Below are 57,174 nucleotides of genomic sequence, written 5' to 3'. Positions count from 1 at the left end.
TCACCGAGCTGGTCCTTCGTCCACCGACTACCTTCTGACCGGACATGGCCAAATATCGCCGGTGCGTAGCGGGGGGGTGGAGTTAGCCTGACGACATGGTTGCAAACTACAAGGAAGAAGTGGCCATGAGTGACCGGGAGTTCGTCAGCGGACCCGCTCTCATCCTCCGGTCCCTCGCCTCGCACCCCGAGCGGCGGGCCATCACCTCCGCCGACGGCGTCGAGATCACCGCCGGCGACTTCGCCGCCACCGCCTACCGCCTCGCCCACGAGCTCGTCGCCCGTGGCGCCGGTCGCGGCACCACCGTCACCCTGCTCACCGGCAACACCCCCGAGGCCCTCGCCGCCCGCTACGCGGCCGGGCTGGCCGGGGCCCGGGTGGTCAACCTGTACGACGGGATGGGCGCCCCCGTGCTGGCCGAGATCGTGGCCAGCGTGGACACCACCGTGCTCCTCGTCGACGCCGAACGGTACGCGGGAGCCGCCGAGTTGCTGCCGCTGATCGACGTCCCGACCGTCCTCACCCTCGGCCCCGGCCCCGGCCCCGGCCCCGACGGCACCGGCGGCACCGGCGGCACCGGCGGCTCCGGGATCGGCGAGGACGCGATCGCCGCCTCCGCCGTCCACCCCGCCACCGACCCCGCCGTCCCCCTCGGCCCCGGCGACGACATCGGCATCCGCCACACCGGCGGCACCACCGGCATCCCCAAGGGCATCCTCAGCCTCCACGGCCCCTACCGGGACATGTTCGACGCCCTCCTCGCGGGCCCCCAGGACGAGGAGCCGCCCCGGCTGCTCGCCGCCACCTCGCTCGCCCACCTCTCGGGCGTGCTCGCCGATGTGACGCTCCAGCGCGGCGGCTCCGTCGTCCTCCAGCGCACCTTCGACCCCGGTGAGGTCCTCGCCGCGATCGAGCGCGAACGCATCACCGACCTCTGGGCGCTGCCCCCGCTGATCTACCAGCTGCTCGACCACCCGGCCCTGGCCCGCACCGACCTGTCCAGCCTGCGCCGACTCTCCTACGGCGGCTGCGCCGCCTCCCCCGCCCGGATCCGCGAGGCCGTCAAGGTGTTCGGCCCGGTGCTGGTCAGCCTCTACGGCATGTCCGAGGCCCAGAAGATCGCCTACCTCACCCCCGAGGAGCACGCCCGGTTCGGCGAGGACGGCCCGCTCCCGGTCGGCCGGCCGTTCCCCGACGTGGAGGTGGAGGTCCGCGCCGCCGACGGCACCGTGCTGCCCGCCGGGGAGCAGGGCGAGATCCACGTCCGCTCCGGCACGCTGATGGCCGGCTACTGGAAGCAGCCCGAGCTCACCGCCAAGGTGCTGCGCGGGGGTTGGCTCGACACCGGCGACATCGGCTACTTCGACGCCGACGGCTACCTCTACCTCGCCGACCGCCTCAAGGACCTGATCATCGTCGTCGGTGGCCACGTCTACCCCACCGAGGTCGAGGAACTCCTCCTCACCCACCCGGCCATCGCCCAGTGCGCCGTCTACGGCGTCCGCGACGACCAGCAGGCCGAACACGTCCACGCCGCCGTCGTCCCCGCCCCGGGCCGGCAGCCCGACCTGGAGGACGTCCGCGCCTTCGTCACCGCCAACAAGGGCCGCCTCTACGCCCCCGAGGCCCTCCACCTGGTCGACGCCATCCCACTCACCGCCGTCGGCAAGCCCGACAAGAAGCGGCTGCGCCAGGCCCTCGCCCACTGAACCCGCTGGGGCGTTCCCCGGCTCGGGGAACGCCCCGGGTCGGGGAACGCCCCGGGTCGGGGAACGCCCCGGCGCGAGGTCCCGCAGCGACTCCCCGTGACCGCCTGCACCGCGCGATGGGCTCCGCGCAATGGGCACCGCGCGATGGGACGCTCACCGAAACCCCACCGAACCCCGGCCGGATCCCCACCCGCTTTCACCCCATGGCGGGGTTTGACTCAATGAACCACCGCCCCGGTGCCGAGAAGCCAACGGGGGGTGGCGGCGCTGAGGGCTGCCACCCCTCTCCTGACTCCGGGTTCGGGGCCGGGGTCAGGACCGGGCTCACTCCGGGGCTCACTCCGGCACCGGAGTCCCGTCAGCCGCATCGGCCGCCGCCAGACAGCACCGCACGAAGTCCCGCACCACCGGGTTCCCGTCGTCCACCCCGGCCCACGCCACCGCGATCCGGCTCGGGCCGACCCCGCTCACCGGCCGGTAGGCGATCCCGGGCCGGGCGTAGAAGCGGGCCGTGGACGCGGGGGCGAGCGCGACGCCGTACCCGTTGGCGATGGCGCTCAGCCAGTCGTCCGGGTGCTCCACCACGGCGCCGAAGCGGACCGGGTGCCCCTCCCGCTCATCGGCGGCGACCCAGTAGTCCCGCCAGCCGCCGGTCTCGGCGGGGGCCGCGACGAAGGGCTCGTCCCACAACTCCCGGAACGGGACCACCTCCAGCGTCGCCAGCCGGTGCGCCGAGGGCAGCGCGACCCACCGCGGCTCGGTGAACAGCTCGGCCACCCGCCACCCCTCCTGCCTGGGGAACGGCAGCCGCAGCAGCGCCACGTCGGCCTCCCCGGCGGCCAGCCCGGCCGTCGGGTCGGACCACGCGGTGTGCCGCATCTCGACCCGCCAGCCGGGATTGCGCTCGGTGAACCCGGCGACGATGCCCGGCGTGGCCTCGTTGGCGGCGCTGGCCAGGAAGCCCACCCGCAGCACCCGCTCCGCCCGGGCGGCCGCGCCCCTGGCCTCGCGCAGCGTCGCATCCCAGTCGGCCAGCAGGCCCGGCACCCGCGCGGCGAGGCTCCGCCCGGCCACGGTGAGCGCCATCCCGGCCCGGGACCGGACGAACAGCGGCACCCCGAGCAGCTTCTCCAACTGCCGGACCTGCTTGGTCAGCGCGGGTTGGGAGACGTACAGCCGCTCGGCCGCCCGGGTCAGGCTGCCGTCCTCGGCGACGGCGGCGAAGGTGCGCAGCAGCCGGGTGTCCACATCCATTCCACCAGGTTATGGAAGCCGGTATTGGACGCAAGCCAAGGCCCGCGAAGAGGCTGGAGCCATGTCCATCGCCTGTCTCGTCGTCACCGTCCTCGCCATCGCCGCCAACGCCGGAATCGCCGCCGCCGACTTCGCCAAGGCCCCCTTCGTGCTGGCCAATTCGGCCGAGGTGAAGGTGAAGCCGGAGTGGGTCCCGTGGCTCGCCTCGCTCAAGCTGGCCGGCGCCGTCGGCCTGCTGGCCGGCCTGGTCGCCCTCCCGCCGCTCGGCCTCGCGGCCGCGGTCGAGCTGGTGCTGTTCTACGTCGGCGCCGTGGCGACCCACGTCCGCACCCGGGTCCTCCACAACCTCCACTTCCCGGCGGGCTACCTGGCCCTGGCCGTCGCCACCCTGGCCCTCACCGCCACCCGCTGACGGGCCTGCACCACCGCCGCGCACACGCTGGTGGTGCCCTGCGGCACCCGCCCGGAGCCGCAGCAGCCCGGAGCCGCAGCGGCCGAGGCCCGTGTCAGCCGGACCCGGCCCGTCAGGCCGCACCGAAGTGCCGCTCGGTGTCCGCGACCAGGCTCCCCAGGAAGGACCGGTTCGGCAGGTCCGTCAGCGCGGCCGGGCGGGCCAGCAGCGGGTTGGGTTCGAAGGCGAAGGTCCAGGTGAACCGGGTGCCGGTCGGGGTGGGCTCGACCAGGTAGTCCTCGCCGAAGCGCCGGAACAGCGGCAGGCTCGCCGAGGTGACGCAGAAGGAGTGCCGGGAGCCCTCCTCCCAGCGCACGAACTCCTCCCGCAGGCGCAGCAGTCGCATCGCGGTGATCTCGCGGGTCGTGCCGACGCCGTGCGGGGGCCGCGAGGTGTAGCGGCCGCCGGCCAGGCCCCGGCACCAGGACAGCGGCGCGTCCCCGGCGAGCCCGCGCCAGACCGCCTCCGGCGTCACCGGCAGGTCCAGCACGTACGCGTGGCGGTGCGGCGCGGTGTCGAAGAAGGACGGGTCGAAGCGTTCGAGCGTGAACCAGGGCATCGGGGCTCCTCTTCTCACGGGGTCTCACGGGGTCTCACGGGGTCCCACGGGGTCCCACGGAGTCTCGCAGGGGTCCTGTCGCGGGAGTCCGCCGGGCGCGTCTCAGCCGGACGGCCCGAGCCTCTCCGCCGTCCCGGCCGCCCCGGCCGCCCCGGCCGCCGCGACCGTCCCGCCCACCGCCCGCAGGGCGAAGGGCAGCAGCCGGTCGGCGGTCTCCCGGGCGGTGGCCTCGTCCACGTCCTCGGGCAGTTGCGGGGTCAGCAGGAAGTGGGTCATCACCGGTCCGACCACCACCTCGCCGAGCAGGTCCACGCCGTCCAGCGCCTGGATCTCACCGCGCTCGACGGCCCGCCGGACGACCTCCGCGACCCGGCCGTACACCGGCCGGAGGAAGGCCGTCACCAGCGCCTCGGCCAGCGCGGTGTTGTGGGCGGCCTCGCCGATCAGGGCGCGGATCAGCCGGCCGGGCTCGCCGGTCATGCTCGCCGCCTTGTCCCGCAGGACGACCCGCAGGTCACCCTCCAGCCCGCCGGTGTCCGGCTGCTCGTACGAGCTCTCGCCGTGCAGCGCGGCGGCGGCGATCACCAGGTCCTCCTTGGACGACCAGCGGCGGTAGAGGGTCGCCGTCGAGACCCCGGCCCGGGCCGCCACGGCGGCGGTGGTCAGCCCGCCGTAGCCGCTCTCCGCGAGGACGGCGAGCGTGGCGTCCAGCAGCGCCCGGTCCCGGGCGGCGTCGCGGGGACGCCCCCGGCGCGAGGTGGCGGCCGGTGCGGCACCGGCAGGGCCGGCGGCGCCGGCAGGGCTGGCAGGGCTGGGCGGGGTGGTGCTGCGGCTCATGCCGGAAGTCTACCGAGAACTAGAAACGAAAGCGTTTCGTTTCGTTTCGTTTATGCTCGACGGCATGAGCCTCTCTGCCGAAGCCACGCCCACAGCCGCGCCCGCCTCCGCCGAAGCCACCCCCACCGCCGGCCCCGCCGTCGAAGGCCCCGCCGTCGAAGGCCCCGCCGTCGAAGGCCCCGCCGCGACCGTCACCCGCCTGCACGCCGCCTTCGCCACCGGCCGCACCAAGCCCCTCGCCTGGCGCAAGGCCCAACTCCGCGCCCTGCGCCGCCTGCTGGTCGACCAGGAGGCCGTCTTCACGGCCGCCCTCCACGCCGACCTCGGCAAGAGCGCCGCCGAGGCCTACACCACCGAGATCGGCTTCACGGTCAACGAGATCGACCACACCCTGCGCCACCTCGACGGCTGGCTACGCCCGCGCCGCATCCCCGTCCCGCTCGCGCTGCTCCCCGCCCGGGCCCGGACGGTCCGCGAACCCCTGGGCACCGTGCTGATCATCAGCCCGTGGAACTACCCGCTCCAGCTCGCCCTGTCCCCACTGGTCGGCGCGCTCGCCGCGGGCAACTGCGCGGTGGTCAAGCCCAGCGAGCTCGCCCCCGCCACCTCCGCTGCCATCGCCCACTGGCTGCCCCGCACCCTCGACCCGCAGGCCGTCGCCGTCGTCGAGGGCGGCGTGCCGGAGACCACCGCCCTGCTGGAGCAGCGCTTCGACCACATCCTCTACACCGGCAACGGCGCCGTCGCCCGCATCGTCATGACCGCCGCCGCCCGCCATCTCACCCCCGTCACCCTGGAGTTGGGCGGCAAGAGCCCGGTCGTCGTCGAGCCCGGCACCGACCTCGCCACCGCCGCCCGCCGGATCGCCTGGGGCAAGTTCATGAACGCCGGCCAGACCTGCGTGGCCCCCGACTACGTCCTCGCCATCGGCGACACCGCCACCGAACTCGAGCGCCAACTCACGGCCGCCGTCCGCGAGATGTACGGCACCGACCCGGCGCGGAGCCCCGACTACGGCCGCATCGTCAACGAGCGCCACTTCGACCGGCTGACCGCCCTGCTCGCCGACGGCCGCATCGTCACCGGCGGCGACCACCACCGCGCCGACCGCTACCTCGCCCCCACCGTCCTGGCCGACGTCGACCCGGACGCCCCGGTGATGCGCGAGGAGATCTTCGGCCCCGTCCTGCCGATCATCCGCGTCCCCGACCTCGACGCCGCGATCGCCTTCATCACCGACCGCGACAAGCCCCTCGCCCTCTACGCCTTCACCGCCTCCGACACCACCAAGCGCCGCCTCACCACCGAGACCTCCTCCGGCGCCCTCGCCTTCGGCGTCCCCAACGCCCACATCGTCGTCCCCGGGCTGCCCTTCGGCGGCGTCGGCGAGAGCGGCCTCGGCCGGTACCACGGCGCCCACTCCATCGACACCTTCAGCCACACCAAGTCCGTCCTCGACAAGCCCCTCCTCGCCGACCCCCTCCGCCCCGCCTACCCGCCCTTCACCCCCCTCAAGTCCCGCCTCCTGCGCCGCCTCCTCTGACCGGCAGGACGGCGAATCGACTCAGCCCGGCTGAGTACCCGTACGGATGCGGAGCGCCCTGGCCACCCATAGCGTTCTGCGAGCCAGAGCGCGCGCATGCGACTACGGGGAGAGGCACATCATGGACGTCATCGCGATCCGACCGGCCGACCGGCCCACTGCGGCGATCACCGCGAACAACCCGGGCGACGGGCGCGACACCGGCTGGTCCCGGCCGCGCAGCCCCCGTGACACCGACGCGGGTCAGAGCCGGAACAGCGACCGGTAGGCGTTGCCCTCCACGGCGTTGAGCAGCACGTACGACGGACCGAGGCCGAGGGTGACCTCGCGCAGGCGGGCCAGGGCCTCGGCCGCGGTGGGGACTTCGAGCCCGATCGCGGCCGCGGCCGCGTCCCGGTCGGCGAGCAGGTCGGGCTCGTCGGCCAGGTAGTCCTCGGCCGCCTCCGCGCTCTCCTCCTCGGTCAGCCGCACGCAGTCCTGCCACCACGGCACCGCCAGCAGCAGCCGGACCAGTTCCTCCAGCCCGACGGCCAGCAGCGCCGCGCCGCCCTCCGAGTCGGCGTAGAGGACGGGGCGTTCGTCGCCGCCCTCGCCGCAGAGGAAGTAGGTGCCGCCCCCGCTGCACTTGCCGACCTCCTCCAGGGCCTCGCCGGAGGCGAGCACGACCTCCTCCACGTGCGAGTAGGCGTCGAGGGAGAAGTCCGCGGGCCAGAGCAGGTAGTCGACGGTGGCGGGGGTCGCCCGCAGGCGATCGAGGAACGACATGCCGGACACCTTACGGCGCCCCTCGGACACCTCAGGCCGTCAGCCGTTCGGCCAGGTACTCCTCCCAGGTGCGCCGCCCGTGCTCGGCCCCGGCCAGGGTGAGGTTCGCCCCCGCCCGGTACGCGCGCCCGACCTTGCCCGGCACCCGTACGGGCAGCCGGCGGCGGCTGCGGCCCCGCGCGGTCAGGTACGCCCGGGTCAGCTCGTCCATCTCGTACACCGTCGGCCCGGCCAGGTCCGGGACCAGGCCGGCGGGCCCGTCCAGCGCCAACTCGACCAGCCGGGCCGCGACGTCGCGCGCGTCCACGGGCTGCCAGCGGACCCCGCCGGGGGCCGGCAGGAGCGGCAGCTTGGCCATCTTCTCGACCACGGCGAACGCCAGGTCGTGGAACTGCGCGGCGCGCAGCACGGTGTACGGCAGGCCCGAGCCGGTCACCGCCTCCTCGGCCGCGTGCTTGGCGCGGAAGTAGCCGAGCGGCACCTTGTCGGCGCCGATCACCGAGATGTACACCAGGTGCCGCACCCCGGCCCGCTGGGCGGCCGCGACCAGCCGCCGGGTGGCCTCGTCGTCGCCCTTGGGGCCGCCCGCGAGGTGCAGCACGGTGCCGACTCCCCTGAGCGCCTCGTCCAGCCGGGCGGCCGCCTCGGCCTCGTCGCCGAGCAGGTCGCCGCGCACGTACGTCACGCCGTCCCCGACCGCGCCGTCCCCGACCGCGCCGTCCCCGACCGCGCCGTCCTCCGCCGCCCGCCCCCGCCGGCTCAGCACGCGCACCGGCCGCCCCGCCGCGCGCAGCAGCGGTACGACCTGCCGGCCCAGGGTGCCGGTGCCGCCGGTGACCAGTACCGGGTTGTTCGTCATGATCGTCTCCGTTTCGTCCCTGGCCGGGAGTTGATCTCCCCGCCGCCCCCGTTGTTGGGTGGCTCCTGCTGCCCTGACCCGAGGCGACGAAGGAATGTGACACGGTGGACGGAACAGTCGGAAGCGATGAGCGATCTACCCGGACCGCGCTCTTCGAGGAGCACCGCCCGCACCTGCGCGCGGTCGCCTACCGGATGCTCGGCTCGATCAGCGAGGCCGAGGACGCGCTCCAGGACGCCTGGCTGCGGTTCGACCGCACCGACACCGCCGAGGTGGCCAACCTCGGCGGCTGGCTGACCACGGTGGTGTCCCGGGTCTGCCTGAACCTGCTGCGCGACCGCGCCGCCCGCCGGGAGGAGCCGCTCCAGCCGGTCGGGCCGGACGGCGCGAGCGGCCCCGAGCGGCTGCCGGACCCGCTGCTGCGCCGGGAAGGGGTGGTCGACCCGGAGCAGGAGGTGATGCTCGCGGACTCGGTCGGCCTGGCCCTGATGGTGGTGATGGAGTCGCTGTCGCCCGCCGAGCGGGTCGCCTTCGTGCTGCACGACCTGTTCGCGGTGCCGTTCGAGGAGATCGCCCCGCTGATCGAGAAGACCTCGGCCGCGACCCGCCAACTGGCCAGCCGGGCCCGCCGCAAGGTGCAGGCGCAGCCCGCGCCCGACCGGGACCCGGGCCGTCAGCGGCTGGCCGTTGACGCCTTCTTCGCCGCCTCCCGCACCGGCGACCTGGAGGCGCTGGTCGCCGTGCTGGACCCGGACGTGGTGCTGCGTTCGGACGGCGGCGCCGTGCTGGCCCGCCACACCATGGTGCTCACCGGCGCCAGGGCGGTGGCCGGGCAGGCCGCGATGTGGGGCAAGCTGGCGCCGTTCGCCCGCCCCGCGCTGGTCAACGGCACCGCGGGCGCGGTGGTCATCGGCGACAACGGCCGGGCGCTGTCGATCATGGCGTTCACCGTCGTGGCCGGCGTGATCACCGAGATCGACGTGATCGCCGACCAGGAGCGGCTGGCGGCCTTCGACCTCTCGGCCTTCCGGGACTGACGCTCTCGGCCTTCCGGGACCGACGGCGACCCACCGCGGATGAACCGGCGGGGGTGGGAGGGCGAACCGCCCTCCCACCCCCGGCCTCCCACCCCCGGCCTCACCGCCCGGCCTCACCGCCCGACGGCACCGTCCAGCTGCTCCCGGATGATGTCCGCGTGCCCGGCGTGCCGCCCGGTCTCCTCGATCATGTGCACCAGCACCCAGCGCAGCGACGGCCCTTCGACCGCGTCGGGCCGCAGCGAGCGCGCGCCCGGCCGGTCGAGGTCCGGGGCGGCCGCGACCACCGCGTTCGCCCGGGCGATCGCGTCCCGGTAGGCGGCGACCGCCGAGGCCGTGGAGACCTCCGCCGACGGGACGTCCGCCGACTGGGCCGGCTCCCCGAGCCCGCCGTACGCGTACTCGAACCAGTTGTGCTCGACCACGGTCAGGTGCCGCACCAGCCACAGCAGGCTGGTGCCGGAGGCGACCCCTGGGCGCCGGGCGTCCTCGTCGGAGAGGCCCGCCACCTTGCCGATCACGGCCTCGCGAAGGTAGTCGAGGAAGGCCAGCAGGGTGGTCCGCTCATCGGCGTTCAGCGAGGGCGGACGGACGTCGGGGCGCGGGCTGGGCGCGGTGTTCTCGGTCACCGCGCCACCCTAGCCAGCCGGACCGACGCCCCGAGAGCCCCGCGACCCGACAGGCCGTCACCAGCCCTGCGCGCGCACCCAGTCCGCGAGGTGCCGGGCGCAGCCGTCGACCGACTGCTGCCAGCTGCGGGCCGCGCCGTCCCCGGCCTCGTCGCTGACGTACTTGACCAGCCGCACCGGCACTCCGGCCCGGTGGGCGACGGCCGCGACGGCGTAGCCCTCCATGTCGACCAGGTCGGCGTGCCCGGCGAGCCGCTCCTTGGCCTCCGGGGAGTCGACGAACAGGTCGCCGGTGGCCAGCACGGGGCCCTCGCCCTTGCCGACCATCAGCGGGGCGCCGTAGCTGCGGCCGGTGAGGTGCTGGAGGGCCGCGGTGTCCAGGTCGTGCTGGATCACCTGGACGACGTGGTGCATGCCCTCCCAGCCGGGGCGCAGCGCGCCGGCCGTGCCGAGGTTGATCACCTCGGACGGGAGCTCGCCCCGCGCCAGCACGGTCGCCAGGGCCGCGGTGGCGTTGACCTTCCCTATCCCGGTGAGCAGCACGGGCAGCCGGTCGTCGAGGTGGGCGGCCTCCTCGCGGACCGCGACGACGAGCAGCGGGCGGTCGGGCGAGATCGTTCCAAGCAGTCGCATGGGGCCCATGGTACGGAGCACGGGGGTGCCCGGCCCGGCGGCAGCGCGGTGCGGAACCGCGGGGGCCCCGGCGGGCGTCGCAGCGGGCGCCACCTCTCCGTCCGGCCGGTGCGACCGGCGCCGACCGGTGCCAACCGGCGACAACCCGGGACAACCGGTGTCAACCGGCACAAGACGTGCGGAGACGTACGGAGGCGTGCGAAGGCGTACGGAGACGTGCGGAAACCGTGCACGACATGCTCAAGATCGGCGCAAGTCAGGTGTGGTCGGAGGGAGTCACGGCCATACTGCTGCCATCGGTCGGGCCCGGGGAGACGGGTCGGCCCCAGGGGAGGATGAGGCGGGTGGCGACACCAGTAGGCAACGGCGCACCGGGCGCCGCGTTCCCGGCACGACCGGGCACGCCGCCGGCCGCACCGGGGGCGGCGGCGTTCGGCGCACCGACGACGGCCCCGGGCGCACCGGCACCCGGGGGAGCGGCGTTCCCCGGTCCGACGGCGCCGAGACCGGGCGCCGCGCCGCCCGCGCGGCGGCCCCGGGCCACCGCGCCGGAGCGCGGCGTGCGCGCCCGGCTGGCCCAGGCCACCCGCACGCCCCCGGGGCGGCTGCGGATCGCCGGGGTGGTGCTCGCGGTGCTGACCGTGGCCTTCGGCGGGCTCACCGCCTGGCAGTTGGAGACCAGGGCGCAGGCCGCCGACCGGGTGGTCTCGTACAGTCAGCCGCTCAGTCGGGACGCCGCCGAGATCCACCGCTCACTGGCCGACGCCGCCACCACCGCGGCCTCCGGTTTCCTGCTGGCCGGCGCCGAGCCCAAGGACGTCCGGGCCCGCTACGAGCAGGACCTCGCCCAGGCCGCCAAGCTGATCTCCCAGGCCGCCGCCCGGACCACCTCGACCTCCCCGGCCCAGGACTCCCTCTCCCGGCTGAACCAGCAACTCCCGGTGTACGCCGGTCTGGTGGAATCCGCGCGGGCCGACAACCGGCAGGGCATCCCGCTCGGCGGCGCCTACCTGCGGTACGCCTCCGAGCAGATGCAGACCGTCCTGCTGCCGGCCGCCGCCGAGCTGAACACCATCGAGAACCACGAGCTGGTGACGGACTACGCCGCGGCCCGGTCGACCCCCTGGGCCGCGTACGGCCTGGCGGTGCTCACCCTGGCCGCGCTGGGCTGGGTGCAGCTGACCCTGTTCCGCCGCACCAACCGGGTGTTCAACGTCGGCCTGCTGGGCGCCACCGCCGCCGTCCTGGCCGGCACGCTCTGGCTCGCCGTGGCCGGGCTGACCACCGGCTCGGCGCTGAAGCAGAGCGACCTCGAGGGGGCCTTCCCGCTCCAGGCCCTCAACTCGGCCCGGGTGGACGTGCTGACGGCGCGCCTGGCGGAGAACCTGAACCTGGTCGCGCGCGGCTCCACCGCCACCTACGCCACCCAGTACGACGACGTCACCAAGCGCCTGGCCGGGACGGCCGGCAAGGGCACTCCGATGCGCGACCGGGCGGGCACGCTCTCCAACGCGCTGATCCTCGCCCCCGCCGCCGCGGGCCCGTCGCTGGCCACCGCCGCCGACCAGTACGACGTCTGGCAGGACCGGTACCGCAAGGCGCGCTCGGCCGAGGTCGACAACGCCGACTACCAGGGCGCCCTGAACGCGACGGTGTCCGCCACCGACACCACCGAGACCGCCGACGCCGCCTTCAACGCCACCGACCGGGCCCTGGCCCAGGCCGCCGACGCCGAGCAGGCCCGCTTCACGGCCTACGCCGACGGCACCGCCGGGGACCTCCGGCTGGCGGCCGGCGCCGCCGCGGTGCTCGGCCTGGTGGCCGCGGCCGCCGCGCTGCGCGGCCTGGGCCGACGACTCGCCGAGTACCGGTAGAGGGGGAACGGACACTCATGCGCACCACGACCGTACCGACCAGGAGCGCCGCCGCACTGGCCGTGCTGGCCGCCTGCGCGGCCGTGCTCGGCGGGGGCGGCCCCTCCGGAGCCGCACCGACCGGGGCCACCACCGCGACCACCGCCAGCGCGCCGCAGGCCGTCCAGCAGGGCCAGGACCAGTCCGACTCCTGCGACATCTACGGCAGCGTGCCGCCGAGTTCGGCGGACGGCCCGGCGGTGAAGGCCATCAAGGCCAGGCGCAGCCTGGTGATCGGCGTCGACCAGAACAGCTACCGCTGGGGCGCCCGCAACCCGAACACCGGCCAGATCGAGGGCTTCGACATCGACCTGGCCCGGGCGATCGGCACCGCCATCATGGGCGACCCGGACAAGGTGGTGCTCAAGCCGGTCGCCACCGCCGACCGGGTCGACGCGGTGCAGAAGGGCCGGGTCGACCTGATCGTCCGCACCATGACCGTCAACTGCAAGCGGATGGAGCAAGTCGCCTTCTCCAAGCCGTACTTCAGCATCTCCCAGCGGGTGCTGGTGCCGAAGACCTCCCCGGCGAAGAACCTGGACGAGGCGATCGGCGGCAGGAACGTCTGCGTCGCCAAGGGCTCGACGGCCGCCGACGTGATGGACCCGGCCAAGGGCGCGAGGAAGGACGCCAAGGCCCGACTGACGGTGGTGGAGAACCAGTTGGACTGCCTGGTCCTGATGCAGCTCGGCAAGGTCGACGCCACCATGACGGACGACGGCCTGGCGGCCGGTCAGGCCGCGCAGGACCAGACCGTGCGGATCGTGGACGGCGACGTGCAGCCCGAGGTGGTCGGCGTCGCCATGCTCAAGAGCAGCCCGGACCTCACCGCGCGGGTCAACCAGGTGCTGGCCGACTACCACGCGAGCGGCGACTGGGGGCGCAGCTACGACCGCTGGTTGAAGCCGTACATGCTCAACGACGCCGAGCACTACTGGCCCGTCCCGCACTGAGCACTGGACACCGCGCTGAGCACCGCACCGGGCGCAGCGCTCGGTGCCGTACCGAGCACCGCAGCGCGCAGGGAGCACCGCGGACGCGGGGCGTTGACGCCGTCTTGACGCCCCGCGCCCGCACCGCCCGAACGGCCACCGGCTAGGGTTCGGGACGATCACCACGGGGAGACCGGTGGTGGACACGGGGGTTGTCGTGGGATCGCACGTCGCACACGGCGGGATCGCACGCGAGGAAGGAAGGACACCGCGGTGGCGGCATCGGCTGGCCCGGTACTGAGCCGGGAGGAGGTGGACCGCGCGCTCGCGCGCCTCGGCGCGGAGCGGGACGCGGTCGAGTCGGCGCTGCTCGCCCTCCAGGACCACCCGGGCCTGCGGCTGCTGGACGGCGCCGAGCTGTCCGGCCGCACCCTGGAGCGCTGGTCCGTCGCCGGCAAGGGGCTGCCGCTGCTCTGGGCGCTGTTCGACCGCTACTCCGAGGCGCTCGCCTCGGCCCGCGCCGTCCGGGCCCGCAAGGCCAAGCCCGGCGGGCCCGAACTCGCCGAACTGACCGAGCTGCTGACGGGCGACGCGGTGACCGTCCCGGGCGGCGCCGTGCCGGACGGGCCGCAACTGCTGGGCGCGCCCGCCAAGCTGGTCGAGCGGATCAGCCTGGACGCCCTGATGGCCCGGATGAACTCCTGGTACGCCACCGTGCTGGAGGTGGTCAGCGCCGCCGACGCGGTCTGGTCGGCCCTGCCGGCCCGGATCGACCTGCTGCTGGCCGAACTGCACCGGGTGCACACCCTGGCCGCCTCGCTCGGCGTGCGCACCGGCGGCCACCCGCTGGGCGACGACCTGGCCGGGCTGGAACGGGACCTCACCGAACTGCGCACCGAGGTCCGCGAGGACCCGCTGGCCCTGTGGCGCCCGGCCCGGGTGCCCGCCCAGCGCGGCACCGTCCCGGACGGCGAGGCCTTCGCCTCCCCCGCCGGGGTGGTGGACACCGAGCGCTTCGACCGGGCCGGGCGGGCGCTGGACGGCGTCCGGCTGGAGCTGGAGAACCTGCTGCGGCTGCGCGACGACGCCGAGGAGCGCCTCCAGGGCGTCGGCGACCTGCTCCAGCGGGCCGACGCCACCCTGGCCGAGGCCCGCCGGGCCCGCGGCGAGGTGCTGGCGAAGATAGCCTCCAGCGACGTCCCCGCGGTGCCCGGGCCGGCCTCGGCGCTGCGCGAACGGATCGTCACCGCCCTGGACCTGCGCCAGGCCGGGCAGTGGGGCCGGCTGGCGCCGCTGCTGGACGCGCTGGAGGACGCCGCCGCCAAGGAGCTGGCCCGGGCCCGGCAATCGCTGACCGAGGTGACCCAGCCGCTGGCCGTCCGGGCCGAGTTGCGCGGCCGGCTGGACGCCTACAAGGCGATGGCGGCCCGGATGCGGGTCGCCGAGGACCCGGAAGTGATCGAACGGTACGAGAAGGCGCGCTGGCTGCTCTGGAGCGCGCCCTGCGACCTGCGGGCGGCGGCCGCCGCGGTGGCCCGCTTCCAGCAGTCGCTGCGCCCGGCCCAGGCCGAGGCCTCCGAGGGCGCGCAGGCACACGGGACGGCCGGCCAGACGCCGGTCGACGGACAGGTACAGGGGGGCTGAGGTTGATGGGCGAGACGTGCGTGCGTCCGGAGTGCTCCGGCAACGGCACCATCGATGCGGACGGCTACTGCGACGAGTGCGGGCTGACCCCGGTGGGGGCCACCACGGTCCCCCCGGCCGCGGCCGGCGCCGCCCCACCGACCGCCACCGGGCCGACCACCGCCGGACCGACCACCGCCGGGCCCGGCTCGCCGTGCCCGCGGGACTGCTCGGGCACCATCGACCCGGACGGCTACTGCGACGAGTGCGGCCTGACCCCGCCCGGCGGCGACACCGGCGTCACCCAGCCCTACCTGCCGTCCGCCCGGGTCACCCCGGACTCCGCCCCCAGCGCCTCGATCCGCTCGCTGTCGGCCCGCACCGGCTCCGCCCGGTCGATGTCCGGCCGCTCCCGCTCGCACCGCTCGACCCGCACCGGCAGCAGCCGCTCGGTCTCGGTGCGCTCCACCCGCGGCAGCGTCAGCGCGGGCACCCGCAACCGGCTGGGCGCCGGCCTGGTCACCGTGCCGACGGTGGAGACGGCCGACCCGGCGCAGGCGGTGCTGGCGAACCCCGAGGTGCCGGAGCGCAAGCGGTACTGCTCCAAGTGCGAGGCCCCGGTGGGCCGGGAGAAGAACGGCCGGCCGGGCCGCCCGGACGGCTTCTGCACCAAGTGCGGCACGCCGTACTCCTTCACCCCCAAGCTGCGCCGCGGCGACCTGGTCGGCGGCCAGTACGAGGTGGTCGGCTGCCTGGCGCACGGCGGGCTCGGCTGGATCTACCTGGCGGTGGACCGGCGGGTCAACGACAAGTGGGTGGTGCTCAAGGGCCTGCTGGACACCGGGGACGAGGACGCGCTGGCCGCGGCCGTCGCCGAGCGGCGCTTCCTGGCCGAGGTGGACCACCCGAACATCGTCCGGATCATCAACTTCGCCGAGCACCCGGACCTGCGCACCGGCTCCACCGACGGCTACATCGTGATGGAGTTCGTCGGCGGCAAGTCGCTCAAGGACATCGCCAACGACCGCCGCACCCCGGACGGCCGGCGCGAGCCGCTGCCGGTCGAGCAGGCGATCGCGTACGCCCTGGAGGCACTGCCGGCCCTGGGCTACCTGCACAGCCGGGGCCTGATCTACTGCGACTTCAAGATCGACAACGTGATCCAGAGCGGCGACACGCTCAAGATCATCGACATGGGCGCGGTCCGCCGCTTCGACGACGACGGCGCGATCTACGGCACCATCGGCTACCAGGCCCCCGAGATCGCCACCGACGGCCCCTCCCCCGCCTCCGACCTCTACACCGTGGCCCGCACCCTCGCGGTGCTCACCTTCGACTTCCAGGGCTACAGCACCACCTACCGCGACTCGCTGCCCGGCCCCGAGGACGTCGAGGTCTTCGCCCGGTACGAGTCCTACTACCGCTTCCTGGTCCGCGCCACCGACCCGGACCCGGCCCGCCGGTTCTCCTCCGCCGAGGAGATGGCCGACCAGCTCACCGGCGTGCTGCGGGAGGTCCTGGCCCTCCAGGACGAACGGCCCCGGCCCGCGCCGTCCACCCTCTTCGGCCCCGAACTGCGCGTCGTGGACACCGAGTTGGTGCTGCCCACCGAGCAGCCCGGCCGGCTCCGGGTGGCCGCTCTCGACCCGGCCGCCGCCGCCCTCGCGCTGCCCGTCCCCCGGGTCGACCCGGCCGACCCCAACGCCGGCTTCCTCGCCACCCTGCTCGCCGCCGACCCCGAGGAGGCGCTCGCCGCCCTCGGCGGCGCCCCCGCCGTCTCGGTCGAGAGCCGGCTGCGCGAACTGCGCGCCCTGCTCGAACTCGGGCGCCACGGCACGGCCGTGCAGGAGCTCGCGAAGCTGGAGCAGGACCACCCGGACGACTGGCGGGTGGTCTGGTACCGCGGCCTGGTCGCCCTGGTCGGGGCCACGCCCCGAGCCGAAGGGCGCGCCGAGGCCCCCGACGGGGCCGCCGCCGAGCCCGGCCTGCGGGCGGCCGCGGAGGCCTTCGACGCGGTCTACGACGCCTTCCCCGGCGAGGCCGCCCCCAAGCTCGCCCTCGGCATCTGCGCCGAACTGCTCGGCGACGGCGGCGACGCGGCCGAGTTCTACCGGCTCGTCTGGACCACCGACCAGGCCTACCTCAGCGCCGCCTTCGGCCTGGCCCGGGTCCGCCTCGCCGAGGACGACCGGCCCGGCGCGGTACGGGTGCTGGAGTCCGTCCCGGCCACCTCCAGCCAGTACACCGCCGCCCGGATCGCCGCCGTCCGCGCCCGGCTGCGCGAACGGGCCGCCACCGACCCGCTCGCCGTCGACCTCGCGGCCGGCTCCGACCAGCTGACGGCGCTGCGCCTGGACGACCGCCGCCGCGAGGAGCTCTCGGTCGAGGTGCTCGGCGCGGCCCTCGACTGGGTCGGCGCCGGCTCGACCGGCGCTCCGCAGGGCGCCGGCCTGGTCGTCCTCGGACGTCCCGCCGTGGAGCGGGAACTGCGCTTCGCCCTGGAACAGTCCTATCGGGTACTCGCCCGGTTGGCCGACCGGGCCGAGACCAGGATCGAGATGGTGGAACGGGCCAACCGGGCCCGCCCCAGGACGTGGGTGTAGCCGATGCCGCAGCAGACCGAGTGCCCGAGCTGTTCCGAGCCGATGGACCTTGACGACGCCTACTGCGGGCGCTGCGGGGCCGGCCGGGACGGCCGGGCGGCCCCGGGCGCGATGCCCGCCAGCTGGGCCGCCGCCCGCGGCGAGGCCGTCCCGCCGCAGCGCGGGCCGGTCTGCGTCAACTGCGGGCAGGCGCAGGTCACCGAGGACGGTTACTGCGAAGGCTGCGGGAGCGCCCAGCCGCGCCCGCGCGACCACATGGAGAAGGCGCTCGCGGGCGTCGCCGGGGTCAGCGACCGCGGCGTGCGCCACCACCGCAACGAGGACTCCTTCACCGTCGCCGCCACCTCGCTGCCCGGCGGGGAGCCGGTCGTGGTCGCCGTGGTGTGCGACGGCGTCTCCTCCTCCGACCGCCCGGACGAGGCCTCGGAGACCGCCGTCGACGCCGCCTCCGAGTCGCTGCTGACCTCCCTGGAGGCCGGCCGCGACCCGGAGGGCGCGATGCGCACGGCGATCGCGGACGCCGCCAAGGCCGTCGCCGACCTCGCCACCGACGGCGCCGGCCCGACCAGGCCCGACGTCAACGCGCCCGCCTGCACCTACGTCAGCGCGATCGCGGCAGGCGGCCGGGTCACCATCGGCTGGGTGGGCGACACCCGGGCCTACTGGATCCCGGACGACCGGGCCGGCGCCGAACCCTTCCGGCTCACCCAGGACGACTCCTGGGCCGCCCGGATGGTCGAGGCCGGGCTGATGGGCGAGGCCGAGGCCTACGCCGACCCGCGCGCCCACGCGATCACCGGCTGGCTCGGCGCCGACGCCGAGGAGGTCGTGCCGCACACCCTCGACTTCACCCCGCACGTCCCCGGGGTGCTGCTGATCTGCACCGACGGGCTGTGGAACTACGCCGAGGCGGCCACCGACCTGGCCTACTTCGTCCGCCCGGACGCCCGCACCGAACCGCTCCTGGCGGCCCAGACCCTGGTCAAGTTCGCGGTCGCGGCCGGCGGGCACGACAACATCACGGTCGCCGTGCTGCCGATCGAACCGTCCGCCGCCGCGCTGGCGGAGATCGTGGAGACGCCGACCGCGCTGGACCTCAAGGTCATCAGGCCGGCGGCCGCCGCCGGGAACGACGACGACTACGAGGACCACGACCCGACCCTGCCGGACCTCCCGGTGATCGGCTCCGCCGCCGCCCCGCTGCCCCCGGCCGCGACTCCGGTTCCGGCTCCGGCCCCGGCCGTCCCGCCGGCGCCGCCCGCACCCCCCGTCGCCCCGCCCGTCCCGCCCGTTCCGCCGCAGCCGCCGCACCCGCCGACGGCCTGACCGGTTCCGCGCGACCGGACCGACGGCCCCGTCCGCCGGCCCGCCCCACCGACCTGATCACATCCACCCCTCACCCGACGGGAGCCACCGCCCCATGGCAACACTGGCGAAGCCGAACCTGCCCAGGTTCGACGTGGAGATCTTCCAGAACGAGTACCTGGCCGACGGCGCCCGCGAGGTCAACGCCATCGTCACCGTCACCTCCACCGGCGGCGGCACCTCCGGCGGCCGCCCGCTCGGGCTCGCCGACGCCGGTCCGCAGGGCGGCGACGCCAACGCGGCCGTGGTGATCCTGGTCGACTGCTCGGGCTCGATGGACTATCCCAAGACCAAGATCAACGGCGCCCGCGAGGCCACCGCCGCCGCCATCGACGCCCTGCGCGACGGCACCGCCTTCGCCGTCGTCGCCGGCACCCACGAGGCCCGCGACATCTACCCCGGCGACGGCACCCTGGCCACCGCCTCGGCGGTCACCCGGGAGCAGGCCAAGGAGTCGCTGCGCCGCCTCACCGCGGCCGGCGGCACCGCCATGGGCACCTGGCTGGCCAAGGCCGACAAGCTCTTCCTCACCCGCCGCGACATCGCCATCCGGCACGCCATCCTGCTCACCGACGGCAACAACGAGCACGAGTCCGCCGAGGACCTCGCCCGCACCATCGAGCGGGTCACCGGGCACTTCACCGCCGACTGCCGCGGCGTCGGCACCGACTGGCGGATCGACGAGCTGCGCAAGATCTCCTCCGCGCTGCTCGGCACCACCGACATCGTCGCCGAGCCCTCCGGCCTCGCCGAGGACTTCCGCTCGATGATGACCGGCGCGATGGGCAAGCAGGTCGCCGACGTCGCGCTGCGGATCTGGACCCCGGCCAACGCCGCCGTGAAGTTCGTCAAGCAGGTCGCCCCCGCCGTCGAGGACCTCACCGGCCGCCGGGCCGAGGCCGGTCCGCGGGCGGGCGACTACCCCACCGGCTCCTGGGGCGACGAGAGCCGCGACTACCACGTCTGCGTCGAGGTCCCGGCCGCCTCGGTCGGCAACGAGATGCTCGCCGCCCGGATCAGCCTGGTGCTGCCCCCGCAGGTCGGCGGCGGCACCCCCGAGGTGCTCAGCCAGGGCCTGGTGAAGGCCGTCTGGACGGACGACCTCGCCTCCTCGACCCGGATCAGCCCCCAGGTCGCCCACTACACCGGGCAGGCCGAGCTGGCCTCCTCCATCCAGGAGGGCCTGGAGGCCCACCGCTCCGGCGACGTCGACACCGCCACCGCCAAGCTCGGCGCCGCCGTCCGGATCGCCCACGCGACCGGCAACGAGGGCACCTTCAAGCTGCTGCAGAAGGTGGTGGACGTGGTGGACCCGAAGGAGGGTACGGTTCGGTTCCGTAAGAACGTGAGCGAGGCCGACTCGATGACCCTTGAGACCCGGTCGACCAAGACGGTACGTGTGAAGAAGTGACCGCGAAGTGACCGCTGTAGACGTGATCGGGCCGGCCGCCCGGCGCGAAGCCGCACCGCACCGGCCCGAAACGAGGGGGACCTGATGCCGATCTGCCCGAGGGGCCACGAGTCGCAGGCCGAGGACTGGTGCGACTTCTGCGGCTTCCCGATGACCCCACCGGTCCCGGCGCCCGGCGCCCACGGGGGCTACCCGGGCGCGCCCGGAGCGCCCGCCGGACACCCGCAGCACGGCGGTGCCGGCTTCGGCGCGCCGCCGCCCCCGCCGGCCCCGCCGGGGTCCGTGCCGCCGCCCCCGCCCGGGGCGTACCCGCCGCCCGGCGGCTACCCGCCGCCGGGCACCCCCGGACTCACCGAGGGCCTGGCCGTCTGCCCGATCTGCCGCAGCCCGCAGACCGGGCGGTTCTGCGAGGAGTGCGGCTACGACTACGAGCTGTCCACGCCCCCCGGCCGCCAGGCGCCGGCCGGCGGCGCGCCCGCGCCCGGCCCGGCCCAGCCCCCGCCGCTGAACATCCCGGCGGCCTACGGCGGCGCCCCGGCCCCGCAGCCCCAGCCCCACCAACCCCACCAACCCCACCAGCCGCAGGCCCCGGAGTACCAGCAGCAGCCGGAGTACCCCCACACCTACGGCTACCCGCCGCCCGAAGGCGCCTTCCCGGAGGCCCCGGTCCGCGAGGACTCCGGCCCGGTGTACGCCCAGCCCGCCGGCCCCGGCCCGAACACCCGCGGCGGCGACTTCGGCACGTCCTTCCACCTGGCCCCGCCGCAGCCCCAGCCCGGCGCCCGGCCGGAGCCCGCCCCGGCCGAACCGGTGCGCGCCAACTGGATCGCGGTGGTCTCGGCCGACCGCGACTACTTCACCGACATGATGGCCCGCAGCGGCCCCGAGGCGGCCGGCCTGTTCTTCCCGCCGTACTGCCCCGAGCGCCGGATCCCGCTGACCGGCCGCGGCCAGCTGCGGATCGGCCGGCGCAGCCAGCACCGGGGCACCGTCCCGGAGATCGACCTGTCGGTGCCGCCGGAGGACCCGGGCGCCTCGCACCAGCACGCGCTGCTCGCCGAACAGGCGGACGGCAGCTGGGTTCTGGTGGACCAGGGATCGACCAACGGAACCACCGTGAACGGGGGCGAGGAACCGATCTCCCCGAACACCGCAGTCCCCCTGGGAGACGGCGACCGGATCCACATCGGCGCCTGGACGACGATCACGGTGCACCGCGCCTGACCTGCACCTTGAGCGTCCGTCAGGGGCAACTCCGGCCGGGCCGGGCGGAATTCGTATTTCGCCCGGCCCGGCTTTTTTCCTGCCTTCCTCAGGGAATCCACAAATTCCCGTCCACGGTGTGCACAAGACGCCCCGTGAGCCCTATTCTCTGGCTTCATGACTGCTGCTATATCCGCTGACGGCATCCGCCAGCGGTACGGGGATGTGCAGGCCGTCGACGGGGTGTCGCTCACCGTCGAGGCCGGCGAGTTCTACGGGATCCTCGGTCCCAACGGGGCCGGGAAGACCACCACCATGGAGATCCTGGAAGGGGTCCGCAAGCCCGACGAGGGCCGGGTCGAGCTGCTGGGGATGGCCCCCTGGCCGCGCAACCCGAAGCTGCTGCCGCGCATCGGCGTGCAGTTCCAGGCCTCCGCCTTCTTCCGGAAGCTGACCGCCCGGGAGACGATCCACACCTTCGCGTCGTTCTACGGGGTCGGCCCCAAGCGGGCCGATGCGATGCTGGAGCGGGTCGGACTCTCGGACAAGGCGGCGACCCTCACCGACCAGATGTCCGGCGGCCAGGCCCAGCGCCTGTCGATCGCCTGCGCCCTGGCGCACGACCCGGAGCTCGTCTTCCTGGACGAGCCCACCGCCGGCCTCGACCCGCAGGCCCGCCGCAACCTCTGGGACCTGCTGCGGGACATCAACGCCGAGGGCCGCACCGTCGTCCTGACCACCCACTACCTGGACGAGGCCGAGGTGCTCTGCGACCGGGTCTCGATCATGGACCACGGCAAGGTCCTGCACACCGGCGCCCCGGCGGCGCTGATCCGCGAGATCGACGACACCGTCCGGATCAGCGTGGCCTCCGGCCAGCTGCCGGTCGAGCGGGCCCGCGAACTGCTGGCCGCGGCCGGCGCCGACATCGCCCAGCTGGAGGACGACACCGTCTCGCTCTCCGTCTCCACCCGCCTTCCCGCCCCGGTGCTCAGCGTCCTCGCCGAGCAGAACGCGCTGCGCGGCCTCGAAGTGCGCGGTGCCACCCTGGAGGACGTCTTCCTCCAGCTGACCGGACGGGAGTTCCGCGCATGACCAGCACCTCCACCGAGCCGAAGGTCCCCGCCCAGCGCGGCGGTTCGACCGGCTCCGCCGACGGGCGGGAGCGGGTCAGCGCGTTCTGGAGCCTGTCCCGCGCGATGCTGCTCGGGATGAAGCGCGACCGCACCGCGACCTTCTTCATCCTGCTGTTCCCGCTGGTCTTCCTGGTCTTCTTCGGCTCCGTCTCCAAGGGCTCCTCCAGCCCGCACGCCAAGGTCGCCCAGGTCGGCGCGGTCAAGCTGTTCGACTCGATCCAGGGCGACCAGCGGGCCGGCCTGGACAAGGTCCTCAGCATCACCAGGACCGACGACGAGGCCGGCACGCTGGAGAAGGTCCGCAAGGGCGACTTCGACGCGATGATCGAGCAGGGCCCGGACGGCAAGGTGGAGCTGCGCTACACCGCCGCCGACCAGGTCAAGGCCGGCGCGGTCCAGGGCATCCTCAACTCGATCGTCCAGAGCGCCAACCAGGCCGCCACCCACCAGCCGGCCGCCTACGTGCTGGACTCCCAGCAGGTCGAGGACCAGTCGCTCAAGCCGATCCAGTTCCTCACCCCCGGCCTGCTCGGCTGGGCCGTCGCCACCGGCGCGGTCTTCGGCGCCTCGCTGACCCTGGTCGGCTGGCGCAAGTCCAAGGTGCTGCGGCGCCTGCGACTGGCCCCGGTCAGCGCCGGCGCGGTGGTCAGCTCCCGGATCGTGGTCTCGCTGGTGACCGCCTTCCTCCAGACCACCGCCTTCCTGATCGTCGCGACGAGCTTCTTCGGGCTCAAGCTCACCGGCAACTGGTGGCTGATCCTGCCGCTGGTGGGCTGCGCGACGCTCGCCTTCATGTCGATCGGCCTGCTGGCCGGTTCGGTCGCCAGGACCGAGGAGGCCGCGAACGGCATCTCGCAGCTCATCGTGCTGCCGATGTCCTTCCTGTCCGGCTCGTTCTTCCCGTTGGACGGCGCCCCGGGCTGGTTGAGGACCGTCTCCCAGGTCATGCCGCTCAAGCACCTGGTGTCGGCCGCCCAGTCGGTGCTGACCCGCGGCGGCGGCGTCATGGACGCCCTGCCCGCCATGGGCGGACTGCTGCTCTTCGCGGCCGTGTTCACCGGCATCGCCTGGAAGCTGTTCAAGTGGGAGGACGCGTAGCCGTCGCCGGACGTCACTGAACGTCGGTGGACGTCGCTGAACGTCGCTGAACGTCGTTGAACCCCGACGCGGTCGTACGCCTTTGGTCCCGGTGTACGACCCCGTCGGCGTCTGCGACCATGGTCGGGTGACAGAGATCGGACGAGGCACGTTCAGCGAGGAGACCTTCTTCGAGCAGGTCGGTGGTGAGGCCACCTTCCGGCGCCTGACCCGCCGCTTCTACGAGGGCATCGCCGAGGACGAGTTGCTGCGGCCGATGTACCCCGAGGAGGACCTCGGCCCGGCCGAGGAGCGGATGGCGCTGTTCCTGATGCAGTACTGGGGCGGCCCGCGCACCTACAGCGACCGGCGCGGTCACCCGCGGCTGCGGATGCGGCACGCCCCGTTCAAGGTCGACAAGGCCGCCCACGACGCCTGGCTCACCCACATGCGGGCCGCCGTGGCGAGCCTGGAACTGCCCGCCGAGCACGAGCGGCAGCTGCTGGACTACCTCACCTACGCCGCCGCCTCGATGATCAACACCCCGGGCTGAGCGGTCGCTAGCGCAGCGGGCTGAGGCCCAGCCCCGCGCCCGGCGCGGCCGCGGTCCGTACCACCACCGAGCCCACCGGGGAGCTCAACCGCAGCCAGCCGCCCGCCCGGTGCACCGAGAGCGGCGCCTCGGGGCTCAGGAAACCGATCCGGTACGAGGCGTGCACGGCGCGCAGCGGAAGCTCCGGCAGCACCGCGACCGGGCGGGACCACACCTCATCCGCCAGCCGGTCCAGCACCGCGCGGGTGCGGTGGTGCGCCGGGACGGCCTCACTGCGCTCGCGGAACTCCCGCACCGCCGCCATCAGTTCGCGGCACACCTCGGCCGCCGGCGGGGTCCCGACCGGCCGCCAGCCGACCCGCGGCGGCAGCAGCCCGGCCCAGGCCGGACCGGTCACCGGCGCGGGCAGCGCGACGGCGCCCGAGTCGGCGTCCACGCCGTCCAGCAACTGGCCCGCGGAGACGGTCAGGTCCACCGGCTCGTCCAGGCCGTCCAGCCGGGCGGTGCGGATCGCCAGCACGCCGGACTCGCCCAGCGGCAGCCGTCCGAAGACCGCCAGCACGCCGTCCGCCGACAGCCCGCCGTCCGCCGCGGCCGGGTCGACCGCCTGCAGCCGCACGGCCGCCGCCTTGTCGAAGCGCAGCAGGCGCAGCAGGAAGGCGGAGAGGTCGGCGGCCTCACCGGTGTCGGTCAGGGCGAGGCGGGCGGTGACGGTCAACGCTGCTCAGCTCGAATCGGTTCGGAGGTCCAGGGACTTTCAGACTGCCGCGCCGACCGGGGCCTCGTCCATGAACCGGGAGAGGAACTCCCGCTCCACCGGCGAGATCCGGCGCGGCCGGCCCGCGGCCAGGTCGTAGGGCACCACCACGGTGGAGGCCCGGACGTACACCGTCTCGGAGCCGTCCTCGTGGACGTCCTTGATGTCGTAGGAGACGGTCAGCGAGGCGCTGCCGATGTGCGTCACCCGGGTCTCCACGGTGACCGGCTCCGGCCGGTGCACCAGCGGGCGCTTGTAGTCGATCTCGTGGCGGGCCACCACCGAGCCGCCCGCGAACTCCCCGGCGCCGGCCTCGGCGGCCTGGGTGAACATGAAGTCGATCCGGGCCTCCTCCAGGTAGCGCAGGAAGACCACGTTGTTGACGTGGCCGAAGGCGTCCATGTCGGACCAGCGCAGCGGGCAGGCGTAGATGTGGCGAGCCACGGGTGTTCTCCTCGGTGTCCGGTCGCCCGCCGCCGAACCTCGGTGACGGGCCGCGGCCCGGCAGGCCGCCCCGGGGGGCAGTCTGCCGGGCCGTTGTGACAGCTGGGTGTCAGCCTCGGGTCAGCTTCTTGTACGTGGCCCGGTGCGGACGGGCGGCGTCGGCGCCCAGTCGCTCGATCTTGTTCTTCTCGTACGACTCGAAGTTGCCCTCGAACCAGAACCACTTGCTCTCGCCCTCGTAGGCGAGGATGTGGGTGGCCACTCGGTCCAGGAACCAGCGGTCGTGGGAGATGACCACGGCGCAGCCGGGGAACTCCAGCAGGGCGTTCTCCAGCGAGGAGAGCGTCTCGACGTCGAGGTCGTTGGTGGGCTCGTCGAGGAGCAGCAGGTTGCCGCCCTGCTTGAGGGTGAGCGCCAGGTTCAGGCGGTTGCGCTCACCGCCGGAGAGCACGCCGGCCGGCTTCTGCTGGTCCGGGCCCTTGAAGCCGAAGGCCGACACGTAGGCGCGGGACGGCATCTCGACCTGGCCGACGTTGATCCAGTCCAGACCGTCGGAGACGACCTCCCAGAGGGTCTTCTTCGGGTCGATGTTGGAGCGGGTCTGGTCGACGTAGCTGATCTTGACGGTGTCGCCGACCTTGACCGTGCCGCTGTCCGGGGTCTCCAGGTCCTGGAGCATCTTGAACAGGGTGGTCTTGCCGGCGCCGTTCGGGCCGATGATGCCGACGATGCCGTTGCGCGGCAGGGTGAAGCTGAGGTCGTCGATCAGGATCTTCTCGCCGAAGGCCTTGTTGAGGTTCTCGACCTCGATGACGACGTTGCCCAGGCGCGGGCCCGGCGGGATCTGGATCTCCTCGAAGTCCAGCTTCCGCATCTTGTCGGCCTCGGCCGCCATCTCCTCGTAACGGGCGAGGCGGGCCTTGGACTTGGCCTGGCGGCCCTTGGCGTTGGAGCGGACCCACTCCAGCTCTTCCTTGAGCCGCTTGGCGCGCTTGGCGTCCTTCTGGCCCTCGACCTTGAGACGGGACTGCTTGGTCTCCAGGTAGGTGGAGTAGTTGCCCTCGTACGGGTAGGCGCGGCCGCGGTCGAGCTCCAGGATCCACTGGGCGACGTTGTCCAGGAAGTACCGGTCGTGGGTGACGGCCACGACGGTGCCCTTGTACTTCTCCAGGTGCTGCTCCAGCCAGTTCACCGACTCGGCGTCCAGGTGGTTGGTGGGCTCGTCGAGCAGCAGCAGGTCGGGGGCCTCCAGCAGCAGCTTGCAGAGCGCCACGCGGCGCTTCTCGCCACCGGAGAGCTTGGTGACCGGCCAGTCGCCGGGCGGGCAGCCCAGGGCGTCCATGGCCTGCTCCAGCTGGGCGTCCAGGTCCCAGGCCTCGGCGTGGTCCAGCTCCTCCTGGAGCTTGCCCATCTCGTCGAGCAGCGCGTCCGAGTAGTCGGTCGCCATCAGCTCGGCGATCTCGTTGAAGCGGTCGAGCTTGCCCTTGATCTCCTTGACGCCGTCCTGGACGTTCTCCAGGACCGTCTTGGTCTCGTCGAGCGGGGGCTCCTGGAGGAGCATGCCGACGGTGTAGCCGGGCGAAAGGAAGGCGTCGCCGTTGGAGGGGTGCTCCAGGCCGGCCATCATCTTCAGCACGGTGGACTTACCGGCACCGTTGGGGCCCACGACGCCGATCTTCGCCCCGGGGAGGAAGCTGAGCGTCACGTCGTCAAGGATGACCTTGTCTCCGTGCGCCTTGCGCACCTTGCGCATCGTGTAGATGTATTCCGCCACGTGAGATCGCTCCGGCGTCGTCGGGAGTATTCGTCTTGCAGCGTTCCATTGTGCCGCACCCGGCCGGGAGCCCCGAACCGCCGGGATGACCCCACCGGGGTATCCGCCGCGCCGGGGGTGTCCGTACCGGTGCGGCGGATACCGGTGCGGCCGTACCGGGCCGGGGCCGGGAAGCGCGAAGGCCCGGCTCCCCGCAGCTGGTGCGGGGAGCCGGGCCGGGTTCCGCTCGTTCAGGGCTCCGGGAGGTCAGTGCCTCCCGGAGCACCGCTCAGGCGGTTCGTACGGTTCAGGCGGTGGTGCGACCGTGACGGCCACGGCGGCGCAGGACGAAGACCGCGGCGCCACCGGCCACGACCAGGCCACCGGCGACGGCGGCGAGGATCGGGGTGGAGTCATTGGCACCGGTCTGGGCCAGGCCACCGGTGCCCGGGGCGGCGCTGGTGGTCGACGGGGCCGGCTGGGCGGCACCGGAGCTCGGGGTGCCCGAGGGGGTGGCGGTGCCGGTGCCGGTGGCGGCCGGGGTGGTCGGGGCCCCGGTCGGGGTCACGCCGGTCTTGCAGTCGAGGACGCCGGAGAACTTCTTGGAGTAGCCGTTCGGGCCGGTGACGGTGATGTCGTACTTGGTCTTCTCGGCGACCTTGACCAGCACGGTCTCGGTCTTGCCGGGCTGCACGGTGATCTTCTGGCCCGGCTGCACGGTCACCTCGGCCGGCTGGTCACCGGTGTTGGTGACGGAGACGCGCACACCGCCGTTGGCGCACTCCTCCTTGGCGGAGCTGTCGACGATCGGGCCCTGGGCCTGCTTCCAGGTGGCCTGGCCCGCGGCCGCGGCGCTGAGCTTCTTGGAGCCGGCCAGGATCATGGTCTGGCTGTGGTTGCCCTGGTCGTCCAGGCCGCTCATGAAGACCCGGCCGCTGAGGACGGTGGTGTCGGCGGTGGCCTTGAGCACGGCCTTGCCGTCCGGGGTGCCGCCGGGGACGTCCAGGAACAGCTGGGTGTCCTTGGCGACCGGGCCGGCCAGCGTGCCGTTGACCGGCTTGCCGTCCTTGTCCAGCACCTTGATCTTGTCGGCGGCGTCGCCGGAGACGGCGAGCTTGACCTCGTTGGCGCTGGTGTTCAGCACGAACGGGCCGAGCTTGGCGCCGGACTTGCCGGAGACGGAGTCCGGGGTGAGGGTCAGCGAGGGCTTCGGCTCGGCCGCGACGCCCTTGTTGGCGTCGCCCGTGAGGTAGTCGCGCAGCTTCTTGGCGTGCTCGTTGCGCGGGGTCGCGGTCTTGTCGTCCGAGAACTTCCAGATCGCGGACTGGGTGCCCGCCGCGGCGTCCTTCTCCGAGAGCTCGTTGTCGCCGATCGCCTTGCGCAGCGCGTCGATCGGCACCTGCGGGTACGAGTTCTCCAGGATCCAGCGGATCTTGGGGGCGTTCGCGTTGCCGTTGAGGGAGCTCGCGGACCAGTCGGCCTCGTGGTACTTGGCCTTGCTGTCCAGGTACACCGGGTTGTCGAAGTCGATGCAGTAGGTCTGCAGCAGCTCGCCGGAGGTCGTCTTGAGGGTGAACAGGCCCGCGTCGACGCTCTCCTTGCCCTCGACGTCGACCCGCTCGCCGAACATGTCCCGCTGGACGATCGCGGTCACGCCCGAGGCCGGGGCGTCGGCCGCGACCGCCGCGCCGGCCGCGAACAGGCCTCCGCCCAGTGCAACGCTGGTCGTGAGCATGACAGTGGTTATGCGGGACAGACTCCGCCCCTGCCGCTTGAACATCTGGGATCCCTCCGGAGCGGGCTTGCACCGAGTGGGCAGCCCGCCGACTTGCCGTGCCGCGCGTGCCCCCTGTGGCACTGCTGCGGGTGTGAACCAAGTGAATCCTATTGAGCCCCGGAGGCCCCGAAACCCCCATGCGAAATCAGGACGATTCCGTATCTGGATCGTTATCAACCCCCTCAGGTTCCACACAAGCTGACGCATCGACAGAATCTCCGCGCGACTTTCCGTTATCCGGACGAGATTGCGCGTGCGGGCACAACGACGTTCTCGATCAACATATTTGTCGACAGGGAAGGTCATCGACCGGTCAGCCCAGCAGCGCCCGGTCTTCACCTCCCCGCTCCCCCTCGGACACCTCGCCCTGCTGCCCCGTCAGCGCCCGCGCACCAGGCGACGGCTCCGGCCGGGCGGGCACCGCGGCCACCGCCGAAGCCCGGCGCGACTCCAGCGCGTCGGCGATCCACCCGGGCACCGACTCGCCCGCGGGCTTCGCGCCGGGCGGCCCCGCCGCGCCCGACGGCTGCCCGCGCACACCCGCCGCCCAACGGAACGCCGTGGTACCCCGGGTGAGGTCGTGTCCGATCGACCGGGCGTCGATCTCGGCCCGACTGCGCTTCACCTCCCCTTCCGTCCACTCCCGCACCCGCAGCCGACCCGTCACCAGCACCGGCTCCCCCTTGGCCAGCGAGCCGATCAGGTTCACCGCGAGCGCCCGCCAGGCCGTCACCCTCAGCCACTGCGTCTCGCCGTCCGCCCAGCAGGCCCGCTCGCGGTCGTACCGCCGCTCGGTGCAGCCGAGGAGGAAGTTCGCCATCGGCACCCCGCCGGCGGTTTCCCCGTAGCTCACCTCGGTCGCGACATTGCCCACCACCGTCACCTGAACCTCGTTCACAGCGCACTCTCCGTTCTCGCCGACGCACCGCACGGAATCGAGCGGTGCGAGTTCAGAGTGCGGCCCGGAAGAAATCACGACCACTAGGTTCGGAAATCCTGTGGACAACTAGTAGGCCGATCGGCAGGGTGAAAAACGGCCGTCACTCACAGGGGTGAATTTCGGCCTTCGCACACCGCTCGGGTAGCATCTCTTCGCGCTCATGACAACAAACGGGCAGATCGCGGCCGCCTCCGCGACGCGGCGGAACACCCGAGCCTGGCCGTCCGCGCACGTCATCACGCCGGAGCGAGCCGAATAGGAGCCCCCACCCGCACCGGCGGCGGGACATTCTCCGTGTCGAATCCATAACGGGTGGGGAGGCAGCCCCGTAACGACTGCACAACGTCCGGCCCGGAACAGTGCCAGACCGCTGCACACACGGTCTCCACCTGCGATTATCGGACCGCTCCACCGAACCGACACACCAACGACGGTGTCGTCACACCGGCCGAGGAACTGGACACCCTTATCCTGTCCCCGACAGGGCGAGGGCCCACCAACCCCCACCCCCACCCTCAGGTACGGGGCCGGACAACGCGCGCGCCCAGCGCTCGTCGCCCGATCCCGGCCACGGTCACGCCCGCCAGGGCGCCGTCCGTCCCGCCCCCATAGCTCAGCGGATAGAGCACCCGCCTTCTAAGCGGTAGGTCGCAGGTTCGAATCCTGCTGGGGGCGCCACCTGCGAATTTCCGCAGGCCATCGCGCCCGTGCGTACTTTCCGTGGCCGTTTATCACCTCCGGGTAATCCAGCACCCACCGCGCATAACCCGTGACAATGCGTGTCATGGCCGCCACGAAAGCCGGTCGGGCGGAAAACCGGAATTCCGGGCGAATCCCCCACCCTTGAACGAAACAGCCGCCCGAACGGCCGACCGGCGAAATCCGACAAAAGCCGGACAGAGACGCCCGGGACGCCGCTGCCCGCGCGGCCGGAACCCGGCCCACGGCCGAACTGCCGCGAGCCCCCGGCCGAACTGACGCGGGCCTCCGCCCGAACTTCCGCCGGCCAGGTCGGACTAACCGGCCAGCCCCGCCAGATAGGCGTCGAGCAGCGCGATCTGCCGTTCCGCCGGGAACTCCGCCGGGGCGAACAGCGACTGCACCACCAGCCCCAGCACGAAGGCCTGCGCACCCGCCGCGAGCCCGGCGGGATCGGCGCCGGCCGGGAGCTCGCCGAGCCGCTGGGCGTCCGCCACGTGCGCCGTGAGCGCCACCCGCGACCGGGCGTAGCGCCCGGCGTGCGCGGCCGCCAGCTCCGGGTCCGCCAGGGCGACGTCCCAGGAGCTGACCCAGATCCGGTTGCCGGACTCGGTGGCCTCGTCCAGCGGCAGCACGTCGAGCAGCGCGGCCCGCAGTCGGGCCAGCCCCTCGGGCGGCGGCGGGGTGCCGTCGGCGGGGGCCAGCCGCCGGGGCCGGGCGGCGGAGCGGCGGTCGAGCTCCTCCAGGGCGTGGCTCAGCAGCGCCCGCTTGTTCGGGAAGTAGTGCGTCAGCAGCCCGGTGGAGGCGCCCAGTTCGGCCGCCACCGCGCGCAGCGTCAGCCCCTCGAAACCCTTGGCGGAGAGCACCCGCCACACCCCCTCGGAGACTTCCGAGCGGCGGGCGTCATGGTCTCCACGGGCTGGCGTCATGGGGGGCTATCGTACATACCAAACGTTTGTTATGAATGATCCGAACAGCCCACCGCACACCCGTCACAGGCCCGTCGCACACCCGCCCCCACACCCGTCGCACCACCCCGAGAGGCCCGCCCGTGTTTTCCGTCCCGCTCGCCGAGAACGCCGAACTGCGCCCGCTGGAGCCCTGGCAGGCCCCCGAGTTCCTGGCCCACATCGACCGCGCCCGCGCCCACACCGACCCGTGGATCCCGTGGGCCACCCGCACCACCGACCTGGACTCGGCCCGCGCCACCCTGCAGCGCTACGCCGACGGCCAGGCCGCCGACTCCAGCCGGATCTACGGCATCTGGCGCGACGGCACGCTGGTCGGCGGCGTGATGTTCGTGCACTTCGACACCCGGAGCGGCAACTGCGAGATCGGCGCCTGGACCGAGCCGGCCGGCGAGGGCGGCGGGCTGATCACCGCCGCCGTCCGCCGACTGCTCGACTACGCCTTCACCACCCGCGGCCTGCACCGCGCCGAATGGTGGTGCTCGGCCGCCAACGCCCGCAGCCGGGCGGTGGCCCAGCGGGTCGGGATGCAGCGGGAGGGCGTGCTGCGGGAGTGGTTCCTGCACAACGGCGTCCGCCACGACAAGGAGATCTGGGCGATCCTGGCCTCGGAGCACACCGCCACCGAGGCCTGACGGCCGCGGGCCCTCCTCCGCACCCGTACGGGAAAGCCGCAGCGGGGCCCGGTGGACACCCCCGTGGGTCCACCGGGCCCCGCGCCGGGCTCCCCGCCGGCCTCCAGTGGCCCGCTCAGGCCGCCAGCACCGGGCCGTCGACCGCCGCGGGCACTTCCCCGGCCTCCCCGGCCTCGATTTCCGCAGCCTGCTCCGCCGTACGCAGCCGCAGCGCCAGCAGCAGCACCACGACCATCACCCCGCCCGCCGACAGGAAGACCACGTCCACGGCGTCCGTGAAGCTCCGCAGCGCGTGCTCCCGGGCCGCACCGGTCAGCGTGCGCACCGCGGAGAGGGAGCGTCCGGGCTCACCGGCCTCGAACACCCGGGCCAGCACCGTGCCGAAGAGCGCCGCGCCGAGCGCGTTGCCGAGGGTCTGGAAGAACCGGACGCCGGTGGTCGCGACGCCGAGCTGCTCGCGCGGGGCGGTGTCCTGCACCATGGTGATCAGCTGCCCGATCAGCTGCCCGAACCCGGCCCCGAGCAGGGCGAGTTCGGCGCCCACCGCCCACAGCGGGGTGTCCGGGCCGCTGAGCCCGAGCAGGGCCAGGGCGAGCACCGAGACGCCCGAGCCGACGATCAGGAAGGTGCGCGGCCGGTGGCCGCGGGCGATCAGCCGGGTGGCGAGCAGGCCGACGCCGGTCATCCCGGCGGCCATCGGCATCAGGAAGAGGCTGGCCGTGGTCGGGGCGACCCCCCGGGCGATCTGCAGGTAGAGCATCACGTAGACGATCGCGCCCACCATGCCCGTCCCGACCAGGCCCTGGACCGCGAAGCCGATCCGCACCACCGGGATCCGGAACAGCGAGAGCGGGAGCACCGGCTCGGCGGCGGTGGCCTGGCGCCACAGGAAGAGTCCGAGCGAGGCCAGGGTGGCGGCGCAGAGCCCGAGGATCATCGGGGACGTCCAGGAGTAGTCCCTGCCGCCCCACTCGGTGACCAGCAGCAGCCCGGTGGCGAAGGCGCCGGCCAGGGTGGCGCCGAGGAAGTCCAGGCCGCGCCGGCCGAGGTTGCGCGGCAGCTTGACCACCAGGGCGAAGCCGGCCAGGACGAGCAGGCCGAGCGGCACGTTGACGTAGAAGATCCAGCGCCAGCCGAGGTGGTCGGTGAACAGCGCGCCGACCAGCGGGCCGATCGCCATGCCGAGCCCGGCGACGATGCCGCCCATCGCACCGCCCTTGCCGCCCTTGCGCTCCTCCGGATCCTGGAGCTGGGCCATCACCACCATGGTCACGCTCATCAGCCCGCCGCCGCCGATGCCCTGGACGGCCCGGAAGGCGATCAGTTCGCCCATCGACTGCGCGGCCCCGCAGAGCACCGAGCCGAACAGGAAGGTGCCGACCGCGCCGAGCAGCACCCGCTTGGCGCCGTACACATCGCAGAGCTTGCCGTAGAGCGGGAGCAGCGCGGTGGCCGCCAGCGAGAAGGCGCTGACCATCCAGGGCAGCCGGTCGACGCCGTGGACCGGGTCGAGGTCGCGGACGATCGGCACGGTGGCCGCCGAGACGATGTTGGAGTCGAGCACGGCCAGCACGATCGTCACCAGGCAGAGCAGCATGGCGAGTTGGCGCTGGGCGGTGGTCATCAGGGTGGATCCGGCCGGGCCGGGTGTGTGCGGGGCAGCGGTTGCCATCGGGAAGTCCCCCCGGGTGTGTGGAGTCGGCCCCGACCGGTGCGGTCCGGCGGGCTCGGCACCAACCATGGCAGGCGTTTTGGACCGAGTCAATTCTTCATCCAGACCAATCTTTCATCCCGGCACATCTTTCTCCTCGGTCTAGCTTTGATCCTGGTACAGTCTTCGCATGGCGACCCACCACGGCTTGGACCTCGGCCCCGACCGCGACCTCGACGCCCTCCCGCTGCGCGAGCGCAAGAAGATCCAGACCGGCGGCCGGATCTTCCGCACGGCCATCGGCCTGTTCGTCGAACGGGGCTTCGACCAGGTCTCGGTGGCCGAGATCGCGGCCGCCGCCGAGGTCTCCAAGATGACCGTGTTCAACTACTTCCCGACCAAGGAGGACCTGGTCCTCGGGCCGGTGGAGCAGCACCTCGACGAGCCCGCCCGGGTGGTGCGCGACCGCGCCCCGGGCACCTCGGCGGTGACGGCGCTGCGCGAGCACTTCCTGGCCGCCCTGGAGCGCCTGGACCCGGCCACCGGCCTGAACGACGACGCGGTGGTGCTGGACGTGATCCGGCTGATCCACGCCACCCCGTCGCTGGCCCTGCGCGCCACCTCGGCCTTCGACCGGCGCGCCCAGAGCCTGCTCGCCGACGAGCTGCGCCGGCAGGACCCGGCCCATGACGAGCTGACCGCCCGGGTCGCCGCCGCCCAGCTGCTCGCCGTCCGGCTCACCCTGATCGCCGGCAACCACCTGCGGATGCTGGCCGACGAGCGCGCCGCCGACGCCCTGCCCGGCGCCCTCGACGAGGCCCGGCGCGCCTTCGCCGTGGTCGAACACGGCCTCGGCACGTACTGCGCCGGACCGGCCCGACCGGGCGCAGGCGCCGCCTGACCGAGGACCGGACCGGCCCGGCCCGAAAGAACGCCGGACCGGCCTGAGAGAGTGAGCGCACCACGACCGACGCCGGAGGTGCGCATGGACCAGCCACTGCTCACGCGGGACCGCTCCGCCCTGCCCACCCGGGCCGAGGGCCTGAACGCGTACGTCGGCGAGGACGGCGTCGCCGTCCTGGAGTTCGCCCGCCCGCACCGCCGCAACGCGGTGACCCTGGCGATCTGGCGGGCGCTGCCCGAGGTGCTGGACCGGCTCGCCGAGCAGCCGGGCGTACGGGCCCTGCTGCTGACCGGCGCCGGGAACACCTTCAGCGCGGGCGCGGACATCACCGAACTCGCCGAGGTGTACGGCGATCCGCAGCGCGCGGACGCGTACCACGCGGTCAACGTGGCCGCCGAGGAGGCGCTCGCGGCCTTCCCGCACCCGACCCTCGCCGTGGTGCACGGCGCCTGCGTGGGCGGCGGCTGCCAGCTGGCCGTCGCCTGCGACCTGCGCTTCGTCGCCGAGGACGCCCGGCTGGGGATCACCCCGGCCAAGCTCGGTGTGGTCTACCCGGCGGTGCCGACCCTGCGGCTGGCCCGGCTGGTGGGCCCGGCCCGGGCCAAGTACCTGCTGTTCTCCGGCGAGTTGGTGCGCGGCCGGGACGCGCTGCCGCTGGGCCTCGCCGAGCGGGTCCTGCCGGACGCCGAACTGGACGCCGCCGCGCTGGAGTTCGCCCGGCTGCTGACCACCCGCTCGACCCAGACGATCGGCGCGGTGAAGGCCGCGCTGGCCGTCCCGGCGGAGCGGGCGGCCGAGGCGCTGGAGCCCTGGGAGCGGCGCTCGCGGGAGGCCTCGGACGTGCACGAGGGGCTGGCCGCGTTCCTGGCGGGCCGCCCGGCGCGGTTCTGAGCCGCAACCCGGCGGGCCCTCCGCACGGACGGCAGCACCGCCGACTCACGTACGATCATCGGACCGACGCCGAGCCGTCGACCGCCCTTCCCCACCCGGAGCACCCACCCCGATGACCACCGAGGCCACGACCGCCCCCACCAGCCGGACGACCTGGGCCCGCCGGGTCACCGACGGCGTCGAGCCGAAGAACGTGATCATCGCGGTCTGCCTGCTGATCGGCGGCCTGCGCTACGGCTGGTCCGGCCTCGGCTGGGCCGCCTTCGCCGCACTGTTCGCGGCCGTCATCCCGACCCTGTTCATCCAGCGCGGCATCCGCAAGGGCACCCTGGAGGACCGCCACGTCGGCCACCGGCAGCGCCGGCTGACCGTCATCCCGTTCATCATGGGCTCGGTCGCCGTCAGCTTCGCGGTGATGATCCTGGCGCACGCCCCGCGCGACCTCACCGCGATGGTGGCGGCGATGTTCGCCTCGCTGGTGCCGATCCTGGTGATCACCGTCTGGTGGAAGGTCTCCGTGCACACCGCCGTGGCGGCCGGCGCGGTGGCCTGCCTCGGCATCGCGCTCGGCCCGCTGTGGCTGCTGCTCTACCCGCTGGTCGCGGTGATCGGCTGGTCCCGGGTGGTGCTGCGGGACCACACCACCGCGCAGACGATCGTCGGCGCGGTGGTCGGCTCCCTCTCCGCCGGGCTGACCTTCTGGCTGGCCCGATAGCCAGGCCCGACCATCGGGCCCGCCGGTCCGGCCCGGCAGTCCCGGCCCGGCAGTCCCGGCCCGGCAGTCCCGGTCCGGCAGTCCCGGTCCGGTAGTCAGGCCCGGCAGTCCCGGCCCGTCCCCGGCTAGCGGATCGGCATCCCCGAGACCGCCCGGGCGATCACCAGCCGCTGGATCTCGCTGGTCCCCTCGAAGATCGAGTAGATCGCGCTGTCCCGGTGCATCCGCTCCACCGGGTACTCCCGGGTGAAGCCGTTGCCGCCGAGGATCTGCATCGCCTGCGCGGTGACGAACTTGGCCGTCTCGCCCGCGTACAGCTTGGACATCGAGCCCTCGGCCGCGGTGAACGGCTGGTTGTTGGCGGCCATCCAGGACGCCCGCCAGACCAGCAGCCGGGCCGCGTCGATCCGGGTCCGCATGTCGGCGAGCTGGAAGGCCACGCCCTGGTTGTCGATGATCGGGCGGCCGAACTGCTCCCGGGTCTTCGCGTAGTCCAGCGCGACCTCGTACGCGGCCCGGGCGATGCCGATCGCCTGCGCCCCGACGGCCGGGCGGGAGGCCTCGAAGGTGGCCATCGCCGCATTGCCCCGGCCGCCCGCCCGCTTGACGCCCTCCCGGGCCCGGGCCAGCCGCTCGTCCAGCTTCTCCTTGCCGCCGAGCAGGCAGCTGCCGGGCACCCGGACGCCGTCCAGCACCACCTCGGCGGTGTGCGAGGCGCGGATGCCGTGCTTCTTGAACTTCTGGCCCTGGCTCAGCCCGGGGGTGCCCGGCGGGACGACGAAGGAGGCGTGCCCGCGGGTGCCCAGCTCCGGGTCCACGCTGGCCACCACGACGTGCACGGCGGCGATCCCGCCGTTGGTGGCCCAGGTCTTGGTGCCGTTGAGCACCCACTCGTCCTTGGCCTCGTCGTACACGGCCCGGGTGCGCAGCGCGCCCACGTCGGAGCCGGCGTCCGGCTCGGAGGAGCAGAAGGCGGCCACCTTGACGTCGTCGGGGGTGCCGAACATCTGCGGGGTCCAGGTGCCGATCTGCTCGTCGGTGCCGTTGGCGAGCACCGCGACGGCGGCCAGCGTGGTGCCGACGATGGCCAGCCCGATGCCCGCGTCGCCCCAGAACAGCTCCTCCATGGCGATCGGGATGCCGACGCCGGAGGGGTCGAAGTACTGCTGGGCGTAGAAGTCCAGCGAGTAGATGCCCAGCTTGGCGGCCTCCTGGATGACCGGCCAGGGGGTCTCCTCCCGCTCGTCCCACTCGGCCGCGGCGGGGCGGATCACGTCGGCGGCGAAGCCGTGCAGCCAGTCGCGTACGGCGAGCTGGTCCGCGCCCGGGTCCAGCGAGAACGTGCTGCTCATGGGGGAGCCTCCGCAGAAGGGGTGACGACGCAGGGTTCACGGCCGCCCGATGCGACCCACCGGGGTGTTACCCCGGGTAACATGGTCGGAGTCTGCTACTGATTGGTAACCGGTGTCAACGCCCAGGCCACCCAGAATCCCGAGGAGCAGCGCATGTCCCGAGAGCCCCGCCGCGAGCAGCTGCTCAACGCCGCCGACCGGGTCATCCAGCGCGAGGGGCCGAGCGCCAGCATGAACGCCATCGCCGCCGAGGCCGGCATCACCAAGCCGATCCTCTACCGCCACTTCGGCGACCGGACCGGCCTGATCAGGGCACTGACCGAGCGCCACACCAGCGGCCTGCTGGCCGCCGTCCGGGCCGCCCTGGCCGAACCGCTGGAACGCCGCGACCGGGTCGAACACGTCCTGGACACCTACCTCGCCGGGATCGAGGCCCGCCCCCAGGTCTACCGGCTGCTCACCCACCCCGAGCCCGGCGACCCCAGCGGCGCGGGCAACGCCCTCGCCCCCGCACTGCGGCAGATCGCCGAGGAGATCACCCGCGCCGTGCAGAACCAGGTCGACCTCGGCGCCGACCGCGACCTGCTCGCCGAGGCCTGGGGCCGGGGCATCACCGGCATGGTGCTGGCCGCCGGCGACTGGTGGCTGGAGACCAGACCCTGCACGCGCACCCGCATGGTGCAGGCCCTGGCCGACCTGCTGTGGGGCCGGCTCGCCGCCGCCGCGGACCTGCCCACCGCCATCCTGCCGCCCACCCCCGCCGAACCGAACGGCGACTGAACCCGTCGTCCTCCCAGGGCAGTTGCACCGACCCCGGCCGCGCACGACCCTTGTGCCGGCCCGGCGGCCACGGGCATCATCGGGCCCCCACCCCCCGCCGTGCGAGGTCCCCGATGCGCCTGCGCCGCACCGCCGTCGCCCTGCTGCTCGCCGCCACCGCCGCCCTCGGCGGCGCCGCCCCGGCCACCGCCCACGGCGGCCACCCGACCCGCTTCCCCACCGGCACGGCCACCGGCCCGGACGGCCGTACCGCCCTCACCGACGACCAGGGCCGCCGCCTCCAACTGCGCGGCTTCAACCTCGACAAGTACGCCGAGGCCACCCCGGCCGACCTCGACTCCCTCGCCGCCCAGGGGTTCAGCCTGGTCCGGCTGCCGGTCTCCTGGACCAGGCTGGAGCCCGAACGCGGCCGCCTCGACCCCGCCGAACTGCACCGGATCCAGGCGCTCCTCGACCGGGCCGACCGCCTCGGCCTGCTCGTCCTGGTCGACTTCCACCAGGACGTCTACGGGCCGCAGTTCGGCGGCGGCACCAACGGCATCCCGCGCTGGGCCACCCGCGACGACGGCCTGCCGTTCACCCCCGACCCGAAGGACTGGTTCGCCGGCTACTTCCAGCCCGCCGTCCAGGCCGCCTTCCGCCACCTCTACGACGACCCCGACCTGCGCGCCTGGCAGGCCGACTTCTACACCCGGCTCGCCCGCGAACTGCGCGGCCACCGCTCCCTGTTGGGCTACGACCTGTTCAACGAGCCGTTCGGCCCGGTGGACGGCGACCCGACCGACCCGGCCGTGCTCGCCGCCGCCTCCGCCACCCTGGAACAGGGCCGGCTCGCCGACATGTACCGCCGCCTGATCGCCGCCGTCCGCCGGGCCGACTCCCGCGCCTGGCTGTTCGTCGAACCGACCGTGCTGGTCGGCCAGGGCGTGCCCACCGCCCTCCCCGGCTTCACCGACCCCCGCCCCGGCGCGCCCCGGCTCGGCTACGCCCCGCACTTCTACGACACCGCGGTGGAGAACGGCGCCGACTGGAACCCCGCCGACGGCTTCGTCGAGCAGTACACCGCCGCGATCACCGGCTACCCGGCCGCCCACCACCTGCCCGTACTGGTCGGCGAGTGGGGGCCGCCCGACTCCCGCACCCCCGGCAACACCCTGCTGGTCCGCCGGCAGGTCGCCGCGATGGACGGCTTCGCCGAGGGCTGGACGATGTGGTACTGGTGCCGGGGCACCGGCGGCTACTGCGCCCTCGACCCGGCCGGCCGCCCGGCCCCCGGCGACGGCCCCGCCTTCGGCCCGTACCCGGCGGCCGTCCCCGGCACCGACGTCCGGACCACCCCCGGGGGCGCCGCGGGCGCCACCACCGTGCGCTGGACGGCCGACGGCAGCGGCCGCACCGGCGAACTCGTCCTGCCTCCCGCCGCGTTCCCGCGCGGCGCCCGGGTCGCCGTCTCCCCCGCCGACGCCCGGGTCGAGGTCGAGCAGCCCGCGGACGGCCGCGCGGGAACCGTACGGATCCGGCTCCCGCACGCCCGCCCGGGCACACCCGTGACGGTCACGCTCACCCCACGCTGACCGGCCCGGACCGCGCGACCGGCCCGGACCGCGTGACCGGCCCGGACCGCGCGACTAGCCCAGACCACGTGACTAGCCCAGACCGCGGCGCTCCAGCAGCGGCGCGGTCTCCGGCGCCCGCCCGACCACCGCGCGGAAGGACTCCAGCGGGTCCCGGCCGAACCCGCGCGCCAGCAGCTCGCGCCGGAACAGCTCACCGCTGTCCCGCACCGACCGCCCGTTCGTCTCGAACCACCGCACGGTGTCCGCGTCCAGCACCTCCGACCAGATGTACGCGTAGTACCCGGCGCTGTAGCCGCTGGAGAAGATGTGCTGGAAGTACGGCGTGCGGTAGCGCGGCGGGATCGCCGGCACCGCGAGACCGGCCTCCGCCAGCACCCGCGCCTCGAACTCCTCGGCGTCCTCGACCCGGTGGCCCTGCGGCAGGGTGTGCCAGGCCCAGTCCAGCAGCGTCGCCGCGAGGTACTCCACCGTCCGGAAGCCCTCCCCGAACCGCTCGGCCGCGGTCATCCGCTCGACCAGCTCGGCCGGCAGCGGCTCCCCGGTGACGTGGTGGCGGGCGTAGTTGGCCAGCACCTCGGGCCGGACCATCCACATCTCGTTGACCTGCGAGGGGAACTCCACGAAGTCCCGCGGCACGGCGGTGCCCGCGAACAGCGGGTACCGCACGTCCGAGAACAGCCCGTGCAGCGCGTGCCCGAACTCGTGGAACAGGGTGCGTACCTCGTCCCAGCTCAGCAGCGCCGGCTCGCCCGGCGCCGGGCGCGGGACGTTGAGGGTGTTCAGCACCACCGGCCGCCGCCCGGTCAGCCCGGACTGGCCCACCAGCTCGTCCATCCAGGCGCCGCCGCGCTTGGACGCCCGGGCGTGGAAGTCCCCGATGAACAGGCCCAGCGCGGTGCCGTCCTCCTCGAACACCTCGAAGACCCGGGCGTCCGGGTGGTGCGCCGTCAGCTCCGGCCGCTCGGTGAAGGTGATCCCGTACGCGAGCCCGGCGGCGAAGAACACGCCGTCCACCAACACCCGCTCCAGCTCGAAGTACGGGCGCAGCGCGGCGGTGTCCACCTGGTAGGAGGCCTGGCGCACCTTCTCCGAGTAGTACGCCCAGTCGTGCGCGGCGAGCTCCTCGACGCCGTCCGCGGCCGCCACCGCGGCCAGCTCGGCGGCCTCCCGGCGGGCGTTCGCCACGGCCGGTTCCACCAGCCGGGAGAGCAGCCCGGAGACCGCCTCGACCGTCCCGGCCGTCTCGTCCGCGACGACGTAGGCGGCGTGGTTCGGGAAGCCCAGCAGCGCGGCCCGCTCGGCGCGCAGCCCCGCCATCCGGATCGCCAGCGGGCCGTTCTCCGCGCCGGCCCGGCCGAGCGAGGCGGCCAGCAGCCGCTCGCGCACCGAGCGGTCGGCCAGCTGGGCCAGCTCGGGCTGGCCGGAGCTGCTCTTGAGGCTGAGCACGTACCGGCCCTCGTGGCCGAGCACCCGGGCGTTCTCGGCCGCACCGGCGATCGCGCCCTCGGACAGCCCGGCCAGCTCCTCGGCGGTGTCCACGACCAGCGCGGCGGCGCGGGTGGCGGCGTTCACGTTCTGCTGGAACGTCGTTCCCAGCGTGGCGAGTTCGGCGTTCAGCTCACGCAGCCGGTCCTGCTCGGCCGGGCCCAGCCGGGCACCGGAGCGGACGAACGCGGTGTACCAGCGCTCCAGCAGCCGCAGCGACTCCGGGTCCAGCCCCAGGGCGGCCCGGTCCTCGTACAGCGCCTCGATCCGGGCGAACAGCCGCCGGTCCAGGTGGATCGCGTCGTGGTGGGCCGCGAGCAGCGGGCTGACCTTCGCCTCCACCTCGTCCAGCAGCTCGGTGGTGTCGGAGGAGGACTGGTTGCGGAACACCGCGTCCACCCGGCGCAGCAGCTCACCGGAGCGCTCCAGGGCCACCAGGGTGTTCTCGAAGGTCGGCTCGGACCGGTCGTCGGTGATCGCCGCGATCTCGGCCAGCTGCTCGGCCGTTCCGCGCTCGTACGCGGGCAGGTAGTGCTCCTCCCGGATCTCGGCGTAGGGAGGCAGTTCGTAGACCAGGGGGCTGGCCGCGAAGAACGGGTTCTCGGTCATTCTGCCGACCCTACGCGGTGTCCTCCCGCGTGCCCATACACCCCAGGTCATCGTTGTCAGACCCACCCGTTAACGTCGACCGCGCGGACCCCCGGTCCGCACACCCGCGCCCCACCCGCACACCCGACCCGCACCCCCGGCCCACCGCAGCACCGCAGCACCGCAGCACCGCCAGGACGCGCCCCAGGAGAGGAGACACCCGCCGTGGCCCCCAGAACCGCCCTCGTGCCCGACCAGCACGGCCCCGGCGGCCGCCTCCAGCCGCTCGACGACGCCGGCCGGCCGCTCGGCCCGCCGGAGGCCGTCCGCGACCTCGCCGCGGCCGTCGCCGCCCTGGAGTCCGCCGCCCACCCGCGCTGGGTCTGGGCCGCCGCCGACTCCGGGTACGCCCCGCTGCTGCCCCGGCTGCCCGACCGGCTCGCCCGCTGCCACGACCTCCGGCTGGTCGAGGCGCTGCTGCTGGGCCACGAGGGCCGCTTCGGCGCGCCGCGCTCGCTCGGCGCCGCCTGGTCCCGGCTGCACGGCCGGCCCGTCCCGGAGGACCTGCCCGAACCCGGCCTGTCCGACGCGGACGACGGCCAGGACACCCTGTTCGCCCCCGACCGGCTGCAACTGCCGCCCGGCGCCGACCCACTGGCCGCCGTGGTGGCCGTGCACGCCGAGCAGCAGCGGCGGATCGCCGCCATCGCCGACCCGTCCGCCCGCCAGCGCTTCCGGCTGCTGGCCGCCGCCGAGTCGGCCGGCGCCCTGGTGGCCGCCGAGATCGCCCACGACGGCCTGCCCTGGCGCTCCGACGTCCACGACCGGCTGCTCACCGACCTGCTCGGCCCCCGCCCGGCCGTCCCCGGCACCCAGCCCCGGGTGCTCGCCGACCTCGCCGTCGAACTCCAACAGGCCCTCGGCGCCAAGCCGTTCAACCCCGACTCGCACACCCAGGTGCTGCGCGCCTTCGCCGAGGCCGGCATCCAGCTCGGCTCCACCCGCTCCTGGGAGCTCAAGGAGATCGACCACCCGGCCGCCCGGCTGCTGGTCCGCTACAAGGAGCTGGCCCGGATCCACGTCGCCCACGGCTGGGCCTGGCAGGACGCCTGGGCCCGCGGCGGCCGCTTCCGGCCCGAGTACGTGGTCGGCGGCGTGGTCTCCGGCCGCTGGGCCAGCCGCGGCGGCGGCGCCCTGCAGATCCCGCGCATCCTGCGCCGCGCCGTGGTCGCCGACCCGGGCTGGCTGCTGGTGGTCGCCGACGCCGCCCAGCTGGAGCCTCGGGTGCTCGCCGCGCTCTCCCAGGACGCCGGGCTGGCCCGCACCGCGGCCGGCGGCGACCTCTACGAGTCGCTCGCCGCCCAGGCCTTCCAGGGCGACCGCGACAAGGCCAAGCTCGGCCTGCTCGGTGCCATGTACGGGCAGACCAGCGGCGACATCGGCCCGCTGCTGAACACCCTGCGCCGGCGCTACCCGGCCGCGATGGGCTACGTCGAGGCGGCCGCCCGCACCGGTGAGGACGGCGGCGTGGTCACCTCCCGGCTGGGCCGGGTCTGCCCGCCGGCCTCCGCCGCCTTCCTCGACCTCACCGAGGCCGACGCGGGCGGCGAGACCGGCGGCCGCACCGCCCGCGCCCGCGGCCGGTTCACCCGCAACTTCGTCATCCAGGCCAGCGCCGCGGACTGGGCGCTCGCCCTGCTGGCGGCGCTGCGCCGACGGCTGGGCGAACTGCCCGTGCCCGGCCCGGCGGACCGCCCGCACCTGGTGTTCTTCCAGCACGACGAGGTGATCGTGCACACCCCGGCCAACCTGGCCGAGCAGGTGGCCGCCGCCGTCGCCGAGTCCGCCGACGAGGCCCGGCGGCTGGTCTTCGGCGACACCCCGGTGCGCTTCCCGCTCAGCACCGCGGTGGTGGACTGCTACGCCGACGCCAAGTGACCGCCGCTACAGCTTGCGGAAGGAACGCGCCTCCTCCGCCGCCGCGACCACCTCGGCCAGCCCCGCCCCGGTCGAGGCGGTGACGACGGCGGCCACCGCACCCTCCACGAACGGCGCGTCCACCAGCCGCACCCCCGGCCTGGGCTCGTCCTCCAGCACGGTCACCGCGGTCAGCACCGAACTGCCGAGGTCCGGCAGCACCACCACCCCGGCCCCGCCGTCCGCCTCCGCGACCGCCCCGGCGATCAGCTCGTAGCTGGTGCCGAGCCCGCCGTCCTCCGTCCCGGCCGCGACCACCACCCGCACACCGTCCGGGGCGAGTTCGCCGAGCAGCTCGCGCAGCCCCTCGGCCAACTTGGCACTGTGCGAAACCAGAACGATGCCCACCCGTCCACTCATGCGCCCGACCCTACGGCCCGCCCCACTGCTCCGGAAGGGTGAGCGGAACCGCGCGTGTCGCACCCCGTGCCCCGACCCCCCGTCTGGCGTAGCGTCGGCCCCAGGCTGTTGCGTCCACCCGCGGTCACCCAAGGGAGCGAAGTGAAGAAGCTGATCAACACCCCGGAGAGCGTCCTGGCGGACGCCCTGGCCGGAGTCGCCGCCGCCCACCCCGAGCTGGCGGTGGACATCCCCAACCGGGTGATCACCCGAGCCTCCCGCCCGGCCGGCCCCAAGGTCGCGTTGATCTCCGGCGGCGGCTCCGGCCACGAGCCGCTGCACGGCGGCTTCGTCGGCCCCGGCATGCTCGACGCCGCCTGCCCCGGCGAGGTGTTCACCTCCCCCGTCCCGGACCAGATGCTGGCCGCCGCGAAGGCCGTGGAGAACGGCTCCGGCGTCGTCTTCGTCGTCAAGAACTACACCGGCGACGTGCTGAACTTCGAGCTCGCCGCCGAACTCGCCGCCGAGGAGGGCCTGGAGGTCCGCACCGTCCTGGTCAACGACGACGTCGCGGTCGAGGACTCCACCTGGACAGCCGGCCGCCGCGGCACCGGCGCGACCGTCCTGGTCGAGAAGACGGCCGGGGCGCTCGCCGAACGCGGCGCCGCCCTGGACGAGGTCGCCGCCCTCGGCGAGCGGGTCAACGCCGCCTCCCGCTCCTTCGCGATCGCGCTCACCGCCGCCACCGTCCCGGCCGCCGGCAAGCCCGGCTTCGACCTGCCCGAGGACGAGATCGAGGTCGGCGTCGGCATCCACGGCGAGCCCGGCCGCCGCCGCGAGAAGCTCCGCCCCGCCCGCGAACTGGCCGCCGAGGTGGTCGAGACCATCCTCGCCGACCACCACCTGACCCCGGGCGACAAGGTGATCGCCCTGCTCAACGGCATGGGCGCGACCCCGCTGCTGGAGCTGTACGTGGTCTACGGCGAGGTCGCGGCCCGGCTCGCCGAGCACGGCATCACGGTGGCCCGCAGCCTGGTCGGCAACTACGTCACCAGCCTCGACATGGCGGGCTTCTCGCTCACCCTCACCAAGGCCGACCCCCAACTGCTGGACCTCTGGGACGCCCCCGTCGACACCCCCGCCCTCAAGCGCGCCTGAACGGAGCCGGCATGGACTTCGACACCACCCTCGCCGAGGCCTGGATCCGCGCGATCGCCGCGGCCGTCGAGCAGGAGGAGGCCCGACTCACCGACCTGGACTCGGCGATCGGCGACGGCGACCACGGCAGCAACCTCCACCGCGGCTTCACCGCCGCCCTCACCGCCCTGGACGGCCTCCGGCCCGACAGCCCCGGCGCCGTCCTCACCAAGACCGGCACCACCCTCATCTCCAAGGTCGGCGGCGCCTCCGGCCCCCTCTACGGCAAGGCCTTCCGCGCCATCGGCGCCGCCCTCCCCGGCCCCGCCGACCCCACCACCCTCGCCGAGGCCCTGGCCGCCGGCCTGGACGCGATCCGCATCCTCGGCAAGGCCACCCCCGGCGACAAAACCATCGTGGACGCCTGGACCCCCGCCGTAACCGCCCTCCGCACCGCCGCCGCCACCGGCGCCGACCTCCCCGAAGCCACCGCAGCCGCCGCCGAAGCCGCCGAACAAGGCGCCCTCGCCACCATCCCCCTCCGCGCCCGCAAGGGCCGCGCCTCCTACCTGGGCGACCGCAGCACCGGCCACCAGGACCCCGGAGCCACCTCCACCGCCCTCCTCTTCCGCACCCTCGCCCAAACCACCACCACCCACTAACCACCCCACGGGCGCCAAAACCCCACCCCACCCCACCCCACCCCACCCCACCCCACCCCACCCGCACCAACCCACCCCCCTCCACCACCCCCCTCCCCCCCACCCGCCCAGGCGAGAGGGACGCGCTGCGGGAGGGGGCGGTGGAGGGGGTGGGTGCGGAGAGGGGCGTGACGGGTGATTTTCAGACCGCCAACGGCGCCTGGCCATGTGCCCACAGAGTCGGCGGTCGGAAAATCATCCAGCCCCCGGAGCGCCCACCCCCGGAACCGCCCCCGGACCCACCCACCCTCCCGAAAGCCCACCCCCCACCCCAGCCCCGCGCAGCGGCCCCCCGTCAGTCCGTCCACGCAATCAGCAACAACAACGCGTCATCCCGCAACTCCCCACCCGCATGCGCCAGCAGATCCGCATACACCCGCCCCACCGCCGCCTCCAACTCCCCCGCCGAGCGCCCAGCTCCCCGCACCAGCGGCCCGACCCGCTCCGCCAACGGATAGAACTCCCCGCTCCTGCGGTGCCGCGCCTCGATCACCCCGTCCGTGTACAGCACCAGCACGTCCTCCGCCCCGAACGGCTGCCCCCAGGTGGTCGGCTCCCCCGCCGCCAGCCGCCCGAGGCCCAGCGGCACCCACGGGTCCGGCGCGTCGAGCACATGCGCGTGCCCGTCACCGTCGACCCGGATCGGCGCCACGTGCCCGTACTGGAGCAGCTCCATCTCCCCGGGCCGCCGGAACTCGGCGAACAGCGCCGTGGTGAACTCGCCGTCCGGCACGTGCCGCTCGACACTGGCCTCGATCCGCGAGGCGACCCCCCGCAGCCCGGCCTCGTCGTACGCGGCCTCGCGGAACGCGCCGAGCACCACCGCCGCGGTCTGGACGGCGGCCAGCCCCTTGCCCCGGACGTCCCCGACCGCGACCCGGGTGCCGTGCGGCGTCTCCAGCACCGAGTAGAGGTCTCCGCCGATCCGTGAGGCGTCCGCCGCGGACACGTACCGCACGGCGAGCCGCAGCGGCCCGACGGCCGGCCCGGGCAGCCGCAGCAGGGCCCGCTGGGCGGCCTCGGCGACGGAGCTGACCGCCGCGAAGGCGGCCGCGCGCCGCATCCGGATCTTGGCGACCCAGGCCGAGAACAGCGTCAGAACCAGATAGCTGACCATCGCACCGTAGAGGAAGCGGGCGTCGTTGATGTTGTCGACCTGGTCGTAGTGGCTGAGCCCGAAGACGGCGAGCAGCCCGAGCGCGCAGACGGCGAGCAGTTCGCCGGGCTTGAGGGTGAGCGCGGCGATGGCCGGGACGACGGTCATCAGCGGTGCGAGGTACCGGTCCTTGCCGGAGAGGAGGTCCGCGAGTGCGACCAGCAGGACGGCGAGCAGCGCCGGGGCGGCCCGCCACCGAAACGGCACGTCCTGGAGGTCGGCGGCCATCAGGGCGCCGCGCCGCCGGTCCGGTGACAGCCCGGCGTCAAAGGGGGCCGAGGGCGACTGGGCACGGCGGATCGGAAACACATATCGAACATAAGGGACGATCACGGCCCCGAACCACCCACCACCCTCACCCCCATCCACCTCACTCCCATCCACCCCATCCGTCCCTATTGCCCGATTTGTCATAAAGTTCAATGCGATCCGCGTCACCCACCCCGCCGGGAAATACCCCAGAGGGGTATGGTGTTCGAAGAGCTGGAGAGCAGGAGATCCAGCACCCGCACCGACCTCCAGGAGGCCCCGATGTCCAGCACCATCACCTACACCGTGTCCGGCATGAGCTGCGGCCACTGCGAGAAGGCGATCAGCGAGGAGCTGTCCGCGCTGACCGGTGTCACCGAGGTCGCCGCCGACGCCCAGGCCGGTACCGTAACGGTCTCCTCCGCCGTCCCGCTGGCGGAGGAGCAGGTCCGCGCCGCGATCGACGAGGCCGGCTACGAGCTGGTCGGCCCCGCCGCCTGAGCCACCCCGGTACGGCGGGGGCCCGCCCAGGCCCCCGCCACCACGTCCAAGGAGCCCTCCGCATGACCACCTCCGCCCCCGGCATCGGGGCACCGGGCCGGGTCGAGCTGTCGATCGGCGGGATGACCTGCGCCTCCTGCGCCGCCCGGATCGAGAAGAAGCTCAACCGGATGGACGGCGTCGAGGCCACGGTCAACTTCGCCACCGAGAAAGCCCGGGTCGACTTCGGCCCCGGCGTCACGGTCGAGGAGCTGATCGAGACCGTCGAGCGGACCGGCTACACCGCCGAGCTCCCACCGCCCCCGGCCCCCACCACCCCCGATCCCGGCTCCGACCCCGCACCCGGCGACCGCCACGCCCAGGCCGGCCACCCCGCCGCCGACCCGCTGCGCGAGCGCCTGCTGATCAGCGCCCTGCTCGGCATCCCCGTGGTGCTGCTCTCGATGGTCCCCGCCCTGCAGTTCACCGACTGGCAGTGGCTGGCCTTCGCCCTCACCGGCCCGGTCGTCTGCTACGGCGGCCTGCCCTTCCACCGCGCCGCCTGGACCAACCTCAAGCACGGTGCCGCGACCATGGACACCCTGGTCTCGCTCGGCACCCTGGCCGCCTTCGGCTGGTCCTGCTGGTCCCTCTTCCTGGGCCACGCCGGCCTGCCCGGCATGCACCACGCGTTCTCGCTCACGGTCGGCGACACCGACCCCGCCGCCAGCCTCTACCTGGAGACCGCGGCCGCCGTCACCGTGCTGATCCTGCTCGGCCGCCACCTCGAGGCCCGCGCCAAGCGCCGGGCCGGCGCGGCCCTGCGCGCCCTGCTGGACCTCGGCGCCAAGGACGTGACCGTGCTCCGGGGCGGACGCGAGGTCCGGCTGCCGGTGGAGCAACTGACCGTCGGCACCCGCTTCCTGGTCCGCCCCGGCGAGAAGGTCGCCACCGACGGCACGGTGGTCGAGGGCAGTTCCGCCGTGGACGCCTCGATGCTCACCGGCGAATCCGTCCCGGTCGAGGTCGGGGTCGGGGACGCCGTCACCGGCGCCACCGTCAACGCGGGCGGCCGGCTGGTGGTCGAGGCGACCAAGGTCGGCGCGGACACCCGGCTGGCCCGGATGGCCAAGCTGGTCGAGGAGGCCCAGAACGGCAAGGCCGCCGCCCAGCGCCTGGCCGACCGGATCTCCGCGGTCTTCGTCCCGGTGGTCATCCTGATCGCCCTGGCCACCCTGGTCGGCCGGCTGCTGGCCACCGACAGCCCCACCGCGGCGTTCACCTCCGCCGTGGCCGTGCTGATCATCGCCTGCCCGTGCGCCCTGGGCCTGGCCACCCCGACCGCCCTACTGGTCGGCACCGGCCGCGGCGCCCAGCTCGGCATCCTGATCAAGGGCCCCGAGGTGCTGGAGACCACCCGCAGGGTCGACACCGTCGTCCTGGACAAGACCGGCACCGTCACCACCGGCCGGATGACCCTGCTCGCCGTGCACACCGCCGAGGAGGTCACCGAGGCCGAGGTGCTCCGCCTGGCCGGCGCCCTGGAGCACGCCTCCGAGCACCCGATCGCCCGGGCGATCGCCGCCACCGCCGCCGACCGCCTCGGCGGGCTGCCGCCGGTCCGGGACTTCCGCAACCTGCCCGGCCGGGGCGTGCGGGGCGTCGTGGACGGCCGTACGGTCACGGCCGGGCGCGCGGCCGTGCTGGCGGGCCTCGCCCAGCCCCTGCCGCCCGCCCTGGCCCGCGCCGTGGCCGCCGCCGAGTCGGCCGGCCGCACCGCGGTCGCGGTCGGCTGGGACGGCGAGGCCCGGGCCGTCCTGGAGGTGGCGGACTCGCTCAGGCCGACCAGCGTCGAGGCCGTCACCAAGCTGCGGGCCCTGGGCCTGACCCCGGTGCTGCTGACCGGCGACAACCGCACGGTGGCGGAGGCGGTGGCCGCCGAGCTCGGCATCGCACCGCAGGACGTCATCGCCGAGGTGCTGCCCGAGGACAAGGTGGCGACGGTCCGCCGGCTCCAGGCCGAGGGCAGGGTCGTGGCGATGGTCGGCGACGGCGTCAACGACGCGGCCGCGCTCGCCCAGGCCGACCTGGGCCTGGCGATGGGCACCGGCACCGACGCCGCGATCGAGGCCGGCGACCTCACCCTGGTCCGCGGCGACCTGCGTGCCGCCGCGGACGCCGTCCGGCTCAGCCGCAGGACCCTCGCCACCATCCGGGGCAACCTCTGCTGGGCCTTCGGCTACAACGTCGCGGCGATCCCGCTGGCCGCCGCCGGACTGCTGAACCCGATGATCGCCGGGGCCGCGATGGCCTGCTCCTCGCTCTTCGTGGTCGGCAACAGCCTCCGGCTGCGCCGCTTCCGGGCCGCCTGAGCCCGCCCGGACGCCGGCCACCGGACGCCGGACAACGCGACGCGGGGCCCGGACCGAGGACGGTCCGGGCCCCGCGTCACATCTCAACGCCTCAACGCCCCAGCAGTTCCCCGCCGTTGCAGTGCAGGATCTCGCCGGTGATGAACCCGGCCTCCGGCGAGGCGAGGAAGGTGACCGCAGCCGCCACCTCCCCGGTCTCGCCGATCCGGCCGAGCAGCGTGCGCGCCGCCCGGCGGGCCACCTCGGCCTCGTCCAGCCGCGGCCCGAAGAACTCGGTGCCGGCCACCGTGCCCGGCGCGACGATGTTGGCGGTGATCCCCGAGGTGCCCAACTGCGCGGCCAGGAAGTGGTTCCAGGCGTGCAGCGAGGCCTTCGCCGCACCGTACGAGCCGGCCCCGCGCAGGGCGGCGATGGAGCTGATGGTGACGACCCGGCCGGAACCCGGGGTGAGCCGGTCCCGGATCGACTCGGTGAGCAGCACCACGGTCAGCACGTTGCGCTCGAAGTCGCCGCGCCAGCGCGCCAGCAGGGCGTGCGGCCCGCCGCCGACCACGGTCTCCCGGCTGCCGGCGTTGTTCACCAGCACGTCGATCCGCTGGGGCAGTTCCGCCAGCACGGCCTCCACGGCGTCCGGGTCGGCGAGGTCGCACACCAGCGGGGTGACGTTCGGCCCGAGGTCGATCGCGGCCTTCTCCAGGACGGCCCGGCGCCGACCGACGATCACCACGTGCTCGCCCGCCTCGGCGAACCGCCGCGCGACTTCGTACCCGATTCCCGTGCCACCGCCGGTGACGACGACGTTCCTGGACATCTGCGCACTCCCTCCCCAGTTCCGCCGTCGCGCGACGAGGGGGCGCGACGGTCCGTACCGGAATGCCACGATTCCTATCACGCTCGGTTGCCGTGACTGCGGGGAGGGTGACGTCTCGCCCGAGGGAAGGTGTGATATGGGCGCGGTACGAGGCGCCTACGGAGCGTGGCGAGAGGCAGCTCACACCCCCCGGGCGTAACTTCTCGCACCCTGATACGTCTTAGGTTGGTAGTGCGGCAGTTTTTCCGCTGGGCGGGGCACGATCAACGGCAATGTGTCCCCGCGCCGCCGGCGGGCTGTCGCCGACGGGGCTCCGGCGGGCCCCGGGAACGGTCGTCGAACTCTCGACGGCCTTCGCGCACGGCGCCGGGGTTGTGGCGGGCCAGGGACGCTTTGAGCGGCCGTCCCCGGTCGCGGCCGGCCCCGGAGTCGTGCGCCGTACGGTTCCGTCCCCGCCCGCAGGCCTTCCGGCCTGCGGGTGAGGACGCGAAGGGGCCCGGCCGCTCAGCAGCGGCCGGGCCCCTTTCGGTGCGGTGCGACGTCAGCGCTGGTCGAGCTCGACGTAGTCGCGGATCGCGGTGCCGGTGTAGATCTGGCGCGGGCGGCCGATCCGGCTGGTCGGGTCGTTGATCATCTCGTGCCAGTGGGCGATCCAGCCCGGCAGCCGGCCGAGGGCGAACAGCACGGTGAACATGCTGGTCGGGAAGCCCATGGCGCGGTAGATCAGGCCGGTGTAGAAGTCCACGTTCGGGTACAGCTTGCGCGAGATGAAGAAGTCGTCCTTGAGGGCGTGCTCCTCCAGCTTGAGCGCGATCTCCAGCAGCTCGTCGCTCTTGCCGAGCTGGCCGAGGACCTCGTGCGCCAGCAGCTTGACCTGCGCGGCGCGCGGGTCGAAGGCCTTGTAGACGCGGTGGCCGAAGCCCATCAGCTTGACGCCGGCTTCCTTGTTCTTCACCTTCGTGATGAACGCGTCGACGTCGCCGCCGTCCTTCTGGATGCTCTCCAGCATCTCCAGGACGGCCTGGTTGGCGCCGCCGTGCAGCGGGCCCCACAGCGCCGAGATGCCCGCCGAGATCGAGGCGAACAGGTTGGCGTGGCTGGAGCCGACCAGGCGCACGGTGGAGGTGGAGCAGTTCTGCTCGTGGTCCGCGTGCAGGATGAGCAGCTTGTCCAGGGCGTTGACGACGACCGGGTTGAGCTCGTAGTCCTCGGCGGGGACGGCGAAGGTCATCCGCAGGAAGTTCTCGACGTAGCTCAGGTCGTTGCGCGGGTAGACGAAGGGCTGGCCCATCGCCTTCTTGTACGCGTACGCGGCGATCGTCGGCAGCTTGGCCAGCAGGCGGACGGTCGACAGGTGGCGCTGGGCCGCGTCGAAGGGGTTGTGGCTCTCCGGGTAGAACGTGGAGAGCGCACCGACCACCGAGGACAGCATGGCCATCGGGTGGGCGTCCCGCGGGAAGCCCTGGAAGAAGCGCTTGACGTCCTCGTGCAGCAGCGTGTGCTGGGTGATCTCGCGGTTGAACTCCGCCAGCTGGTCCGCGTTGGGCAGTTCGCCGTTGATCAGGAGGTACGCGGTCTCGATGAAGCCGCCCTGTGCTGCGAGCTGCTCGATCGGGTAGCCGCGGTACCGCAGGATGCCGTTGTCGCCGTCCACGAAGGTGATCGCGGACTTGTACGCGGCGGTGTTACCGAAGCCGTTGTCCAGGGTGACCAGGCCGGTCTGCGGGAGCAGCTTCGAGATGTCGAAGCCGGAGTTGCCCGCAGTGCTCTCGACGACGGGGTACTCGTACTCGCCGTCCTGGTACCGCAGTACTACCGAGTTGTCGCTCACGTCTTCCTCACCGACGAAATGAATCCTCTTCCAAGGTGCCCTGACTGTCTCTACCATCCCCCATCCGGAGGACAGCCGCGCACCCGGGGTGGCCCGGAAGGGCCCGCCCCTACAAAACCTTCTGCCCCTGCCGGTACGAACCGGACAAGATCGGCACCACCCTAGGCTCTTCCGTAAATCTCTTCACGTCAAGAGAACATTAGAGGCAACCATCCTGTTGGATAATCATCCAGAAGCAAGTCGATGATCCAGCGCGGCGTGCCGCCGACCTGCACTGACGGCCCTCACAGCCTGCGCGATCGCCTTCCGTGACCCGACCAGCACCACGAGTTTCCTCGCCCTGGTCACAGCGGTGTAGAGCAGATTCCGCTGGAGCATCGTCCAAGCGGACATAGTGACCGGAATCACCACCACCGGGTACTCGCTGCCCTGCGAGCGGTGGATGGTCACCGCGTAGGCGTGGGCCAGCTCGTCCAGCTCGTCGAAGTCGTACGACACCTCCTCGTCCTCGTCGGTGAGCACCGTCAACCGCTGGTCGTCCACGCTGAGGGCGGTCACCACTCCCACTGTGCCGTTGAAGACCCCGTTCCGCCCCTTGTCGTAGTTGTTGCGGATCTGGGTGACCTTGTCCCCCACCCGGAAGGTCCGCCCGCCGAAACGCCGCTCCGCCAGACCCTCCCGGGCCGGCGTCACCGCCCCCTGCAACAGGGTGTTCAGGTTCCCCGCCCCCGCCGGGCCCCGGTGCATCGGCGCCAGCACCTGGACGTCCCGGCGCGGGTCGTAGCCGAACTTCTGCGGGATCCGACGGGCCACCACGTCCACCGTCAGACCGGCCGCCCGCTCGGTGTCGTCCTCCACGAACAGGAAGAAGTCCGCCAGACCCTCCGTCAACGGCGGCTTCCCCTCGTTGATCCGGTGCGCGTTGGTCACCACGCCCGACTGCTGCGCCTGCCGGAAGATCCGGGTCAGCCGCACCGAGGGGATCGGCCCGTCCTCGGCCAGCAGATCCCGCAGCACCTCGCCGGCCCCCACCGAGGGCAGCTGGTCCACGTCCCCCACGAACAGCAGGTGGGCGCCCGGCGGCACCGCCTTGACCAGCTTGTTCGCCAGGATCAGATCCAGCATCGAGGCCTCGTCCACCACCACCAGGTCCGCGTCCAACGGCCGGTCCCGGTCGTACGCGGCGTCACCGCCCGGCTTCAGCTCCAGCAGTCGGTGCACCGTCGAGGCCTCCGCCCCGGTCAGCTCCGCCAGCCGCTTGGCCGCCCGCCCGGTCGGCGCCGCCAGCACCACCTTCGCCCGCTTGGCCAGCGCCATCGTCACGATCGACTTCACCGTGAACGACTTGCCGCAGCCCGGACCACCCGTCAGCACCGCGACCTTCTCGGTCAGCGCCAGCCGCACCGACTGCTCCTGCTCCGGCGCCAGCGCCGCCCCGGTCCGCCGGGCCAGCCACTCCAGCGCCACCGGCCAGTCCACGTCCGCCGACCACGGCAGCCGGTCGGAGTCCGAACGCAGCAGCCGCAACAGCTGGTTGGCCAGCGAGATCTCCGCCCGGTGGAACGGCACCAGGTACACCGCGGTGATCGGCTCGCCCGCCTCCCCCGGCACCGTCTCGCGCACCACCCCCTCCGCCGCGACCAGCTCCGCCAGGCAGTCGATCACCAGCCCCACGTCCACCTGCAACAGCTTCACGCCGTCCGCGATCAGCCGCTCCTCCGGCAGGTAGCAGTGCCCCTGGTCGGTGCTCTGCGACAGCGCGTACTGCAGGCCCGCCTTCACCCGCTCCGGACTGTCGTGCGGGATGCCCACCGCCTGGGCGATCCGGTCCGCCGTCAGGAAGCCGATCCCCCAGACGTCCGAGGCCAGCTTGTACGGCTCGTTGCGGACCACCCCGATCGAGGCGTCCCCGTACTGCTTGTAGATCCGCACCGCCAGCGAGGTCGACACCCCGACCCCCTGGAGGAAGACCATCACCTCCTTGATGGCCTTCTGCTCCTCCCAGGCCGCGGCGATCTTCTTGGTCCGCTTCGGCCCCAGCCCCGGCACCTCGATCAGCCGGCCCGGCTCGTTCTCGATCACCTCCAGGGTGTCCACCCCGAAGCGCTCGACGATCCGCTCGGCGAACCGCGGCCCGATCCCCTTGATCAGCCCCGACCCCAGGTACCGCTGGATGCCCTGGACCGTCGCGGGCAGCACCGTGGTGTAGTTCTCCACCATGAACTGCCGCCCGTACTGCGGGTGCGAGCCCCACCGCCCGTGCAGCCGCAGCGACTCCCCGACCTGCGCCCCCAACAGCGCGCCCACCACCGTCAGCAGGTCGTTCCCGCCCCGGCCGGTGTCCACCCGGGCCACCGTGTAGCCGGTCTCCTCATTGGCGTAGGTGATCCGCTCCAGCACGCCCTCGACCTGCGCGAGCTGGCGGGGCACCTCCTGCCCCGACTGCGCCTGCTTGCCCACCGGAGCCCCCTTCGACCGGTACGGGTGGACCATTCCGTTACGCACCGTACCGCCCCGCGCGGACAGCTCCGGACCGCCCGCCGGACCCACCGTGCACCGCCCCGACCGAGGTGCCAGGCTGAAAGGGTCCAGGGGGTCGTCGACCGCGCCCGCGCCCGTACGGGACCCGTCCGAGGAGCAGTGCCGCCATGCTCAACACCGACTTCCGCCCCGGTGCCCCCAACTGGCTCGACCTGGGCAGCCCCGACACCCGGGCCTCCGTCGACTTCTACTCCACCCTGTTCGGCTGGACCTTCGACTCGGCCGGCCCCGAAGCCGGCGGCTACGGCTTCTTCCAGCTCGACGGCCGCACCGTCGCCGCCCTCGGCCCGCTCACCGAGGAGGGCGCACTCCCCGCCTGGACCCTCTACTTCGCCACCGAGGACGCCGACCGCACCACCGACCTGGTCCAACAGGCGGGCGGGCGCGTCCGGTTCACCCCCTTCGACGTCTTCACCGCGGGCCGGATGGCCGGCTACACCGACCCGACCGGCGCCGACTTCGCGGTCTGGCAGCCGCACCACACCCGCGGCCTGGACGTCGTCAACGAGCAGGTCAGCCTCTGCTGGGCCGAGTGCTACAGCGTCGACGCGGAACGGGCCAAGGCCTTCTACCGCACGGTCTTCGGCTGGCAGGAACAGGACGTCCCGCTCGGCGAGGCGCTCTACACCGTGCTCACCCCGGTCGGCGGCGGCACCGACGACGCACACGGCGGGATCCTCCAACTCAGCCCCGAGCACACCGCCCGCGGCACCGGCTCGCACTGGCTCCCCTACTTCGAGGTCCCCAACGTGGACGCCAGCCTCGCCATCGCCGACCGGCTCGGCGCGAAGGTCCGGATCCCGGCCATGGACCTCCACGGGGTCGGCCGGCTCGCCCAGCTGCTGGACCCGCACGGCGCCGTCTTCGCCGTCATCACCAGCGCCGGGCCCGGGGAGTGACCCGGCATCGGACCGTGGTGGGTCGTAGCGGGCCCTGGAGGCACGCTACGGGCGTAGATCGGACCCGCCGGATCCTCTGGAGCCTCCTTATCCTCTGATCATGACTGAAACGGCTGTTCTGACGATCCGACGGGCCGGCGAGGGCGATCTGCCGGCGATCGTGGCCATGCTCGCGGACGACCCGCTGGGCGCCACCCGCGAGAGCCCCGACGACCTCACCCCCTACCGCACCGCCTTCACCCGCATCGACCACGACCCGCACCAGCACCTGGTCGTCGCCGAACGCGCCGGCCGCGTCGTCGGCACCCTCCAGCTCACGGTGATCCCGGGCCTCTCCCGGGCCGGCTCCACCCGCACGATCATCGAGGCCGTCCGCATCCACGCCGAGGAACGCGGCAGCGGACTCGGCACCGAACTGATCGAGTGGGCCGTCGAGCGCTCCCGCGAACTCGGCGCCGACCTCGTCCAACTCACCTCGGACGCGACCCGCACGGATGCGCACCGGTTCTACGAGCGACTCGGCTTCACGGCCTCGCACATCGGATTCAAGCGGAAGCTCTGAAATCCTCCCCGGAAATGCGAAAAGGCCCACCCGGTAACCCGGGTGGGCCTTCTCTGAATGATTGTTCGGCGGCGTCCTACTCTCCCACAGGGTCCCCCCTGCAGTACCATC

At 73.6% G+C, this 57,174-nt stretch carries 50 protein-coding genes and 1 tRNA gene (1 of these 51 only partly in view); 30 read left to right on the top strand and 21 right to left on the bottom strand.

Annotated features, from left to right (window positions below; genetic code table 11):
* Window positions 1-38, top strand: partial view of a hypothetical protein gene (locus ACIQWA_RS20650; RefSeq protein WP_402484378.1) — the 3' end only. The gene continues 493 nt to the left of window position 1, outside the view; the window shows 38 of its 531 coding nt (coding positions 494-531); the start codon falls outside the window, past its left edge; it ends in the stop codon at window positions 36-38.
* Between the two features lie 87 nt (window positions 39-125).
* Window positions 126-1,709 carry an AMP-binding protein gene (locus tag ACIQWA_RS20645; RefSeq protein ID WP_402484376.1) on the top strand — a complete coding sequence of 528 codons (1,584 nt, stop codon included), beginning with the start codon at window positions 126-128 and terminating at the stop codon, window positions 1,707-1,709.
* Between the two features lie 336 nt (window positions 1,710-2,045).
* On the opposite strand, the gene ACIQWA_RS20640 is transcribed toward ACIQWA_RS20645, so the two are convergent.
* Complete coding sequence (locus ACIQWA_RS20640; protein ID WP_402484375.1) at window positions 2,046-2,963, bottom strand: LysR family transcriptional regulator; 918 nt, start codon at window positions 2,961-2,963, stop codon at window positions 2,046-2,048.
* Between the two features lie 61 nt (window positions 2,964-3,024).
* Here ACIQWA_RS20640 and ACIQWA_RS20635 point away from each other — a divergent pair, with 61 nt between their 5' ends.
* On the top strand, window positions 3,025-3,375 hold the full coding sequence (locus ACIQWA_RS20635) for a DoxX family protein (RefSeq protein WP_402484373.1): 351 nt from the start codon (window positions 3,025-3,027) through the stop codon (window positions 3,373-3,375).
* 112 nt (window positions 3,376-3,487) lie between these two features.
* Here the strand turns inward: ACIQWA_RS20635 and ACIQWA_RS20630 are convergent, their stop codons facing one another.
* Complete coding sequence (locus ACIQWA_RS20630; protein ID WP_402484371.1) at window positions 3,488-3,973, bottom strand: SRPBCC family protein; 486 nt, start codon at window positions 3,971-3,973, stop codon at window positions 3,488-3,490.
* 102 nt (window positions 3,974-4,075) lie between these two features.
* Window positions 4,076-4,810, bottom strand: coding sequence for a TetR/AcrR family transcriptional regulator (locus ACIQWA_RS20625; RefSeq protein ID WP_402484370.1), 735 nt, complete (start codon window positions 4,808-4,810; stop codon window positions 4,076-4,078).
* A 64-nt stretch (window positions 4,811-4,874) separates the two neighbouring features.
* Between ACIQWA_RS20625 and ACIQWA_RS20620 the strand changes: the two genes are divergently transcribed.
* Entirely contained in the window at window positions 4,875-6,353 is a 1,479-nt protein-coding gene (locus ACIQWA_RS20620; RefSeq protein WP_402484368.1) for an aldehyde dehydrogenase family protein, read from the top strand.
* Window positions 6,354-6,474: 121 nt separating this feature from the next.
* On the top strand, window positions 6,475-6,621 hold the full coding sequence (locus tag ACIQWA_RS20615) for a hypothetical protein (protein WP_402484366.1): 147 nt from the start codon (window positions 6,475-6,477) through the stop codon (window positions 6,619-6,621).
* On the opposite strand, the gene ACIQWA_RS20610 is transcribed toward ACIQWA_RS20615, so the two are convergent.
* Window positions 6,597-7,118 carry a hypothetical protein gene (locus ACIQWA_RS20610; RefSeq protein ID WP_402484365.1) on the bottom strand — a complete coding sequence of 174 codons (522 nt, stop codon included), beginning with the start codon at window positions 7,116-7,118 and terminating at the stop codon, window positions 6,597-6,599. The two genes, ACIQWA_RS20615 and ACIQWA_RS20610, sit on opposite strands and share 25 nt — an antisense overlap.
* Window positions 7,119-7,149: 31 nt before the next feature.
* Entirely contained in the window at window positions 7,150-7,977 is an 828-nt protein-coding gene (locus ACIQWA_RS20605; protein ID WP_402484363.1) for an SDR family oxidoreductase, read from the bottom strand.
* Between the two features lie 104 nt (window positions 7,978-8,081).
* Here ACIQWA_RS20605 and ACIQWA_RS20600 point away from each other — a divergent pair, with 104 nt between their 5' ends.
* Window positions 8,082-9,014 (top strand): sigma-70 family RNA polymerase sigma factor, encoded by a 933-nt coding sequence (locus ACIQWA_RS20600; RefSeq protein WP_402484362.1) that lies wholly within the window; start codon window positions 8,082-8,084, stop codon window positions 9,012-9,014.
* Between the two features lie 113 nt (window positions 9,015-9,127).
* Here ACIQWA_RS20600 and ACIQWA_RS20595 read toward each other — a convergent pair whose 3' ends face one another.
* Window positions 9,128-9,643 (bottom strand): DinB family protein, encoded by a 516-nt coding sequence (locus ACIQWA_RS20595; protein ID WP_402484360.1) that lies wholly within the window; start codon window positions 9,641-9,643, stop codon window positions 9,128-9,130.
* Between the two features lie 57 nt (window positions 9,644-9,700).
* Complete coding sequence (locus tag ACIQWA_RS20590) at window positions 9,701-10,276, bottom strand: nucleosidase (protein ID WP_402484358.1); 576 nt, start codon at window positions 10,274-10,276, stop codon at window positions 9,701-9,703.
* 560 nt (window positions 10,277-10,836) lie between these two features.
* On the opposite strand from ACIQWA_RS20590, the gene ACIQWA_RS20585 reads away from it, so the two are divergent.
* The 10 genes from ACIQWA_RS20585 (at window position 10,837) to ACIQWA_RS20540 (ending at window position 24,092) form a co-directional block, all read left to right on the top strand.
* Window positions 10,837-12,150 carry a hypothetical protein gene (locus ACIQWA_RS20585; protein WP_402484356.1) on the top strand — a complete coding sequence of 438 codons (1,314 nt, stop codon included), beginning with the start codon at window positions 10,837-10,839 and terminating at the stop codon, window positions 12,148-12,150.
* Window positions 12,151-12,167: 17 nt separating this feature from the next.
* A complete protein-coding gene (locus ACIQWA_RS20580; RefSeq protein WP_402484354.1) occupies window positions 12,168-13,142 on the top strand; it encodes a glutamate ABC transporter substrate-binding protein in 975 nt (324 codons plus the stop codon).
* Window positions 13,143-13,394: 252 nt separating this feature from the next.
* A complete protein-coding gene (locus ACIQWA_RS20575; protein ID WP_360242595.1) occupies window positions 13,395-14,765 on the top strand; it encodes a hypothetical protein in 1,371 nt (456 codons plus the stop codon).
* 5 nt (window positions 14,766-14,770) lie between these two features.
* Window positions 14,771-17,347, top strand: coding sequence for a tetratricopeptide repeat protein (locus ACIQWA_RS20570; RefSeq protein WP_402484352.1), 2,577 nt, complete (start codon window positions 14,771-14,773; stop codon window positions 17,345-17,347).
* Between the two features lie 3 nt (window positions 17,348-17,350).
* Window positions 17,351-18,673, top strand: coding sequence for a protein phosphatase 2C domain-containing protein (locus ACIQWA_RS20565; protein WP_402484350.1), 1,323 nt, complete (start codon window positions 17,351-17,353; stop codon window positions 18,671-18,673).
* Between the two features lie 94 nt (window positions 18,674-18,767).
* Window positions 18,768-20,123, top strand: coding sequence for a VWA domain-containing protein (locus tag ACIQWA_RS20560; RefSeq protein WP_402484348.1), 1,356 nt, complete (start codon window positions 18,768-18,770; stop codon window positions 20,121-20,123).
* A gap of 84 nt (window positions 20,124-20,207) precedes the next feature.
* The gene (locus ACIQWA_RS20555) at window positions 20,208-21,347 is read left to right on the top strand and encodes an FHA domain-containing protein (RefSeq protein WP_402484346.1); all 1,140 of its coding nucleotides are present in this window, start codon (window positions 20,208-20,210) and stop codon (window positions 21,345-21,347) included.
* 156 nt (window positions 21,348-21,503) lie between these two features.
* Window positions 21,504-22,421, top strand: coding sequence for an ABC transporter ATP-binding protein (locus ACIQWA_RS20550; protein WP_360242610.1), 918 nt, complete (start codon window positions 21,504-21,506; stop codon window positions 22,419-22,421).
* Entirely contained in the window at window positions 22,418-23,560 is a 1,143-nt protein-coding gene (locus ACIQWA_RS20545) for an ABC transporter permease (protein WP_402484344.1), read from the top strand. The genes ACIQWA_RS20550 and ACIQWA_RS20545 overlap by 4 nt, the downstream gene beginning before the upstream one ends.
* A 127-nt stretch (window positions 23,561-23,687) precedes the next feature.
* On the top strand, window positions 23,688-24,092 hold the full coding sequence (locus ACIQWA_RS20540) for a globin (RefSeq protein WP_360242616.1): 405 nt from the start codon (window positions 23,688-23,690) through the stop codon (window positions 24,090-24,092).
* A 7-nt stretch (window positions 24,093-24,099) separates the two neighbouring features.
* Here ACIQWA_RS20540 and ACIQWA_RS20535 read toward each other — a convergent pair whose 3' ends face one another.
* The 5 genes from ACIQWA_RS20535 to ACIQWA_RS20515 form a co-directional block, all read right to left on the bottom strand.
* Entirely contained in the window at window positions 24,100-24,810 is a 711-nt protein-coding gene (locus ACIQWA_RS20535; protein ID WP_402484342.1) for a hypothetical protein, read from the bottom strand.
* A 39-nt stretch (window positions 24,811-24,849) separates the two neighbouring features.
* Entirely contained in the window at window positions 24,850-25,293 is a 444-nt protein-coding gene (locus tag ACIQWA_RS20530) for a thioesterase family protein (protein WP_360242622.1), read from the bottom strand.
* A 109-nt stretch (window positions 25,294-25,402) separates the two neighbouring features.
* Complete coding sequence (gene ettA, locus ACIQWA_RS20525; protein WP_360242625.1) at window positions 25,403-27,067, bottom strand: energy-dependent translational throttle protein EttA; 1,665 nt, start codon at window positions 27,065-27,067, stop codon at window positions 25,403-25,405.
* Between the two features lie 286 nt (window positions 27,068-27,353).
* Window positions 27,354-28,781, bottom strand: coding sequence for a Cys-Gln thioester bond-forming surface protein (locus tag ACIQWA_RS20520; RefSeq protein ID WP_402484340.1), 1,428 nt, complete (start codon window positions 28,779-28,781; stop codon window positions 27,354-27,356).
* Between the two features lie 355 nt (window positions 28,782-29,136).
* On the bottom strand, window positions 29,137-29,721 hold the full coding sequence (locus ACIQWA_RS20515; protein ID WP_402484338.1) for a single-stranded DNA-binding protein: 585 nt from the start codon (window positions 29,719-29,721) through the stop codon (window positions 29,137-29,139).
* Window positions 29,722-30,365: 644 nt separating this feature from the next.
* Here ACIQWA_RS20515 and ACIQWA_RS20510 point away from each other — a divergent pair.
* A tRNA-Arg gene (locus ACIQWA_RS20510) sits at window positions 30,366-30,441 on the top strand.
* A 338-nt stretch (window positions 30,442-30,779) separates the two neighbouring features.
* Here ACIQWA_RS20510 and ACIQWA_RS20505 read toward each other — a convergent pair.
* Window positions 30,780-31,391 (bottom strand): TetR/AcrR family transcriptional regulator, encoded by a 612-nt coding sequence (locus tag ACIQWA_RS20505; protein WP_360242634.1) that lies wholly within the window; start codon window positions 31,389-31,391, stop codon window positions 30,780-30,782.
* A gap of 122 nt (window positions 31,392-31,513) precedes the next feature.
* Here ACIQWA_RS20505 and ACIQWA_RS20500 point away from each other — a divergent pair, with 122 nt between their 5' ends.
* A complete protein-coding gene (locus ACIQWA_RS20500) occupies window positions 31,514-32,065 on the top strand; it encodes a GNAT family protein (RefSeq protein WP_360242637.1) in 552 nt (183 codons plus the stop codon).
* 115 nt (window positions 32,066-32,180) lie between these two features.
* Here the strand turns inward: ACIQWA_RS20500 and ACIQWA_RS20495 are convergent, their stop codons facing one another.
* Window positions 32,181-33,737, bottom strand: coding sequence for an MFS transporter (locus ACIQWA_RS20495; RefSeq protein WP_402484335.1), 1,557 nt, complete (start codon window positions 33,735-33,737; stop codon window positions 32,181-32,183).
* A gap of 169 nt (window positions 33,738-33,906) precedes the next feature.
* Here ACIQWA_RS20495 and ACIQWA_RS20490 point away from each other — a divergent pair, with 169 nt between their 5' ends.
* The 3 genes from ACIQWA_RS20490 (at window position 33,907) to ACIQWA_RS20480 (ending at window position 36,226) form a co-directional block, all read left to right on the top strand.
* On the top strand, window positions 33,907-34,617 hold the full coding sequence (locus tag ACIQWA_RS20490; protein WP_402484334.1) for a TetR family transcriptional regulator: 711 nt from the start codon (window positions 33,907-33,909) through the stop codon (window positions 34,615-34,617).
* An 84-nt stretch (window positions 34,618-34,701) separates the two neighbouring features.
* Complete coding sequence (locus ACIQWA_RS20485; RefSeq protein ID WP_402484332.1) at window positions 34,702-35,511, top strand: enoyl-CoA hydratase/isomerase family protein; 810 nt, start codon at window positions 34,702-34,704, stop codon at window positions 35,509-35,511.
* Window positions 35,512-35,623: 112 nt separating this feature from the next.
* Window positions 35,624-36,226, top strand: coding sequence for a hypothetical protein (locus ACIQWA_RS20480; RefSeq protein WP_402484330.1), 603 nt, complete (start codon window positions 35,624-35,626; stop codon window positions 36,224-36,226).
* 125 nt (window positions 36,227-36,351) lie between these two features.
* Here ACIQWA_RS20480 and ACIQWA_RS20475 read toward each other — a convergent pair whose 3' ends face one another.
* On the bottom strand, window positions 36,352-37,578 hold the full coding sequence (locus tag ACIQWA_RS20475) for an acyl-CoA dehydrogenase family protein (protein WP_360242652.1): 1,227 nt from the start codon (window positions 37,576-37,578) through the stop codon (window positions 36,352-36,354).
* 153 nt (window positions 37,579-37,731) lie between these two features.
* Between ACIQWA_RS20475 and ACIQWA_RS20470 the strand changes: the two genes are divergently transcribed.
* On the top strand, window positions 37,732-38,358 hold the full coding sequence (locus tag ACIQWA_RS20470) for a TetR family transcriptional regulator (protein ID WP_360242655.1): 627 nt from the start codon (window positions 37,732-37,734) through the stop codon (window positions 38,356-38,358).
* A 113-nt stretch (window positions 38,359-38,471) separates the two neighbouring features.
* Window positions 38,472-39,932, top strand: coding sequence for a glycoside hydrolase family 5 protein (locus tag ACIQWA_RS20465; RefSeq protein WP_402484327.1), 1,461 nt, complete (start codon window positions 38,472-38,474; stop codon window positions 39,930-39,932).
* A gap of 72 nt (window positions 39,933-40,004) precedes the next feature.
* On the opposite strand, the gene ACIQWA_RS20460 is transcribed toward ACIQWA_RS20465, so the two are convergent.
* Window positions 40,005-42,029, bottom strand: coding sequence for a M3 family metallopeptidase (locus ACIQWA_RS20460; protein ID WP_402484326.1), 2,025 nt, complete (start codon window positions 42,027-42,029; stop codon window positions 40,005-40,007).
* A gap of 204 nt (window positions 42,030-42,233) precedes the next feature.
* Between ACIQWA_RS20460 and ACIQWA_RS20455 the strand changes: the two genes are divergently transcribed.
* Window positions 42,234-43,946 (top strand): bifunctional 3'-5' exonuclease/DNA polymerase, encoded by a 1,713-nt coding sequence (locus ACIQWA_RS20455; protein WP_402484324.1) that lies wholly within the window; start codon window positions 42,234-42,236, stop codon window positions 43,944-43,946.
* Window positions 43,947-43,952: 6 nt separating this feature from the next.
* Here the strand turns inward: ACIQWA_RS20455 and dhaM are convergent, their stop codons facing one another.
* Window positions 43,953-44,345: a dihydroxyacetone kinase phosphoryl donor subunit DhaM gene (gene dhaM, locus ACIQWA_RS20450; RefSeq protein WP_402484322.1), complete on the bottom strand. Its 393-nt coding sequence runs from the start codon at window positions 44,343-44,345 to the stop codon at window positions 43,953-43,955.
* A gap of 141 nt (window positions 44,346-44,486) precedes the next feature.
* On the opposite strand from dhaM, the gene dhaK reads away from it, so the two are divergent.
* Together dhaK and dhaL are read left to right on the top strand one after the other, a co-directional pair.
* Window positions 44,487-45,482: a dihydroxyacetone kinase subunit DhaK gene (gene dhaK, locus ACIQWA_RS20445; protein ID WP_402484321.1), complete on the top strand. Its 996-nt coding sequence runs from the start codon at window positions 44,487-44,489 to the stop codon at window positions 45,480-45,482.
* Window positions 45,483-45,493: 11 nt separating this feature from the next.
* Window positions 45,494-46,123 (top strand): dihydroxyacetone kinase subunit DhaL, encoded by a 630-nt coding sequence (gene dhaL / locus ACIQWA_RS20440; RefSeq protein WP_360242673.1) that lies wholly within the window; start codon window positions 45,494-45,496, stop codon window positions 46,121-46,123.
* Window positions 46,124-46,457: 334 nt separating this feature from the next.
* Here the strand turns inward: dhaL and ACIQWA_RS20435 are convergent, their stop codons facing one another.
* Entirely contained in the window at window positions 46,458-47,627 is a 1,170-nt protein-coding gene (locus ACIQWA_RS20435; protein ID WP_402484319.1) for a PP2C family protein-serine/threonine phosphatase, read from the bottom strand.
* 222 nt (window positions 47,628-47,849) lie between these two features.
* Between ACIQWA_RS20435 and ACIQWA_RS20430 the strand changes: the two genes are divergently transcribed.
* Window positions 47,850-48,068, top strand: a complete 219-nt coding sequence (locus ACIQWA_RS20430) for a cation transporter (protein WP_360242694.1) — start codon at window positions 47,850-47,852, stop codon at window positions 48,066-48,068.
* A gap of 62 nt (window positions 48,069-48,130) precedes the next feature.
* Window positions 48,131-50,419, top strand: coding sequence for a heavy metal translocating P-type ATPase (locus ACIQWA_RS20425; RefSeq protein ID WP_402484317.1), 2,289 nt, complete (start codon window positions 48,131-48,133; stop codon window positions 50,417-50,419).
* 91 nt (window positions 50,420-50,510) lie between these two features.
* Here ACIQWA_RS20425 and ACIQWA_RS20420 read toward each other — a convergent pair whose 3' ends face one another.
* The 3 genes from ACIQWA_RS20420 to ACIQWA_RS20410 form a co-directional block, all read right to left on the bottom strand.
* Entirely contained in the window at window positions 50,511-51,230 is a 720-nt protein-coding gene (locus tag ACIQWA_RS20420) for an SDR family NAD(P)-dependent oxidoreductase (RefSeq protein ID WP_402484315.1), read from the bottom strand.
* 541 nt (window positions 51,231-51,771) lie between these two features.
* Window positions 51,772-53,061, bottom strand: a complete 1,290-nt coding sequence (locus ACIQWA_RS20415; protein WP_030289141.1) for a citrate synthase — start codon at window positions 53,059-53,061, stop codon at window positions 51,772-51,774.
* Window positions 53,062-53,286: 225 nt separating this feature from the next.
* A complete protein-coding gene (locus ACIQWA_RS20410) occupies window positions 53,287-55,521 on the bottom strand; it encodes an ATP-dependent RecD-like DNA helicase (protein ID WP_402484313.1) in 2,235 nt (744 codons plus the stop codon).
* A gap of 188 nt (window positions 55,522-55,709) precedes the next feature.
* On the opposite strand from ACIQWA_RS20410, the gene ACIQWA_RS20405 reads away from it, so the two are divergent.
* Window positions 55,710-56,501, top strand: a complete 792-nt coding sequence (locus ACIQWA_RS20405) for a VOC family protein (protein WP_402484312.1) — start codon at window positions 55,710-55,712, stop codon at window positions 56,499-56,501.
* 100 nt (window positions 56,502-56,601) lie between these two features.
* A complete protein-coding gene (locus tag ACIQWA_RS20400) occupies window positions 56,602-57,063 on the top strand; it encodes a GNAT family N-acetyltransferase (RefSeq protein WP_402484310.1) in 462 nt (153 codons plus the stop codon).
* The last annotated feature ends 111 nt before the right edge of the window (window positions 57,064-57,174 follow it).

Source organism: Kitasatospora sp. NPDC098652 (assembly GCF_044760155.1).
Classification (GTDB): Bacteria; Actinomycetota; Actinomycetes; order Streptomycetales; family Streptomycetaceae; genus Kitasatospora.
Note: the sequence above shows the minus strand (reverse complement) of the source record. Positions and strands in the feature narration are given on the sequence as shown.

Bases quoted from the DNA above. Each gene is read 5' to 3' on its own strand.
- ACIQWA_RS20630 (WP_402484371.1), bottom strand. From the start codon at position 3,973: ATGCCCTGGTTCACGCTCGAACGCTTCGACCCGTCCTTCTTCGACACC.
- ACIQWA_RS20425 (WP_402484317.1), top strand. From the start codon at position 48,131: ATGACCACCTCCGCCCCCGGCATCGGGGCACCGGGCCGGGTCGAGCTG.
- ACIQWA_RS20620 (WP_402484368.1), top strand. From the start codon at position 4,875: ATGAGCCTCTCTGCCGAAGCCACGCCCACAGCCGCGCCCGCCTCCGCC.
- ACIQWA_RS20465 (WP_402484327.1), top strand. From the start codon at position 38,472: ATGCGCCTGCGCCGCACCGCCGTCGCCCTGCTGCTCGCCGCCACCGCC.
- ACIQWA_RS20590 (WP_402484358.1), bottom strand. From the start codon at position 10,276: ATGCGACTGCTTGGAACGATCTCGCCCGACCGCCCGCTGCTCGTCGTC.
- ACIQWA_RS20560 (WP_402484348.1), top strand. From the start codon at position 18,768: ATGGCAACACTGGCGAAGCCGAACCTGCCCAGGTTCGACGTGGAGATC.
- ACIQWA_RS20550 (WP_360242610.1), top strand. From the start codon at position 21,504: ATGACTGCTGCTATATCCGCTGACGGCATCCGCCAGCGGTACGGGGAT.
- ACIQWA_RS20490 (WP_402484334.1), top strand. From the start codon at position 33,907: ATGGCGACCCACCACGGCTTGGACCTCGGCCCCGACCGCGACCTCGAC.
- ACIQWA_RS20480 (WP_402484330.1), top strand. From the start codon at position 35,624: ATGACCACCGAGGCCACGACCGCCCCCACCAGCCGGACGACCTGGGCC.
- ACIQWA_RS20580 (WP_402484354.1), top strand. From the start codon at position 12,168: ATGCGCACCACGACCGTACCGACCAGGAGCGCCGCCGCACTGGCCGTG.
- ACIQWA_RS20640 (WP_402484375.1), bottom strand. From the start codon at position 2,963: ATGGATGTGGACACCCGGCTGCTGCGCACCTTCGCCGCCGTCGCCGAG.
- ACIQWA_RS20635 (WP_402484373.1), top strand. From the start codon at position 3,025: ATGTCCATCGCCTGTCTCGTCGTCACCGTCCTCGCCATCGCCGCCAAC.
- ACIQWA_RS20430 (WP_360242694.1), top strand. From the start codon at position 47,850: ATGTCCAGCACCATCACCTACACCGTGTCCGGCATGAGCTGCGGCCAC.
- ACIQWA_RS20605 (WP_402484363.1), bottom strand. From the start codon at position 7,977: ATGACGAACAACCCGGTACTGGTCACCGGCGGCACCGGCACCCTGGGC.
- ACIQWA_RS20400 (WP_402484310.1), top strand. From the start codon at position 56,602: ATGACTGAAACGGCTGTTCTGACGATCCGACGGGCCGGCGAGGGCGAT.
- ACIQWA_RS20520 (WP_402484340.1), bottom strand. From the start codon at position 28,781: ATGCTCACGACCAGCGTTGCACTGGGCGGAGGCCTGTTCGCGGCCGGC.
- ACIQWA_RS20555 (WP_402484346.1), top strand. From the start codon at position 20,208: ATGCCGATCTGCCCGAGGGGCCACGAGTCGCAGGCCGAGGACTGGTGC.
- ACIQWA_RS20470 (WP_360242655.1), top strand. From the start codon at position 37,732: ATGTCCCGAGAGCCCCGCCGCGAGCAGCTGCTCAACGCCGCCGACCGG.
- dhaL (WP_360242673.1), top strand. From the start codon at position 45,494: ATGGACTTCGACACCACCCTCGCCGAGGCCTGGATCCGCGCGATCGCC.
- ACIQWA_RS20405 (WP_402484312.1), top strand. From the start codon at position 55,710: ATGCTCAACACCGACTTCCGCCCCGGTGCCCCCAACTGGCTCGACCTG.
- ACIQWA_RS20570 (WP_402484352.1), top strand. From the start codon at position 14,771: ATGGGCGAGACGTGCGTGCGTCCGGAGTGCTCCGGCAACGGCACCATC.
- ACIQWA_RS20505 (WP_360242634.1), bottom strand. From the start codon at position 31,391: ATGACGCCAGCCCGTGGAGACCATGACGCCCGCCGCTCGGAAGTCTCC.
- ACIQWA_RS20420 (WP_402484315.1), bottom strand. From the start codon at position 51,230: ATGTCCAGGAACGTCGTCGTCACCGGCGGTGGCACGGGAATCGGGTAC.
- dhaM (WP_402484322.1), bottom strand. From the start codon at position 44,345: ATGAGTGGACGGGTGGGCATCGTTCTGGTTTCGCACAGTGCCAAGTTG.
- ACIQWA_RS20475 (WP_360242652.1), bottom strand. From the start codon at position 37,578: ATGAGCAGCACGTTCTCGCTGGACCCGGGCGCGGACCAGCTCGCCGTA.
- ACIQWA_RS20565 (WP_402484350.1), top strand. From the start codon at position 17,351: ATGCCGCAGCAGACCGAGTGCCCGAGCTGTTCCGAGCCGATGGACCTT.
- ACIQWA_RS20615 (WP_402484366.1), top strand. From the start codon at position 6,475: ATGGACGTCATCGCGATCCGACCGGCCGACCGGCCCACTGCGGCGATC.
- ACIQWA_RS20460 (WP_402484326.1), bottom strand. From the start codon at position 42,029: ATGACCGAGAACCCGTTCTTCGCGGCCAGCCCCCTGGTCTACGAACTG.
- ACIQWA_RS20545 (WP_402484344.1), top strand. From the start codon at position 22,418: ATGACCAGCACCTCCACCGAGCCGAAGGTCCCCGCCCAGCGCGGCGGT.
- ACIQWA_RS20610 (WP_402484365.1), bottom strand. From the start codon at position 7,118: ATGTCGTTCCTCGATCGCCTGCGGGCGACCCCCGCCACCGTCGACTAC.
- ACIQWA_RS20495 (WP_402484335.1), bottom strand. From the start codon at position 33,737: ATGGCAACCGCTGCCCCGCACACACCCGGCCCGGCCGGATCCACCCTG.
- ACIQWA_RS20645 (WP_402484376.1), top strand. From the start codon at position 126: ATGAGTGACCGGGAGTTCGTCAGCGGACCCGCTCTCATCCTCCGGTCC.
- ACIQWA_RS20625 (WP_402484370.1), bottom strand. From the start codon at position 4,810: ATGAGCCGCAGCACCACCCCGCCCAGCCCTGCCAGCCCTGCCGGCGCC.
- ACIQWA_RS20485 (WP_402484332.1), top strand. From the start codon at position 34,702: ATGGACCAGCCACTGCTCACGCGGGACCGCTCCGCCCTGCCCACCCGG.